The 46,494-nt window shown below is 66.7% G+C and carries 42 protein-coding genes (1 of these 42 cut by a window edge); 12 read left to right on the top strand and 30 right to left on the bottom strand.

Annotated features, from left to right (window positions below):
• Nucleotides 1–288: 288 nt before the first annotated feature.
• The 4 genes from ureE (at nt 289) to HNP46_RS27375 (ending at nt 2,822) form a co-directional block, all read left to right on the top strand.
• On the top strand, nt 289–789 hold the full coding sequence (ureE, locus tag HNP46_RS27390; RefSeq protein WP_184595310.1) for an urease accessory protein UreE: 501 nt from the start codon (nt 289–291) through the stop codon (nt 787–789).
• A gap of 87 nt (nt 790–876) precedes the next feature.
• On the top strand, nt 877–1,554 hold the full coding sequence (locus HNP46_RS27385) for an urease accessory protein UreF (RefSeq protein WP_184595308.1): 678 nt from the start codon (nt 877–879) through the stop codon (nt 1,552–1,554).
• A 10-nt stretch (nt 1,555–1,564) separates the two neighbouring features.
• Complete coding sequence (gene ureG / locus HNP46_RS27380) at nt 1,565–2,179, top strand: urease accessory protein UreG (RefSeq protein ID WP_184595306.1); 615 nt, start codon at nt 1,565–1,567, stop codon at nt 2,177–2,179.
• 70 nt (nt 2,180–2,249) lie between these two features.
• The gene (locus tag HNP46_RS27375; protein ID WP_184595304.1) at nt 2,250–2,822 is read left to right on the top strand and encodes a HupE/UreJ family protein; all 573 of its coding nucleotides are present in this window, start codon (nt 2,250–2,252) and stop codon (nt 2,820–2,822) included.
• 42 nt (nt 2,823–2,864) lie between these two features.
• Here the strand turns inward: HNP46_RS27375 and HNP46_RS27370 are convergent, their stop codons facing one another.
• The 5 genes from HNP46_RS27370 to mdlC all read right to left on the bottom strand — a co-directional run bounded on the left by HNP46_RS27370 (nt 2,865) and on the right by mdlC (nt 9,744).
• Nucleotides 2,865–4,103 (bottom strand): OprD family porin, encoded by a 1,239-nt coding sequence (locus HNP46_RS27370; RefSeq protein WP_184595302.1) that lies wholly within the window; start codon nt 4,101–4,103, stop codon nt 2,865–2,867.
• An 83-nt stretch (nt 4,104–4,186) separates the two neighbouring features.
• Nucleotides 4,187–5,662, bottom strand: coding sequence for an aldehyde dehydrogenase family protein (locus tag HNP46_RS27365; RefSeq protein ID WP_184595300.1), 1,476 nt, complete (start codon nt 5,660–5,662; stop codon nt 4,187–4,189).
• Entirely contained in the window at nt 5,659–6,633 is a 975-nt protein-coding gene (locus tag HNP46_RS27360) for a ketopantoate reductase family protein (protein WP_184595318.1), read from the bottom strand. Before HNP46_RS27360 ends, HNP46_RS27365 begins: the two co-directional genes overlap by 4 nt.
• A 49-nt stretch (nt 6,634–6,682) precedes the next feature.
• Nucleotides 6,683–8,068: an MFS transporter gene (locus tag HNP46_RS27355; protein ID WP_184595298.1), complete on the bottom strand. Its 1,386-nt coding sequence runs from the start codon at nt 8,066–8,068 to the stop codon at nt 6,683–6,685.
• An 89-nt stretch (nt 8,069–8,157) separates the two neighbouring features.
• Nucleotides 8,158–9,744 carry a benzoylformate decarboxylase gene (gene mdlC, locus HNP46_RS27350; protein ID WP_184595296.1) on the bottom strand — a complete coding sequence of 529 codons (1,587 nt, stop codon included), beginning with the start codon at nt 9,742–9,744 and terminating at the stop codon, nt 8,158–8,160.
• Between the two features lie 108 nt (nt 9,745–9,852).
• On the opposite strand from mdlC, the gene HNP46_RS27345 reads away from it, so the two are divergent.
• Nucleotides 9,853–10,749, top strand: a complete 897-nt coding sequence (locus HNP46_RS27345) for a LysR family transcriptional regulator (protein ID WP_184595294.1) — start codon at nt 9,853–9,855, stop codon at nt 10,747–10,749.
• A gap of 39 nt (nt 10,750–10,788) precedes the next feature.
• Here the strand turns inward: HNP46_RS27345 and HNP46_RS27340 are convergent, their stop codons facing one another.
• The 9 genes from HNP46_RS27340 to HNP46_RS27300 all read right to left on the bottom strand — a co-directional run bounded on the left by HNP46_RS27340 (nt 10,789) and on the right by HNP46_RS27300 (nt 21,626).
• Nucleotides 10,789–11,553: an SDR family oxidoreductase gene (locus tag HNP46_RS27340; RefSeq protein WP_184595292.1), complete on the bottom strand. Its 765-nt coding sequence runs from the start codon at nt 11,551–11,553 to the stop codon at nt 10,789–10,791.
• A 526-nt stretch (nt 11,554–12,079) separates the two neighbouring features.
• Nucleotides 12,080–13,003, bottom strand: a complete 924-nt coding sequence (locus HNP46_RS27335; protein ID WP_184595290.1) for an ornithine cyclodeaminase family protein — start codon at nt 13,001–13,003, stop codon at nt 12,080–12,082.
• A gap of 117 nt (nt 13,004–13,120) precedes the next feature.
• Complete coding sequence (locus HNP46_RS27330; RefSeq protein WP_045216300.1) at nt 13,121–13,837, bottom strand: ABC transporter ATP-binding protein; 717 nt, start codon at nt 13,835–13,837, stop codon at nt 13,121–13,123.
• A complete protein-coding gene (locus HNP46_RS27325; RefSeq protein ID WP_184595288.1) occupies nt 13,834–14,709 on the bottom strand; it encodes an ATP-binding cassette domain-containing protein in 876 nt (291 codons plus the stop codon). Before HNP46_RS27325 ends, HNP46_RS27330 begins: the two co-directional genes overlap by 4 nt.
• The gene (gene livM, locus HNP46_RS27320) at nt 14,706–16,010 is read right to left on the bottom strand and encodes a high-affinity branched-chain amino acid ABC transporter permease LivM (protein ID WP_184595280.1); all 1,305 of its coding nucleotides are present in this window, start codon (nt 16,008–16,010) and stop codon (nt 14,706–14,708) included. Before livM ends, HNP46_RS27325 begins: the two co-directional genes overlap by 4 nt.
• A 2-nt stretch (nt 16,011–16,012) precedes the next feature.
• A complete protein-coding gene (locus HNP46_RS27315; RefSeq protein ID WP_081515564.1) occupies nt 16,013–16,927 on the bottom strand; it encodes an ABC transporter permease subunit in 915 nt (304 codons plus the stop codon).
• Between the two features lie 132 nt (nt 16,928–17,059).
• Complete coding sequence (locus tag HNP46_RS27310; RefSeq protein ID WP_184595278.1) at nt 17,060–18,196, bottom strand: branched-chain amino acid ABC transporter substrate-binding protein; 1,137 nt, start codon at nt 18,194–18,196, stop codon at nt 17,060–17,062.
• A 411-nt stretch (nt 18,197–18,607) separates the two neighbouring features.
• Nucleotides 18,608–19,891: an L-pipecolate oxidase gene (locus HNP46_RS27305; RefSeq protein ID WP_184595276.1), complete on the bottom strand. Its 1,284-nt coding sequence runs from the start codon at nt 19,889–19,891 to the stop codon at nt 18,608–18,610.
• A gap of 244 nt (nt 19,892–20,135) precedes the next feature.
• Nucleotides 20,136–21,626, bottom strand: coding sequence for an L-piperidine-6-carboxylate dehydrogenase (locus HNP46_RS27300; RefSeq protein ID WP_311771845.1), 1,491 nt, complete (start codon nt 21,624–21,626; stop codon nt 20,136–20,138).
• 120 nt (nt 21,627–21,746) lie between these two features.
• On the opposite strand from HNP46_RS27300, the gene HNP46_RS27295 reads away from it, so the two are divergent.
• Complete coding sequence (locus HNP46_RS27295) at nt 21,747–22,640, top strand: LysR family transcriptional regulator (protein WP_184595272.1); 894 nt, start codon at nt 21,747–21,749, stop codon at nt 22,638–22,640.
• A gap of 188 nt (nt 22,641–22,828) precedes the next feature.
• On the opposite strand, the gene HNP46_RS27290 is transcribed toward HNP46_RS27295, so the two are convergent.
• A complete protein-coding gene (locus HNP46_RS27290) occupies nt 22,829–23,521 on the bottom strand; it encodes an NrtR DNA-binding winged helix domain-containing protein (RefSeq protein ID WP_184595270.1) in 693 nt (230 codons plus the stop codon).
• 171 nt (nt 23,522–23,692) lie between these two features.
• Between HNP46_RS27290 and HNP46_RS27285 the strand changes: the two genes are divergently transcribed.
• From HNP46_RS27285 to nadE, 3 genes are read left to right on the top strand one after another with little or no spacing between them, the layout of a single operon-like run.
• Complete coding sequence (locus HNP46_RS27285; RefSeq protein WP_184595268.1) at nt 23,693–24,340, top strand: nicotinamidase; 648 nt, start codon at nt 23,693–23,695, stop codon at nt 24,338–24,340.
• A gap of 2 nt (nt 24,341–24,342) precedes the next feature.
• On the top strand, nt 24,343–25,542 hold the full coding sequence (gene pncB / locus HNP46_RS27280) for a nicotinate phosphoribosyltransferase (protein ID WP_184595266.1): 1,200 nt from the start codon (nt 24,343–24,345) through the stop codon (nt 25,540–25,542).
• A 32-nt stretch (nt 25,543–25,574) separates the two neighbouring features.
• Entirely contained in the window at nt 25,575–26,402 is an 828-nt protein-coding gene (gene nadE, locus HNP46_RS27275) for an ammonia-dependent NAD(+) synthetase (protein WP_184595264.1), read from the top strand.
• Nucleotides 26,403–26,446: 44 nt separating this feature from the next.
• Here nadE and trhA read toward each other — a convergent pair whose 3' ends face one another.
• Nucleotides 26,447–27,073, bottom strand: coding sequence for a PAQR family membrane homeostasis protein TrhA (trhA, locus tag HNP46_RS27270; RefSeq protein ID WP_184595256.1), 627 nt, complete (start codon nt 27,071–27,073; stop codon nt 26,447–26,449).
• 115 nt (nt 27,074–27,188) lie between these two features.
• Entirely contained in the window at nt 27,189–27,635 is a 447-nt protein-coding gene (gene azu, locus HNP46_RS27265) for an azurin (protein WP_184595255.1), read from the bottom strand.
• A gap of 409 nt (nt 27,636–28,044) precedes the next feature.
• Here azu and HNP46_RS27260 point away from each other — a divergent pair, with 409 nt between their 5' ends.
• Nucleotides 28,045–28,632 (top strand): TIGR00730 family Rossman fold protein, encoded by a 588-nt coding sequence (locus HNP46_RS27260; RefSeq protein WP_184595253.1) that lies wholly within the window; start codon nt 28,045–28,047, stop codon nt 28,630–28,632.
• Nucleotides 28,633–28,639: 7 nt separating this feature from the next.
• Here the strand turns inward: HNP46_RS27260 and HNP46_RS27255 are convergent, their stop codons facing one another.
• The 8 genes from HNP46_RS27255 to HNP46_RS27220 all read right to left on the bottom strand — a co-directional run bounded on the left by HNP46_RS27255 (nt 28,640) and on the right by HNP46_RS27220 (nt 37,832).
• Nucleotides 28,640–29,041, bottom strand: a complete 402-nt coding sequence (locus tag HNP46_RS27255) for a type IV pilin protein (protein WP_184595251.1) — start codon at nt 29,039–29,041, stop codon at nt 28,640–28,642.
• Between the two features lies 1 nt (nt 29,042).
• Nucleotides 29,043–32,321: a pilus assembly protein gene (locus HNP46_RS27250; protein WP_184595249.1), complete on the bottom strand. Its 3,279-nt coding sequence runs from the start codon at nt 32,319–32,321 to the stop codon at nt 29,043–29,045.
• Nucleotides 32,322–32,356: 35 nt separating this feature from the next.
• Nucleotides 32,357–32,815 (bottom strand): pilus assembly PilX family protein, encoded by a 459-nt coding sequence (locus HNP46_RS27245; RefSeq protein ID WP_184595247.1) that lies wholly within the window; start codon nt 32,813–32,815, stop codon nt 32,357–32,359.
• Complete coding sequence (locus HNP46_RS27240) at nt 32,815–33,768, bottom strand: PilW family protein (protein ID WP_184595245.1); 954 nt, start codon at nt 33,766–33,768, stop codon at nt 32,815–32,817. The genes HNP46_RS27245 and HNP46_RS27240 overlap by 1 nt, the downstream gene beginning before the upstream one ends.
• A 1-nt stretch (nt 33,769) precedes the next feature.
• Nucleotides 33,770–34,276, bottom strand: coding sequence for a type IV pilus modification protein PilV (pilV, locus tag HNP46_RS27235; protein WP_184595243.1), 507 nt, complete (start codon nt 34,274–34,276; stop codon nt 33,770–33,772).
• Between the two features lie 226 nt (nt 34,277–34,502).
• The gene (locus tag HNP46_RS27230) at nt 34,503–35,354 is read right to left on the bottom strand and encodes a mechanosensitive ion channel family protein (protein ID WP_184595241.1); all 852 of its coding nucleotides are present in this window, start codon (nt 35,352–35,354) and stop codon (nt 34,503–34,505) included.
• A 109-nt stretch (nt 35,355–35,463) separates the two neighbouring features.
• Complete coding sequence (locus HNP46_RS27225; protein WP_184595239.1) at nt 35,464–36,588, bottom strand: SO2930 family diheme c-type cytochrome; 1,125 nt, start codon at nt 36,586–36,588, stop codon at nt 35,464–35,466.
• Complete coding sequence (locus HNP46_RS27220) at nt 36,585–37,832, bottom strand: parallel beta-helix domain-containing protein (protein ID WP_184595237.1); 1,248 nt, start codon at nt 37,830–37,832, stop codon at nt 36,585–36,587. The genes HNP46_RS27225 and HNP46_RS27220 overlap by 4 nt, the downstream gene beginning before the upstream one ends.
• A 178-nt stretch (nt 37,833–38,010) precedes the next feature.
• Here HNP46_RS27220 and HNP46_RS27215 point away from each other — a divergent pair, with 178 nt between their 5' ends.
• Nucleotides 38,011–38,430 (top strand): bacteriohemerythrin, encoded by a 420-nt coding sequence (locus HNP46_RS27215; RefSeq protein ID WP_184595235.1) that lies wholly within the window; start codon nt 38,011–38,013, stop codon nt 38,428–38,430.
• A gap of 44 nt (nt 38,431–38,474) precedes the next feature.
• Here HNP46_RS27215 and HNP46_RS27210 read toward each other — a convergent pair whose 3' ends face one another.
• Nucleotides 38,475–40,724, bottom strand: a complete 2,250-nt coding sequence (locus tag HNP46_RS27210; RefSeq protein ID WP_184595233.1) for a YgiQ family radical SAM protein — start codon at nt 40,722–40,724, stop codon at nt 38,475–38,477.
• 197 nt (nt 40,725–40,921) lie between these two features.
• On the opposite strand from HNP46_RS27210, the gene HNP46_RS27205 reads away from it, so the two are divergent.
• Nucleotides 40,922–42,817 carry a GGDEF domain-containing protein gene (locus HNP46_RS27205; RefSeq protein WP_184595231.1) on the top strand — a complete coding sequence of 632 codons (1,896 nt, stop codon included), beginning with the start codon at nt 40,922–40,924 and terminating at the stop codon, nt 42,815–42,817.
• Here the strand turns inward: HNP46_RS27205 and alr are convergent, their stop codons facing one another.
• From alr to HNP46_RS27185, 4 genes are all read right to left on the bottom strand, one after another.
• Entirely contained in the window at nt 42,818–43,894 is a 1,077-nt protein-coding gene (gene alr, locus HNP46_RS27200) for an alanine racemase (protein ID WP_184595220.1), read from the bottom strand. It lies immediately after the preceding gene.
• A gap of 68 nt (nt 43,895–43,962) precedes the next feature.
• Complete coding sequence (gene dnaB, locus HNP46_RS27195) at nt 43,963–45,357, bottom strand: replicative DNA helicase (RefSeq protein ID WP_184595218.1); 1,395 nt, start codon at nt 45,355–45,357, stop codon at nt 43,963–43,965.
• Between the two features lie 127 nt (nt 45,358–45,484).
• The gene (gene rplI, locus HNP46_RS27190; RefSeq protein ID WP_015479134.1) at nt 45,485–45,931 is read right to left on the bottom strand and encodes a 50S ribosomal protein L9; all 447 of its coding nucleotides are present in this window, start codon (nt 45,929–45,931) and stop codon (nt 45,485–45,487) included.
• Between the two features lie 21 nt (nt 45,932–45,952).
• Nucleotides 45,953–46,494, bottom strand: partial view of a hypothetical protein gene (locus HNP46_RS27185; RefSeq protein WP_184595216.1) — the 3' portion only. Its footprint extends 328 nt past the window's final position; only the last 542 of its 870 coding nucleotides appear in the window; its start codon lies beyond the right edge, outside the window; its stop codon occupies nt 45,953–45,955.

Raw genomic sequence — 46,494 nt, 5'->3', positions numbered from 1 at the left:
CATAGTGGCGCGCCACCTCTAGCTTGAACTTCCCATCATGCCTTGCCATGTGGACCCCTCAGAGTTGGTGTCCAACATCTGGGGGTCAGTTCAGGGTGAGGGGCTTTTGATCAGCAGGAGCAACTTCGCCCCGCCTTGGTGCGCACCGTTTTCGTGCGCACCATCCTTGCGCGCGCGCACCATTCCTGATCGCTCGGACAACCGCTCCAGCCCGCATCAACACTGACGCAAGCCCTCACTGGCAAGCCCCTTGCTGTAGCACCGCCATTGCTACTGCCGGACGCTGCCATGCTGGTCATCCACCAACGAATCGAGCCCCGCGAACACTGGGACGCCGAGCTGCACCTGAACTACGAGGCGCGCAGCAAGAGCCGCCTGCGCTGCTTCACCCGCACGGGCGAGGACGTCGGCCTGTTCCTCGAACGCGGCCAGTCACCGTTGACCGATGGTGAGTGCCTGCTGGCCAACGATGGCCGCGTGGTACGCGTCTGCGCCGCGCCGGAAAAGCTCCTCCACGTCACCTGTGCCAACGCCCGCGAGCTGAACCGCGCGGCCTATCACCTGGGCAATCGCCATGTCGCGTTGCAGGTCGGCGAAGGCTGGCTGCGCCTGCTCGATGACTACGTGCTCAAGGCCATGCTCGACCAGCTCGGCGCCACGGTGGAGGCCATCGAAGCGCCTTTCCAGCCGGAGCATGGCGCCTATGGTGGCGGGCATCATCACTCGCACCACGGTGAGGAAGCATTCAACTACGCGCCGAAGCTGCACCAGTTTGGAGTGCGCTTGTGATGCTCCTGTGCCTGGCCTTTCCCCTCACCCCAGCCCTCTCCCAAAGGGAGAGGGGGCATATGGGCATGCACGGACAGGCCGTCGCCCATGGCTGAGTCCTCATACCTCTGGTCACTGCTGCGCCTCGCCAGCCCACAGTTGCCCATCGGCGGCTACAGCTACTCGCAAGGGCTGGAAAGTGCCATCGACCAGGGCCAGGTGAAGGATGCCGACAGCGCCCGTATCTGGCTCGTCGACCAGTTGCATCTGAACCTCGCACGCTTCGAAGGCCCGCTGCTCGCCGAGCTGCTGCGCGCCGCACAAAGCGCTGACTGGACCGCCCTGGGTGACGCCGCCGAACGCCATCGCGCCAGCCGCGAGACCCGCGAGCTGGGCTTGGAAAACCGGCAGATGGGTTTCTCCCTCGGCCAGTTGCTTGAAGCCCTGCCCGAGCTGGACGAACCCGCACGCCAGTGGCTTGCCGCGCAGGCCGAACCGTCTTTCGCCGCCGCCTGGGCGCTGGCCGCCCGCGCCTGGGGACTGACTGCGGAGCAGGCCCTCGGCGCCTGGCTGTGGAGCTGGCTGGAGAACCAGTTGGCGGTGCTGATGAAGACCCTGCCGCTGGGCCAGCTGGCCGCGCAGAAGCTCACCTCGCAACTGCTCCCCGAGCTCGACGCGGCTTGCCATGCGGCGCTGCAAAACGATCCCCACGGCGGCGCGCCCTTCGGCCTCGCACTCGCCTGCATGAACCACGAAACCCAATACAGCCGTCTGTTCCGCTCCTAGGAGAACTGCCATGAACTCTCAACCTCTTCGCGTCGGCATCGGCGGCCCGGTGGGCTCCGGCAAGACCGCCCTGACCCTGGCGCTGTGCCGCGCCCTGCGCCAGCGCTACAACATCGCCGTGGTCACCAACGACATCTACACCCAGGAAGACGCGCAGTTCCTGGTGCGCAACCAGGCCCTGGAGCCGGAGCGGATCATCGGCGTGGAAACCGGCGGCTGCCCGCACACGGCGATCCGCGAGGACGCCTCGATCAACCTGGAGGCCGTCGACCAGCTCAACCGCCGCTTCCCGGGCCTGGACCTGATCCTGGTGGAGTCCGGCGGCGACAACCTCTCGGCCACCTTCAGCCCCGAGCTGTCGGACCTGACGCTGTACGTAATCGACGTCTCCGCCGGCGACAAGATCCCGCGCAAGGGCGGACCGGGCATCTGCAAGTCCGACCTGCTGGTGATCAACAAGATCGACCTCGCCCCGCTGGTGGGCGCCTCGCTGGAAGTGATGGACCAGGACGCCTCGCGCATGCGCGGCGACAAACCCTTCGTCTTCAGCAACCAGAAGACCGGCCAGGGCCTGGCCGAGATCATCACCTTCATCGAGCGCCAGGGCCTGCTGATCGCGGCCTGATGCCTGCTGCGCGGCCGCGGATGTACGCCGGCCACGACACGCGCCCATAACAATGAACAGGGAGTTATCCATGCAATTGCGCACAGCCCTCTACAGCCTCGCGCTGCTCCTCACCCCGGCCGTGGCCTTCGCCCATCCGGGGCATGGCGACCACGGCCTGATCGCCGGCATCGCCCACCCCGTCACCGGCCTCGACCACCTGCTGGCGATGCTCGCCGTCGGCCTCTGGGCCGCACAGCAGAATGGCGCCGCACGGCTCGCGCTGCCGTGCACCTTCGTCGGCGTGATGCTGCTCGGTGGACTGCTGGGCTTCGAAGGCATGGAGCTGCCATTCATCGAGACCGGCATCGCTGCCTCGGTTCTGGCGCTGGGCCTGTGCGTCGCGTTGGCCGTGCGTCCGCCGCTGTTCCTGGCGATGGGTGCGACGGCGCTGTTCGCCTTCGCCCACGGCGTCGCCCACGGGCTGGAACTGCCGGACCTGAGCAGTCCCTGGCTGTATGCCGCCGGTTTCGTCGGCGCGACCGCCGCGCTGCATGCGGCGGGTTACGGCATCGTTCGCCTATTGCCGCAGGCCGCAGCGCCGCTGGTGCGCTTTGCCGGGCTGGCCTCGGCCGGCGCCGGTGCCTGGCTGCTCGCCGGTTGATCGCCGAGCCCGCGGCGCTCGGGAGCGCCGCGGGCGAGCAGGTCAGAGGGAGAACGGGTAGTTGATGATCAGCCGGGTCTGGTCGAAGTCGCGACTGAAGCTGCGTCGGTTGCTCGCCTGGTTGAGCCGCAGGTTGAGGTTCTTCAGCGTGCCGCTCTGCACGGTGTAGCCGACCTCCGCATCGCGCTCCCACTCCTTGCCTCCGCTGCCGGCACGAGTGGTCGCATTGTCGCCCTTGCCGTAGCGCAGCATGCTCACCAGCCCCGGCATCCCCAGCGCGGCGAAATCATAGTCATAGCGCAGCTGCCAGGAGCGCTCATCGGCATTGGAGAAATTGCCGTTGAACATGTCGTTGCCCAGGGTCCGTCCACCCGTGCCGTAGACCCATTGCCAGGCGCCCTTGCCGCCCACCTTCTGCAGGCCCAGGTACAGGGTGTGGCCGCCGTGGCTGGCCGACAGCTGGCTGAAGGCGGTGTGGCTGTCGATGTCGCCGGCCAGGGCGCGGCCGTCGTCCCGGTCGAGGAACAGGCCGAGGTTGGCGCCCAGCGTCCACTCCCCCAGCGGCTGCTTGTGCTGCAGGCTGAAGAAGCGCTGGCTGTAGATATCCTCCAGCTGTGCATACCAGGCTCCGAGCAGGGTGCGCTGCTGGTTGAAACGCTGCTCGACGCCGGCATAGTTGAAGGCAGCGGATTGTGCCGAAGGCGCCGACCAGGACGTGAGCTTCTGCAGGTCAGACGAATTGCGCAGGCTGACCCGGTCGAAGCGCCCACCGTACAGACTCGTTCCTTCCCACTCGCGGGACAGCAGCGCGGCACCGCGGAAGGTCTGCGGCCGCAGGCGGCCATCGTCGTAACGCAGCACCGGCAGGTCAGGAAGCATTTCCCCGACCTTCAGCTCGCTGGCTGACAGGCGAAACTTTCCCGCCACCGCCACCCGACCGTACTCATCGGCCGCCCTGCCGTCGTCATGCACGGGCAGCAGTTCGGAACCACTCTGGCCACGTCCGCTGTTCAACTTCACCCCGTACATCCCCAGCGCATCGACGCCCACGCCCAGGGTGCCGGCGGTGTAGCCGGAGGTGAACTTGAGGATGAAGCCCTGCGCCCATTCGTTGATCAGGCTCTTGCTGCCGTCGTGATCGCGGAAGTCGCGGTTGAAGGCGTAGTTGCGCAGCACCAGTTCGCTGCGCGAGTCCTCGAGAAAGCCTCCTTCCGAGGCCTGCGCGGCAGCGCAGAACAGGGGCAGGACACAAGCCAGGGAATGGGTGGGAAGACGCTTCATTGTTATTGTTCTCCTGGAATTTCAGGCGCAGTGAGCCGCAGCGCCTCCCGCGGGAGGCGCCCTGGCAGGGGTTGTTCAGGCGGTCAGAAGGGGTAGTGGCGAGGCTCGCGCTGCACACTCACCCAGTGGTCGCGGGTGAATTCGTCGATTGCCCAGTCGCCGTTGAAGCGACCCAGGCCGGAGTTCTTCTCGCCGCCGAAGGGCGCGTTGGCCTCGTCGTTCACCGGGATGTCGTTCACGTGGGTCATGCCCGCGCGCACCTTGCGGGCGAACGCCACGCCGCGCTCCAGGTCCTGGGTGAACACGGCGCTGGCCAGTCCGTACTCGCTGGCGTTGGCCAACTCCAGGGCATGGTCCTCGTCACGGGCGCGCAGCAGGCCGACCAGCGGGCCGAAGATTTCTTCCCGGGCGATGTCCATGTGCGGCTCGACATCTCCGTAGACGTGCGGCGCCAGAAGCTGGCCCTGCACCCCGCCTTCGTACAGCGGCGTGGCACCTTCGCGGCGGGCACGCGCGATCTTTTCCAGCAGGCCTTCGAGCTGGCGCGCATTGATGATCGGGCCAACGGCGGTCTGCTCCAATTGGGGATCGCCGACCCGGACCTGCCGGACCCGCTCGACGAAGCGTTCGGCAAAGGCGTCGTACAACGCATCGACCACGATGATGCGGTTGATCGCCATGCAGATCTGTCCCTGGTGGAGGAACTTGCCGAACACCGCCGCGTTCACCGCCTGCTGCAGATCGGCGTCCTCCAGCACCACGAACGGGCTGTTGCCGCCCAGTTCCAGCGCCACGTGCTTGAGGTGATTGCCGCCGCTGGCCAGGCTGCCGATCCGCCGCCCCACCGGGGTGGAGCCAGTGAAGGTCACCAGCCCTGGTAGCGGATGCTCGACGAAGGCATCGCCGATCTCGCTGCCCGCCCCGACCACCACGCTGAGCACTCCGGCGGGCAGCCCGGCTTCCTCGAACAGGCGCGCCAGCAACAGTCCGCCGCACACCGGGGTATCGCTGGCCGGCTTGACCACCACGGCATTGCCCAGCGCCAGTGCCGGGGCCAGCGAACGCTGGGTCAGGTGCAGCGGGAAGTTCCACGGGCTGATCACCCCGACCACGCCGATGGCGCTGCGGTACACCCGGCTTTCCTTGCCCGGCACGTTGGAGTCGAGCAGGCGGCCATGCACGCGGCTGGGGAAGGATGCCGCCTCCAGCGTAATGGCGCGGGCGGCGCCCCACTCCAGCGTCGCTTTCAGGCGAGTACTGCCGGACTCGCGGATGATCCAGTCGACGATCTCCTCCCGCCGCTGGTCGAACAGGGCCACCACCCGATGCAGCAAGGCGCTTCGCTCCGCTGGCGGCAGCGCGGCCCAGGCGGGCTGCTGCGCGGCGGCCTCGCGGAAGGCGGCGTCCAGATCATCGCGGCTGGCCTGGGGTATCTCCAGCAACAGGCTGCCATCGAATGGATTGCAGTTGCGCAGGGTGCTGCCTGCGCCGCCCGCGCGCCATTGGCCGGCGAGAGGCTGCAGATGAAGGTTGGCGTAAGGGGTCCTGGCTTGGCTCATGACGGGGTTCCTTGTACTGATGTCAGCGGGAGGGATGGGCAACGGGCGGCCTGCAGTGCGCGCGCCTCCACCAGGCGCAACAGGCCCAGCAGGGTTTCCGTGCAGGGCACGGTCAGTCCGGCGCGGCGGGCGCGGGTCACCACCTCACCGTTGATCGAACCGATTTCCGTCGGCCGTCCGGCGAGCACGTCCTGCAGCATCGAGGGCTTGTGCGTGAGGTGCTGGGCCATGGCCTGGGCGACGCCCGCCAGGCAGTGTTCGACGTCCGCTTCGACGCCCTCGGCGCGCGCCACGGCGATCACTTCCGAAACGACCGCACGGGCCAGCTCGGGTCCCTGGGGCACCGCCGTCAGTTGCCCGACGGTGCAACCGGTGATCGCGCAAAGGCTGTTCAAGGCGGCATTGAAAGCGACCTTCTCCCAGATCGAGCTCCACACCGCCGGGTCACTGCGGCAGTTCAAGCCTGCCGCCTGCAGCACGGCCGCCACCTCGTCGCAGGCCGGCCGCTCGACACCATCGCTCGAGTACAGACGCACCGCGCCCGTGCCATGGGAAGCGACGTAGCCGGGCCCCAGAAAATCAGCAGGCCAGGTGGTCATGCCGATCAGCACCCGCTCCGCGGTCACGTGGCGACACAGTGCTTCGGCGTTACCCAGGCCGTTCTGCAGCGACAGCACCCGCGTATGACTGGCGATGTGCTGCGCAACGCTCTCCAGCGCCGGTTCGGTATGCAGGGTCTTGGTGAACACCAGCAGCAGGTCCGGGTGCCCCCGGGCCTGCTCGGGACGGCAGGCCAACAGGTTGCGGACGCACCGGTCGCCATCGTCGGTGGCCAGGCGCAAGCCGTGCTCGCGAACCTGCGCCAGGTGCGCCTCGTTGACGTCGAGCAGCGTCACCCGCTGGCCGCTTTCCGCCAGCCGGGCGCCGAACAGCGAGCCCATCGCGCCAGCGCCGAGGACACTGATGTTCAGGGGGGAATTCAAGGTCTGGGCCATGGCAAGGTCTCCCTCTCGTGGCGGTTCAGGACGGTTGCGAGGAGCGACTGGGAATGTGCCGGCGCACCAGCATCAGGGCGATCAGCGCGGCCACCATCACCGCACCCAGCATCGTCAGGTAGCCGTGCGCACCGCCCAGGGTGATGACAGTGGCGCCGGCGAAGGCGCTGAGGATCGCCCCCAGGCGGCCGAAGGCCAGCGCCGATGCGGTGCCAGTGGCCCTCACGCTGGTCGGGTAGATGTAAGCGCAGAGCGCATAGAGCGTCGACTGCACCGCGTTGACGAACAGGCCGTGCACGCCGAAGCCGACGATCAGCAGGCCGGTCTGCTGGTTCACGTCCAGCAGTTGCATGCCGAAGGCACTGGCCGCGCCGCCCAGGCAGCAGATCAGCAGGGGCCAGTAGGAGCCCCAGCGGGTCATCGCCAGTGCGCAGAGCAGTGCGCCAATCACCCCGCCCAGGTTGTAGGCGGTCAGCCCGGAGCCCGCCACGTCCAGTGGCAGCCCCTCGGCACGGAGCATGCTCGGCAGCCAGCTGAAGGCGCTGTAGACGGCGGTCAGGCACATGAAGAAAGCCACCCAGATGGCCAGGGTGTCGCGGCCGCAACCTTGGTCGAACAGGGCTGCGACACCAGCGCGGCGCTCCCGCGCCTGTTCCAGGGAATCGCTGTAGCGGGCGCTTTCCGGCATCGGCCGCTGCAAGCGTTTGAGCAACTGGCGCAGCTCGCCCCAGCGCGGCTCCCGGCGCGCCAGGAAGCGCGGCGACTCCGGCAGTGCCGCCAGCAGCAGGAAGCCGAGCAGGATCGGCAGCGCGCCGCCGACGAAGAACAGGGTGCGCCAGCCATGCGCCGGCAGGATGTGCGAGGCGAAGAAGCCTGCCAGCATGCCACCCAGCGGCACACAGACGATGGTCAGGGTCACCGCCAGGGTGCGCCTTCGCGCCGGGGTGAACTCCGCCGTCACGGTGGCGGCGCTGGGCAGCGCCCCGCCGATGCCCAGGCCGGCGAGGAAGCGCAGCAGCGCCACGCTCAGCACGTCCGGCGCCAGGCCAATGGCACAGGTCGCAGTACCGAATACGAACACGCTGGCGATCACCGCCAGACGCCGCCCGTAGCGGTCGGCGAACAGTCCCGCGCAGGCGCTGCCGATGCCCATGCCGATCAGCCCGGCGGCCACCACGGGGGCAAAGGCTTCGCGGCTGATCCCCCACTCGCTGATCATCAGCGGGATGGCAAAGCCGATCAGTTGGCCGTCGAAGCCATCCAGCACGATGGACAGCGCCGCCAGCAGCACGACGAACTTCTGCATCGGACTGAAGGGTCCATCGTCGAGCAATGTGCCGATGTCGGCCGTTGCCGGGTGTTGATCCAGGCGCCGGGCAGAACCCTGCAGCGCCTCGTTGAGCGTCGTCATAGCCACCTCGTTGTTGTTCTTGTGAGGGTTGTTGTCGGGGACCTGCCGCTGGCAGCGGCAGGACCGGGCCTTGCCCGGCGGAGCGGTGCTCAGGGCTCGATGGTCAGGGTGGGCACCTCGATCAGCACCGGCTCATCGCCAGCCAGCGCACGGGCGAGCTCTTCGCGCAGGGTGGCAACATCGTTGGCCTGCACCGAGCGCACGCCGTAGCCGCGGCCGAGCTGGCAGAAATCCAGGCCGGGAACATCGAGGCCCGGAGCATCGGCCACCTCCAGCACGCGGGCGAACCAGCGCAGGGCGCCGTAGGTACCGTTCCTGAGGATGATGAACACCACCGGGATGCGGTATTGCGCAGCGGTCCAGAGCGCGGTGATGCCGTAATTGGCCGAGCCGTCGCCGATCACACCGATCACCCGGCGCTGCGGCTGCGCCAGCTGCACGCCGACCGCAGCCGGCAGGCCGAAGCCCAGTCCTCCCGCGGCGGGGAAGTAGTAACTGCCCGGCTCGCGCATCTCCACCCGTTGCCAGAACGCGCTGACGGTGGAGGTGGACTCCTTGACGAAGATGGCATCGCGCGGAGCCAGTTCATCGATCAGGTCGAACACCGTTTCCGGATGCAGCGGGCCATCCCCTTGCGTCCTCGGGATCGGTCGCGGCAAGGCCTCGGGGAGCGCTCGTGAACTCGTCTGGACGGCTTTGACCAAAGCCTCGAGCGTGAGGCGGATATCGCCGACCAGGGCATCTCCCATGGGTGCCCGCGCCGCTTCCGCCGGATCACAGGTGATCTGCACCAGCCCGGCGCCCTCGGGCAGGTAGTGGCCCGGGTCGAACTGGTGATAGCGAAACACCGGAGCACCCACCACCAGGATCAGGTCATGCCCGTCGAGCAGCCGCGAGATGCCGGCGATGGCCGCCGGCAGAACGCCACGGAAGCACGGATGGCGGGTCGGGAAAGGGCAGCGCGAGGCCGACGGCGCGACCCACGCCGGCATCCGCAGCTTCGCCGCCAGTTGCACCGCCAGCTGGTTGGCACCGGCGCCATCGACATCCGGGCCGAGCACCAGCACCGGATTGCTCGCCTGGGACAGCCGTGTGGCCAGCTCCTCCAGTTGCCGTGGCGAAGGCAGCCCGGCACTGACGACACTGCGCGCCGCCAGGTGTTCGACGCCTGGCGGCGCCGCCTGCGCCCAGTCGTCGTAGGGAATGGACAGGTACACCGGCGCCTTCGGCGGCAGGTTCGCCAGGTGGATGGCCTGGTTCAGCGCCCTCGGCACGTCCTGGGCGCAGGCCGGTTCGGCACTCCACTTCACCAGCGGCTTGGGCAACTGCGGCGCCTCGACATTGGCCAGCATCGCTTCCACGCCGATCATCGAGCGCACCTGCTGGCCGGCGCTGATCACCAGGGGGCTGTGGCTGTACCAGGCGTTGGTCAGCGCGCCCATGCCGTTGCCGGTTCCCGCCGCGGCATGCAGGTTGACGAAGGCCGGCTTGCCGCTGGCCAGGGCGAAGCCGTCGGCCATGCCGACCACGGCGCCTTCATGCAGGCCGAGGATGTAGCGGAAGTCCTCGGGAAAGCCCTTGAGGAAAGGCAGCTCGTTGGAGCCGGGATTGCCGAAAACGGTGGTCAGACCGTGGCTTCGAAGGATGTCGTACGAGGCGCAGCGAACAGTTTTCATACCGGACATCAAGCTCGTCGTGGGGTTTGCCCTACTCTCGCAACGGCCTGATAATCGATCAAATCGATAGTATTTCTATCGAAAATAAAATCCATCTATGTGACAACCATGTCCCAGATCGACCTGAATCTGATCCGCACCTTCGTCGTCCTCTATGAATCGGGTAGCGTCACCGGTGCAGCCGAGCGCCTGTTCGTCACCCAGCCCTCGGTGAGCTATGCCCTGGCCCGGCTCCGCGAACTGTTCGACGACCCGCTGTTCACCCGCAGCCGCGAGGGCATCCAGCCGACCTTCGTGGCCGAGCAGCTGTATGTCACCTTGCGCGACGCGCTGGGGCGGATCGAAGGAGCGGTGCAAGGCACCCGCCAGTTCGATCCGGCGACCACCGAGCGACGCTTCCGTATTGCCTTGAGCGACCTCGGCGAGCTGGGCTTCCTGCCGCTGATCCTGGCGCGGCTGAGCCAGGAGGCGCCCCTGGCCGAAGTGGAGGTACTGCCGCTGGAGGTCGACCAGGTGGCGGACTGGCTGGCCAGCGGCAAGGTCGATGCGGCGATCTGCCGTCAGGCGGTGCCGGGCAGCCGCAGTCGCGTGCTGATCCAGGAGCGCTACGTCTGCCTGCTCTGCGCAAGGCATCCGCGGATCGGCGCGGACTTCGACCTGGCAGCCTATCTTCGCGAGCGCCACGTCGTGGTAACCCGCACCTCCGGCCACGGCATCGCCGAGGACGTGCTGCAGGCGATGAAGCTGGAGCGCCGCATCGCCTTGCGCGTGCCGCACTTCTCGGTGCTGCCCAAAATCATCCCCGGCACCGACCTGCTGACCATTCTGCCAGCGCAGATCGCTCGCATGTTCGTCGCCGAGGGTGGCCTGAAAATGCTCGAGCTGCCCTTCGAGGTGCCGGCTTTCGACGTCTCCCTGCACTGGCGCGCGAGCAGCGAGCAGTCGGCGGCGCTGCAATGGTTCCGCTCGCGCATCGCCGAGGCGATCATCGACGGCCAGCACTGACCTCCGGCTTGCGCTCGCCGCCACGGCGAGCGCCCGTGCTCAGCCCTTGCGATGCACCGCAAACCCCGCCCACGCCTGGCTCACCGGCATGATCTCCAGGGTATTGATGTTGATGTGCGGCGGCTGGTTCATGATCCAGTGGATGGTCTCGGCGATGTCCGCGGACTGGATCGGCTCGGCGCCGGCGTAGGTCTTGTCGTACTTGGCCTGGTCGCCGCCGAAGCGCACCAGGGAGAACTCGCTCTCGCACATGCCCGGTTCGAGGTTGGTGACGCGCACGCCGGTGCCCTGCAGGTCGCAGCGCAGGTTCAGCGAGAACTGCTCGACGAAGGCCTTGGTCGCGCCGTACACGTGGCCGCCCGGATAGGGCCAGTGGCCGGCCACCGAGCCCAGGTTGAGGATGCTCGCGCCCGGGCCGTGGGCGATCAGCCGCGGCAGCAGCAGGCGGGTGGCGTACATCAGGCCCTTGATGTTGGTGTCCACCATGGTGTCCCAGTCATCCAGCTCGCAGTTCTGCGCCGGGTCGGTGCCCAGGGCCAGGCCGGCGTTGTTGATCAGGCCGCGCAGCTTGGCGAACTTCTCCGGCAGGCTGTCCACGGCGGCGGTCATCGCGGCGCGGTCGCGTACGTCGAGCACCAGCGGCAGCACGTCGGTCTCGGCGGAAAGCTCCTGGGCCAGCGCGTTGAGGCGGTCTTCGCGACGGCCGGTGATCACCAGCGACCAGCCGTCACGGGCGAAACGCCGCGCACAGGCTTCGCCGAAGCCGGAGGTGGCGCCGGTAATGAACAGGGTGGGAGTGGTCATCGGAGAAATCCTCTTTGCTGGGCACTGCCGTCGCCGATGCATGCCGGAGAGTCGTGCGGTGCGCGTTCTTGTCGGTCGGCCGAGCATAACAGCCCGAACCTGCCGCGTTGCGTTACAGCCGCGCTGGATAAAACCCGCACAGCCGCGTGAAAGTCCCATGGCTCAAGGCCCAGCGAGAGTTGCGCCCACCTTGTCCACAGGCTGCTCCACGGATTCTGTGGGCAAGCGGAATGTCGATTTCCCCTGGACGATTTTCGAGCGCACCGGCGCAGGCCGCGTCGCCGCTGCGCTTGGGAAGTTCTTCCCAAGGTTATCCACAGGTCTTTCAACGGTAACCGTGGACAATCGTCACTTCGCAGGAACTTTCCTGCGAAAGCGTACCTGTCCATCCATACAGGGGTTGCAGAGTGATTGGACAGAAATCGAGCGGCGCTGACGGCGCCTGTAGCCACAAGGGCTGGAAAGGTTTTCCCAGACGTTATCCACAGGCCGGCCCACAGATTTTCTGGACTGTTTCAGCGGCATCTCACTGCAGCAGCAGTCGCGCCGCGATCAGGTCTTCCAGGGCGTAGCCAACTGACTTGAACAGGGTGATTTCGCTGTCGTCCCTGCGCGCGCCGCGACCGTGGAGAAGGTCAGAAAGCTGGGTGTGAAGGGCGCTGGCGTCGATCACGCCCTCTTTCAGCGGAATCAGCAGGTCGCCCGCCTCTTCCAGCGCGCCCTCGCGGGTATCGACGACGATGCGGGCGCGGCGCACGGCTTCGCTGTCGGTCTCGCGCATGGACGGCAGGAAGGCGCCGACCAGATCGAGGTGGCAGCCTGAACGCAGCCAGGCGCCGTGGACGATCGGCTCGCGGGAGGTGGTGACGCAGCTGATGCAATCCGCCGCGGCCACCCCGCCGCGCAGGTCGGCGCAGGCGTGGACGGGATAGCCTTCGTCCTGCAGTTGCCTGACCAGCGCATTCACCTTGTCTTCCTGGCGACCCCAGAGGGCGATGTCCTCGTATTCGCGCACCGAGCAGTGCGCGCGGACCATGTGCGGCGCCAGGGTGCCGCTGCCGACGATCAGCAGCCGACGTGCGTCGCGGCGCACCAGGTAGTCGGCGGCCAGCGCGGAGGTACAGGCGGTGCGCCGGGCGGTCATTTCCGAGGCTTCGAGCATGGCCAGCGGGCGTCCGGTTTCGCCGTCGAACAGGCAGAACAGCGCGGCCACCGCCGGCAGGTTCTTTGCGCCATTGCCGGGGAACACGGTGACCAGCTTCACGCCGATATCCTGCCCTGGCCGCCACACCGGCATGGTCAATAGCGAGGCGCTGTCGGGCAGTTCATGGCAGCCGCGTACCGGGGCCTCGCAATCGCCGGCGAGGCCGATGCGCAGGGCTTCGATCAGTTGGGGATAACTCAGACGCGCGGCGACGTCGGCGTTGGTGAGGAAGCGGAGGTCTTGCATGGAAACCCCTCTGCAGCGAAGCGATGGATGACCGTAGGAGCGGACTCCGTCCGCGATGTTCTCAGACGCGCCGGGAAGCATCGCGGACGGAGTCCGCTCCTACGCAAAAGGCTGGCGTCAGTGCCCGCCCAGATACGCGTTGCGAACCTCCTGGTTGCCCAGCAGCTCCGCACCGGTACCGCTCAGGCGAATCTCGCCGTTGACCATCACGTAGCCACGGTCGGACAGCTTCAGCGCATGGTTGGCATTCTGCTCCACGAGGAACAGTGTCATCCCGCTCTGCGCCAGCTCGCGCAGGGTCTGGAAGATCTGCTTGACCACGATGGGCGCCAGGCCCAGCGAGGGTTCGTCGAGCAGCAGCAGCTTGGGCCGGCTCATCAGCGCGCGGGCGATGGCGAGCATCTGCTGCTCGCCGCCGGACATGGTCATGGCGCGCTGGTTGCGCCGCTCCTTCAGGCGCGGGAAGAGGTCGAACATGCGCTGCATGTCTTCCTGGGCGTGGTCCATGCCGATGGGGATGGTGCCCATCAGCAGGTTCTCCTCCACGGTCATGTCGGGGAACACCCGACGCCCTTCCGGCGACTGCGCGATGCCGTTGGAGGCCACGTAGTGCGCGGACTTGTGGCGGATGTCCTGGCCCTTGTAGAGGATCGCGCCGCCGGCCGCGCGGGGCTGGCCGAAGATCGACATGAGTAGCGTCGACTTGCCCGCGCCGTTGGCGCCGATCAGCGCCACGGTCTCCCCTTCGTTGACGGTCAGCGAGACTTTCTTCAGCGCCTGGATCGGCCCGTAGAACACATCGACCTCACGGAATTCCAACATCGGCGCCGTCATGCCAGCTCCTCTTCGTCTGCGCCGAGATAGGCGGCAATGACCTTGTCGTTGTGGCGGATTTCCTCCGGGCCGCCGCGGGCGATGACCACGCCGTGGTCGAGCACGATGATGTGGTCGGAGATATTCATCACCATGCCCATGTCGTGTTCGATCAGCAGCACGGTGATGTCGTGGTGGTCACGCAGGTAGCGCACGATGCGCGCCAGCGCCTGGGTCTCGGCCGGGTTCAGGCCTGCTGCGGGCTCGTCGAGGCAGATCAGTTCCGGCCGGGTGCACATGGCGCGGGCGATCTCCAGGCGACGCTGCTGCCCGTAGGACATCTCGCCGGCCAGGCGGTTGGCGCAATCCACCAGGTCCACCACTTCCAGCCAGTAGAAGGCGTGATCCAGCGCTTCGCTTTCCGCACGACGGTAGCCGGGAGTGTTGAGCACGCCGGCGAGGAGGTTGCGGTTGACGAACATGTGCTGGGCCACCAGCAGGTTCTCCACCACCGACATCTCGCGGAACAGCCGGATGTTCTGGAAGGTCCGCGCCAACCCCGCGCGGTTCACCAGGTGGGTGCCGCCGAACATCTTGTAGTAGAGGCGGTTGCCGAACTGCGCCGGGTTGACGAAGTCGCCACCCTGGAACGGCTGGCCGAGCACCTTGATGACGTCGGTGGTGCCGCCCTGGGTGTTGAGCAGGATGTTGCCGCCGGTGGCCTTGTAGAAGCCGGTGAGGCAGTTGAACACTGTGGTCTTGCCGGCGCCATTGGGGCCTATCAGCGCGGTGATTGAGCCGCGTTCCACGTCGAGGTTGACGTCGTTGAGGGCCTTGATGCCGCCGAAGTGCATCATCAGGTGTTCGACGCTGAGGATCTTGTCGCCGCTCATGGCGCCACCCCCTTGCGTACGGCGAAGCCCGAGCGGCTGATGCGGATCAGCCCGCGCGGGCGCCAGATCATCATCAGCACCATGAGGATGCCGAACAGCAGCACGCGGTAGTCGGCGAAGCTGCGCAACAGTTCCGGCGCGACGGTGAGAACGAAGGCGGCGATCACCACGCCCACCGTCGAGCCCATGCCGCCCAGCACCACGATGGCGAGGATCAGCGCCGACTCGAAGAAGGTAAACGACGACGGGTTGACGAAGCCCTGGTAGCTGGCGAAGAACACCCCGGCCAGCCCCGCGGTGGAAGCGCCGAGCATGAACGCCGAAAGCTTCACCAGCACGTGGTTCAGGCCCATGGCGCGGCAGGCGATCTCGTCCTCGCGCAGCGCTTCCCAGGCGCGGCCGACCGGCATGCGGGTCAGCCGGTGCTTGATGTAGAGCACCAGCATGACCACCAGGAACAGCACGATGTAGATGAACAGGAACTTGAAGTTCTGGTTGTAATCGATGCCGAGGAACTCGTGGATCGGCGTACCGCCCTCTTTCGCCCGGCGACCGAACTCGAGGCCGAAGAAGGTCGGCGACGGCACCGGCATGCCGTTCGGGCCGCCGGTGAAGGACAGCCAGTTGTTGAGGATCAGGCGGATGATCTCGCCGAAGCCCAGAGTCACGATGGCCAGGTAGTCACCGTGCATCCGCAGCACCGGGAAGCCCAGCAACGCTCCGGCCAGTGCGGCGACGATGGCCGCCAGCGGCAGCACCGTCCAGAAGCCCAGGCCCAGGTACTGGTAGCCCAGCGCGAGGCCATAGGCGCCGATGGCGTAGAAGGCCACGTAGCCGAGGTCGAGCAGGCCGGCGAGGCCGACCACGATGTTCAGCCCCAGCCCCAGCAGCACGTAGATCAGCCCGAGGATGATCACCGTGAGCAGGTACTTGCTGGCGAAGAACGGGAAGATCACCGCGGCGAGGATCACCAGCGGGACTATCCAGCGCAGGCGCGTCTTGTAGCCCGGCGGCAGGACGCTGATGCCCGAGTCGGAGCTCTCGAAGCGGTCCATGATGCGCAGGCCGGCCGGGGTCTGCAGGTACAGGCTGAGCAGCAGGCGGCCGAGCATCACCGCGCCGATCATCCAGGCCAGGCGTACCGGTTCGAGCTTGAAGCTGTAGCCATCGAGCACGATGCCGACGATGGGGCCGAACACGATCAGGGCGATCAGCCCGGCGAGCACGGTGTCGACGAGGCTCTTCCGGATATCGATGCGCGCAGGTTTCGGCGCGGCTGAGGTCTGGGTAACGGACGTCATGCTCACACCTTCGACACCTGGGGACGACCCAGGAGCCCTTGCGGTCGGAAGATCAGGATGGTCACCAGCAGGCCGAAGGCGAACACGTCCTTGAAGTCGGTGTTCACCATGCCCGAGAACTGCGCCTCGGCCACGCCCAGGATCAGCCCGCCGAGCATGGCACCGGGCAGCGAGCCGATGCCGCCGAGCACCGCGGCGGTGAACGCCTTGATGCCGATGATGAAGCCGGCATAGAAGTCGAAGGTGCCGTAGTTCATGGTGATCAGCACGCCGGCCAGCGCGGCCATGGCGGCGCCGATGATGAACACGTAGGAGATCACCCGGTCGGTGTTGATCCCCAGGATCGAGGCCATCTTGCGGTCCTGCTGGGTGGCGCGGCACATGCGCCCCAGCTTGGTGTACTGGATCACGTAGGTGAGCACCGCCATGCCGACGAAGGCGGCGATGAGGATGAACACCTTGGTGTAGGTCAGCTGCACGAAGCCTTCGCCGATGTGGAACTTGAAGGCGCCATCGAGCAGGGTCGGCACGCCTTGCTGGCGCGGGCCCTGGGCCAGCTGCACGTAGTTCTGCAGGATCAGCGACATGCCGATGGCGGAGATCAGCGGGGCCAGGCGCGTGGAGTTGCGCAGCGGTTTGTAGGCGATGCGCTCGATCACCCAGCCATACACGCCGGTGACGAAGATGGTGAAGACCAGCGTGCCGAGGATCAGCAGCGGGAACGACTGCAGGCCGAAGAAGGCCAGCAGCGCCAGGCCGACGGCGGAGAGGTAGGCGGAGATCATGTACACCTCGCCGTGGGCGAAGTTGATCATGCCGATGATGCCGTAGACCATCGTGTAGCCGATGGCGATCAGGCCGTAGACCGACCCGAGGGTCAGCCCGTTGATCATTTGCTGGAGGAAGATACCGTCCACGATTGGGTACTCGCGCAAGCAGGGCAGGAAAGGCTGACGGCTCGCGCACTCACCGGCTCGTGACCAGCTGCGCGTTGCGTCGACCTGCGGGGAAGCCGGCGCCGCGGGTAGCGGCGCCGGCCGATCAGGCGGTTACTTCTTGAACGCGTCGAGCTGGTGGTACTTGCCCTTGTCGTCCCACTCGTAGACCACGTAGTCGGAGACTTTCAGGTCGCCCTTCTTGTCCCACTCCTTCTGGCCCATGACGGTTGCCACCGGGTGCGACTTCAGCCATTCGCTGGCCTTGGCCGGATCGGTCTTGCCCGCGCCGTTGAAGGCGGCGGCCAGGGCCTGCACCGAGGAGTAGGCGTAGAGGGTGTAGCCCTCGGGCTCGAAGCCGTTGGCGCGGAATTTCTCCACCACGGCCTTGCCGTCCGGGATCAGCCGCGGGTCGGCGCCGAAGGTCATCAGCACGCCCTTGACGTACTGCGGGCCGCCGGCGGTGGTGACCAGTTCGTCAGTGACGATGCCGTCGTCGGACATGAACTTGGCGGTCAGGCCCTGTTCGCGCATCTGCCGTACCAGCGGGCCGGCTTCCGGGTGCAGGCCGCCGAAGTAGACGACTTCGGCGCCCGAGGCACGGATCTTGGTGACCAGGGCGTTGAAGTCCTTCTCGCCACGGGTCAGGCCTTCGTACAGCACTTCCTTCACGCCGCGCTTGTTCAGCTGCGCCTTGGTGGCGTCCGCCAGACCCTGGCCGTAGGTATCCTTGTCGTGGATCACCGCGACCTTCTTGGCCTTCAGCACGTCGACGATGTAGTCGCCGGCGACCACGCCCTGCTGGTCGTCACGGCCGCACATGCGGAACATGCCGTTGAGGCCGCGCTCGGTCACCTGCGGGTTGGTGGAACCGGGGGTGATGGCGATGATGCCGGCCTCGTCGTAGACCTCCGAGGCGGGGATGGTGGAGGAGGAGCAGAAGTGGCCAACCACGGCGACGGCCTTGTCCTGGTCCACCAGTCGGTTGGCCACGGCCACGGCCTGTTTCGGTTCGCAGGCGTCGTCCGCCTTCACCAGCTTGATCTTCTCGCCATTGATACCACCGGCGGCGTTGATGTCCTCGGCGGCCTGGCTTGCCCCGCGCCAGTACTGCTCACCGAACGAGGCGTTGGCCCCGGTATGCGGTCCTGCGACCCCGATCACGACATCGGCCTGTACTACGGAAGACATGCCCAGCGCGGTGGTGACTGCCAGAGCCAGAAAACCTTTTCTGAAAATCTTCTGCGACATGGAGTTTTGCTCCTGAGGGTTTTTGTAATGGCGCGTTGTATTTCTTGTTGGCGATTTCTCGTTAAGCGATTCAGCGAATAATCGACAGCAAGCGGCGTGCCATTCGTTTTTGTTATTAACCAAGTCCTACAGCAAAAAAAGCCTGAGCTGGCAGACATCAAGTGCTAGACACGTGCAACCCATTGAAAGCAGAAGGTGCAACCAAGCAGGCAGCAGGGTGCAACCTTCCTTCCCGCGAACTGGCTCATTCCAGCCACCACAGGCGCAACCCCAACCGTAACCGTCGCTGTCACCGAACTGCACATCCGCGGTGCAGACCCGTCGGGGTAACGCACCATAAGAGGCTAGACCAAAGTGCAGCGAGCGTTGGCGGGTCAAACCGGGGCGGCGCGCGCCCTGGTCTGAACAACCTCAGATCACCACCCGCAGGCACTGCCCGGCGTGGTAGAGGGAGAAGCCGGCTTCGTACAGACAGCTGCGCAGGCCCACGGCGGAAATCTCTTCCATGGGCCTGAGCGGCATCGGCAAGGCGCTGGCATCGCCGTCCAGCAGGAAGTCGGCGAAGGCCTTGCCCACCACCGTGCCGGTGGTGACGCCACGACCGTTGTAGCCGCTCATGGCGACCAGCCCCGGCGCCGGCTCGAACAGGCGCATGAGGTGGTCGGGGGTGAAGTCGATGCAGCCGGTCCAGGTGAACTCCCAGTCCACCTTGCCCAGCCTGGGGAAGTAGTGCTGCTGGATGCGGTCCGCCCAGCTTTTCAGGAACCACGCCGGCTTGCCGGTGCCCTTGCCGAGGCTGCCGAGCAGCAGGCGGCCGTCGGCGTGGCGGCGGATGCTGCTGAGCACTTGGCGCGTGTCCCAGGAGCCCTGCCCGCCCGGCAAAATCCGCGCGGCTTCCGCGCCCTCCAGCGGACGCGAGGCGACCTGGTAGTAGTAACCAGGGAAGAAGGTGCGGCGCAGCTGCGTCCACTCGCCCTCGGTGTAGGCGCTGGAGGCGATCACCACCTTCTCGGCGGTCACCACGCCACCGGCAGTGATCACGTTCCACGCATTGCCCACGCGCACCAGCCCGACCACCGGGGAATGGTGGTACAGCTCGCCGCCCAGGCCGAGCACCGCGCGAGCGAGGCCGCTGACGTAGGCCATGGGATTGAGCGTGCCGGCGCGGCGATCGAGCAGGGCGCCAGCGATCTTGTCGGTGCCGCAGGCCTGCTCGCAGTCGGCGCCGGTGAGCAGCTCCACCGGAGCGCCACGGCGGCCCCATTGCTCGCAGCGGCTGCGCAGGTCGGCCAGCCCCTTGGCGTTGTGCGCCATGTGCAGCGTGCCTTCGCGGCGCGCCTGGCAATCGATGGCGTATTTGTCGATCAGCGAGAAGACCAGGGACGGCGCATTGCCGAGCATGCGGTTGACCCGCTGGCCGATCTCCGCGCCCATGCCCGCCTCGATCTCGTCCGGCGGAATCCACAGCCCGGCGTTGACCAGCCCGACGTTGCGCCCAGAGCCACCGTGCCCGGTGGTGTGGGCTTCCAGCACGCAGACTTTCTGGTCCCGCTCCAGCAGATGCAGCGCGGCAGACAGACCGGTGAAGCCCGCGCCGATGACACACACATCGACCTTGCGATCCCCACGCAGCTCCGGGGCTTCCGGGCGGTTCGGGGTCAGGTGTTCCCACAGACACTCTTGGCGAAGCGACATCCAGCGATCCTTCTACGCGAACCTTTGTGAATGACTCTGTCTTGCATACTGGCCTTCATCAGCCGGCCGACGGGCGCTCAGCGAATGCCGCCCCTCACCCCAATCCTCTCCCGAGGGAGAGGGAGCAGGCCCTGCCGACTGATGCCGCGACTTCATCCTGCACCGAACGGCCCCCTCTCCCTGAGGGAGAGGGCTGGGGTGAGGGGGAAGTCGCCGCGCCAGTTTCCAACATCGCGAACAGCTCTCAGTCGAAGACTATGCCCTGCGCCAGCGGCAGTTCCCGCGAATAGTTCACGGTGTTGGTCTGCCGGCGCATGTAGCCCTTCCAGGCATCGGAGCCGGACTCGCGGCCGCCGCCGGTTTCCTTCTCGCCACCGAAGGCGCCGCCGATCTCCGCGCCGCTGGGGCCGATGTTGACGTTGGCGATGCCGCAGTCGCTGCCCACCACCGAGATGAAGGCTTCGGCCTCGCGCAGGTCGGTGGTGAAGATGCACGACGACAGCCCCTGGGGCACACCGTTGTTCAGCGCCACCGCGTCGTTGAAGTCCTTATAGGGCACCACGTAGAGAATCGGCGCGAAGGTCTCGCTGCGCACCACGTCGCTCTGCTCGGGCATCTCGACGATGGCCGGGGACACGTAATAGGCCGCGGGGAATTTGTCTGCCAGCTGACGCTCGCCGCCGAACACCACACCGCCCTCGCCGCGCGCCTGTTCCAGCGCGCCCTGCATGGCGAGGAAACTGCGCTCGTCGATCAGCGGGCCGACCAGGTTGCCTTCCAGCGGATGGCCGATGCGCACCTTGGCGTAGGCGGTCTTCAGGCGGCTGACGAATTCGTCCTTCACCGACTCGTGGGCGATCAGCCGGCGCAGTGTGGTGCAGCGTTGCCCAGCGGTGCCGACGGCGCTGAACAGCACCGCGCGCACGGCCATGTCGAGGTCAGCGCTGGGCGCCAGGATCATCGCGTTGTTGCCGCCCAGTTCGAGGATGCTGCGACCGAAACGGGCCGCCACGCGCGGGCCGACTTCGCTGCCCATACGGGTGCTGCCGGTGGCGCTGACCAGGGCGACACGCACATCGTCGACCAAGGCCTCACCGGCGCTGCGATCACCGATCACCACCTGGCTGAGATTCGCCGGGGCGTCACCGAACTTGCTCAGTGCACGTTCGAACAGCGCCTGGCAGGCCAGCGCGGTGAGCGGGGTCTTCTCCGACGGCTTCCACACCACCGAGTTGCCGCAGACCAGCGCCAGCGCGGTGTTCCACGACCACACGGCGACCGGGAAGTTGAACGCGCTGATCACCCCGACCACGCCCAGCGGATGCCAGGTCTCGCGCATGTGGTGGCCGGGGCGCTCGGAGGCGATGGTCAGGCCGTAGAGCTGGCGCGACAGGCCGACGGCGAAGTCGCAGATATCGATCATCTCCTGCACTTCGCCCAGGCCTTCCTGGGTGATCTTGCCGGCCTCCCAGGACACCAGCTCGCCGAGGGCCGCCTTGCTCGCGCGCAGCTCCTCGCCGAACAGCCGCACCAGCTCGCCACGGCGCGGCGCCGGGAACTTGCGCCAGGCATCGAAGGCGTGGGCGGCGCGGCCGATCTTCTGCTCCACCTCGGCGGCGCTTTCCAGGCGCACCGCGCCCAGGCGGCTGCCGTCGATGGGCGAGTGGATGACCTGATCGCCACCGGTAACCAGGCGGGCGTCGACGCCGAGGGATTCGAGCAGTGCGGAAATCATGCGGACTCCAGTTCTTTTCAGATGACCTGACGGAATGCCAGCAGTAATAAACGGCTTGCCGAGGCACAACAAACGACGTTTCCTATGCACATCATTCCGTAAATTCATGAACTGCCCGCCATGCTGAGCAAACGCCACCTGCCGTCCATGACCGCCCTGCAATGCTTCGAAGCGGTGGCGCGGCACCTGAGTTTTACCCGCGCTTCCGAGGAGCTGAACCTGACCCAGAGTGCGGTCAGCAAGCAGGTGGCGCAGCTGGAGGAGATGCTCCAGCACCTGCTGTTCCGCCGCGTGCGTCGTCGCCTGCAACTGACTCCGGCGGGCGATCTGTACCTGGTGGAGGTGCGCAAGATCCTCACCCAGGTGGAGATGTCCACCCACTACCTGCTGTCCTACGGCGGCGAGACCGAAGTGCTGCGCGTGGCAACGCCGCCGACCTTCGGCGCGCGCTGGCTGATTCCGCGACTGAATGGCTGGCGCCATCGCCACCCGAATATCCACCTCGACCTGCGCCAGGAGCTGGAGCCCGGCGATCTGCTGCAATCACGCTGCGACATCGCCTTCTTCTTCGGCGCCGGCACCCTGCCCGGCGCGGAATGCGTGGCGCTGTTCGGCGAGGAGATGGTGCCGGTGTGCTCACCGGCGATCCTGCCGGCGCTGCCGCTGAGCGACCCGACCCAGCTGGCGGACCTGGTCCTGCTGCAGAACGCCACGCGCCAGGAAGCCTGGCACGAGTGGTTCCTGAGCCTCGGCCAGCACAGCGAACACAGCTACCACGGGCCGCGCTTCGACACCTTCTACATGTGCATCCGCGCAGCCCAGGCCGGCTGCGGCGTGGCGTTGCTGCCGCGCTTCCTGGTGGAGGAGGAGCTGAATGAGGGCAAGCTGGTGATTGCCTGGGAGCATGGGCTGCAGAGTCGCAGCGGGTACTACCTGGCGTACCCCGAGCATGCGGCAGCGGTGCCCAAGGTGCGGGCGTTCGTGGAGTGGATCGGGGAGCGGATGGAGGGGTGACTTTCGGAGTGGTATCCAGAGCCCCTCACCCCAGCCCTCTCCCAGAGGGAGAGGGAGCCGCTCGGCGTCGCTTGCTGCTCAAGTGTCAGCCGTTAGCTTCAGGAGAACTCCACTTTGCCAGCCTGCAGAGGACAATTCCCTCTCCTCCGGGAGAGGGTTAGGGTGAGGGGCAGCTCCGCGCCGGAGTTTCAGACCAACAAACTCCGATCAAACACAAACGCCCCCTCCCCCTGCGGCGTGAAGCGCAGGACATGCTGCGGCCGCCCCATCGGCGGCTGGTGGCGCTCACCGGTGTCCTCGACCCAACCCGCCGCCTTCATCCGCTCCAGGCGGCCGCGCAGGCTGGAGTGCTGGATCTCCTCGCCGATGGACCACTCGAAGGCCTTCAGCGCTTCCGCCACGGTGAAGCGCTCCGGCAGCAGGTGCAGCGGCAGCGCGCTGTACACCGACTTGCCCGCCAGGCGCTCGCAGGCCTGCTGCACCAGCTGGGTATGGTCGAAGGGCAAGGCGAAGCGCTCGCCGCGCACGGCATCCAGCGACACGAAGTCCAGGTCAGCGGCAGCAACTTCAGTCTCCGGCGCCACCAGCACGAGATAGAGCACGCTCAACGACCAGCCGCGCGGGTCGCGTACCGCGTTACCCACCGTCGCCACCTGCTCCATGTACGCCGGCTTCACCCGCGCCTTTTCGCGCAGCGCGCGCAGGGCCGCATCGTCCAGGCCGCGGTCTGCGCAGCGGCCGTTGATCAACACGCCAGGCAGCGCCCACTGCCCCTCGAACGGTACTTTGCCGCGACGGATCAATAGCAGCTCCAGACCGTTCTCGGGATGCAGGCGCAGCGCCACGATATCCACGGAGGCCAGCACTTCAGCGGTACTCATCGCCATTCCTCGCCTTGTTTCCTCTGCCCGAGCCAGGGCCGCGACTTATTTCACCACGTATAGAAATTATGCACCACCATCCACATTCGAGAGATTTTCTGCTTGACGACTTATTTCACGTCGTGAATTATGTAGCCACGACAAGCCAGCAACGGTCAAGCGGAGGCTTCCATGAACCTGATCGCCAGCTTCGATGTAGACGCCCAGAAGGGCTTCACCCCGCTCTGCCCCAACGAGCTGCCGGTGCCCGGCGGTGACGCCATCGGCGGCGCCCTCAATCTGATGGCCCAGCGCGCCAGCCTGCGCCTGGGCAGCAAGGACGCCCACACGCCGCAAGCGCCCTGGGTAGTGGGCGAGCCGGCACAGATGCTGCAACCGCTGAGCCTGCCCAACGCCGACCTCACCTGGGTCAGCCACTGCGTGCCGGGCACGCCGGGCTTCGAACTGCTGGACGAGCTGCCGCAGCCGATGGACTACGACTTCTTCATCTGGAAGGGCGTGGAGCCGGATCTGCACCCCTACGGTGCGTGCTACCACGACCTGGCGGAACGGCGCAGCACCGGAGTGATCGAATACCTGCGGCAGAACCAAGTCAGCCACGTGCTGGTGGGCGGCCTGGCGCTGGACTACTGCGTGAAAACCACCGCGCTGCAACTGCGCCGCGCCGGCTTCCAGGTGCTGCTGTACCTGCCAGCCTGCCGCGCCATTGCCGAGGACACCGCCGCAGCCGCCTGCACCGCGATGCGTGAAGCCGGCGTGGTGCTCTGTGCGAACGAGAACGAACTGGACGACGCCCTCATGGGCATCAGGGAGAATTGATCATGGCCGAGAGCGTGTTTGCCGACAGCATCGTGCAGAACCTGCTGGACACCGACTTCTACAAGCTGACGATGATGCAGGCGGTGCTGCACAACTATCCCAACGCCGAAGTGGAGTGGGAATTCCGCTGCCGCAACGCCGAGGACCTGCGCCCGTACCTGGCGGAAATCCGCTACCAGATCGAGCGCCTGGCCGAGCTGGAAGCCACGCCGGACCAACTGGCCTTCCTCGAGCGCATCCCGTTCATCAAGCCGGACTTCATCCGCTTCCTCAGCCTGTTCCGCTTCAACCTGCGCTACGTGCACACCAGCATCGAGGACGGCCAACTGGCCATCCGCCTGCGCGGGCCGTGGCTGCATGTGATCCTCTTCGAGGTGCCGCTGCTGGCCATCGTCAGCGAGGTACGCAATCGTTATCGCTACCGCGAGGTGGTGCTGGAACAGGTCGGCGAGCAGCTCTACCGCAAGCTCGACTGGCTCGCCGACAACGCCAGCGCGGAGGAGCTGAAGGAGTTCCAGGTGGCCGACTTCGGCACCCGCCGGCGCTTCTCCTACCGCACCCAGGAAGAAGTCGTGCATATCTTGAAGCGCGACTTCCCCGGCCGCTTCGTCGGCACCAGCAATGTGCACCTGGCCCGCGAGTTCGACGTGAAGCCGATCGGCACCATGGCCCACGAATGGCTGATGGCGCACCAGCAGCTCGGCCCGCGGCTGATCGACAGCCAGATCGCCGCACTGGACTGCTGGGTGCGCGAATACCGCGGCCAGCTGGGCATCGCGCTGACCGACTGCATTACCATGGACGCCTTCCTCAGCGACTTCGACCTGTACTTCGCCAAGCTCTTCGATGGCCTGCGCCACGATTCGGGCGACCCGCTGGTCTGGGCCGAGAAGGCCATCGTCCACTACCGCCGCCTGGGCATCGACCCGCTGACCAAGACCCTGGTGTTCTCCGACGGCCTCGACATGCCCAAGGCGTTGCAGCTCTTCCGCGCATTGCGTGGCAAGATCAACGTCAGTTTCGGCATCGGTACCAACCTGACCTGCGACATCCCCGGCGTGGAACCGATGAACATCGTGATCAAGATGACCGCCTGCAACGGCCACCCGGTGGCGAAGATTTCCGACACCCCGGGCAAGACCCAATGCCGCGACGAGAATTTCGTCGCCTACCTGCGCCACGTGTTCAAGGTGCCGGTGTAACCCCTTTTCCGCTTTCCACAGGAGCCCTCCAGATGAAAGACAGACAGGCCGCCATCGCCAGAGAACTCAACGTGCAGCCGCCCTTCCAGTCCGACGCCGAGCTGCAGGCCGAGATCCAGCGCCGCGTCGGCTTCATCCAGGATTGCCTGAAGGGTTCGGGGATGAAGACCCTGGTGCTGGGCATCAGCGGCGGCGTCGACTCGCTCACCGCCGGCATGCTCTGCCAGCGCGCCGTGGAAGGCCTGCGCGCCGAGAGCGGCAACCCGGACTACCGCTTCCTCGCCGTGCGCCTGCCCTACAACGTGCAGGGCGACGAGCAGGACGCCCAGGACTCGGTGGACGTCATCGCCCCCGACGAGCGCCACACCGTGAACATCGGCCCGGCCGTGCAGGCGCTGGCCGCCGAGACCCAGGCCCTGGAAGGCCTGGCCCCGGCCACCCGTGACTTCGCCCTGGGCAACACCAAGGCACGCATCCGCATGGTCGCCCAGTACACCATCGCCAACGCCCGCGCCGGTCTGGTGGTCGGTACCGACCACGCCGCCGAAGCAGTGATGGGCTTCTTCACCAAGTTCGGCGACGGCGCCTGCGACCTCGCCCCGCTCACCGGCCTGGTGAAGAACCAGGTGCGCAGCATCGCCCGCAGCCTCGGCGCGCCGGAGCATCTGGTGGAAAAGGTACCGACCGCCGACCTCGAAGACCTCGCCCCCGGCAAGCCGGACGAGCACGCCCACGGCGTGACCTACCAGGAAATCGACGCCTTCCTGCACGGCCAGGACGTCGGCCAGGAAGCCTTCGACATCATCGTCCGCACCTTCGAGAAGACCCGCCACAAGCGCGTCCTGCCCACCGCGCCGTAAGCGCGGCAGTTGGCGGTGCGGGAGCGATCCCGCACCGCCGGTGCTCAATGCTGGGGAATGACGTAGCGCCAGATGGCGATGAAGTGCAGCAGGCTGCCGGCGATCACGAACAGGTGCCAGATGCCGTGCCAGTGGCGGAAGCGGCTGTCGTAGGCGAAGAAGATGATGCCGATGGTGTAGAAGGCGCCGCCGCCCACCAGCCAGGCGAAGCCGGCGCCGCCCAGCGCGCGGTACAGCGGGCCGACCGCGATCAGCACGATCCAGCCCATCACCGCATAGATGATGATCGACAGCACCCGCGCCTCGGAGCGCGGCTTGATCTCCTGCAGCATGCCGATCACCGCCATCGACCAGACGATGCCGAACAGCGTCCAGCCCCAGGGACCTTTCAGGGTGACCAGGCAGAAGGGCGTGTAGCTGCCGGCAATCAGCAGGTAGATCGACAGGTGGTCGAGCTTGCGCAGGATCACCTTCGCCCGGCCGCGCACGCTGTGGTAGAGCGTGGAAATGCTGTAGAGCAGCAGTAGCGTCGTGCCGTAGATTGCCACGCTGACGATGCGCAGCGGCTCGCCGAGCAGGCTGGTGGCCACCAGCAGCCAGATGCCGCCCACCAGCGCCAGCACGGCGCCGATCAGATGGGTCCAGGCGTTGAAGCGTTCACCGTGGTACATGGGTCCCCCGTCGAGTTCTCAGGCAGGAACACGGTAACGTTCTTTCATGAAATAAAAAGCCCGACCATGGGTCGGGCTCTTCGGATAGCGGATTTCCTGGCTCAGGAAGCCCGGATCACTTCAGGGTCAGGGTGCCCTTCATCATGGCCGAGTGGCCCGGGAAGGAGCAGAAGAAGGTGTATTCATCACCGGCCTTCAGCTTGGAGACGTCGAAGGTCACCGAGTCCTTCTCACCGGAACCGATGATCTTGGTGTGGGCGATCACGCGGGTGTCGCCATCCTTGATGTAGTTCTTGTCCAGGCCGGCGGCCATGCCATCGGTCACCACGCCCTGCATGTCGGCGGCGGTGGTCAGCACCCAGTTATGGCCCATGACGTTCTTCGGCAGGCTGCCCGGATGGGACAGGTTCACGGTGAAGCTCTTGCAGCTCTTGTCCACGCTGATGGCGTTGGTGCTGAACTGCATCTGGTCGTTGCCCTGGATGTCCACGGAGCATTCGGCGGCCAGCAGCGGGGCACTGAACAGGCCAAGCAGGGATACAGCGGCGAGTTTACGGAACATGACATGCCTCCTAGGCAGGTTGGGCGGAGAATCCTGATAGGGAAGACTGCCCGATCGTGATCGGGGTTCCCCTGATCTGCATCAATGGCCATCGGCCACGAGCCAAGCTTCGAACTGTCTATCAGGTCGATCGGCAGGATCAACGAGGCAGATCAGCGCACCCCGCCTAGCATAGACGCCTCCCCCCGGCCCAACAGGAGTTCGCGCCATGCACCGTTTCCCCCTGTTACAAAGCCCGTTGCTGCACGACCTGCTCGCCTGCTACGCCCAGGCGGCGAGCGCTGGCAGTTTTCGTCGCAGCGAATTGGCGTAGCGGATTTTCGGCTTGGTCGCCCCTCGCTCTGCCGCTACCCTGACGGCCTGCAAAACGAGGCCAGCATGACGAGGCCCGCTTGAAGAGGAGTGATCCATGACCTTGCGTTCCATCTGCGTATTCTGCGGCGCCAGCCCCGGCGCCACCCCGATCTACCAGGAAGCTGCCGAAGCCCTCGGCCGCTACCTCGCCGAGAACGGCATCCAGCTGGTCTACGGCGGCGGCGCCGTGGGCCTGATGGGCATGGTGGCCAATGCCGCGCTGGCCGCTGGCGGCGAAGTCATCGGCATCATCCCGCAGAGCCTGAAGGACGCCGAAGTCGGCCACAGCGGCCTGACGCGCCTGGAAGTGGTGGACGGCATGCACGCGCGCAAGGCTCGCATGGCCGAGCTGAGCGACGCCTTCATCGCCCTGCCCGGCGGCCTCGGCACCCTGGAAGAACTCTTCGAAGTCTGGACCTGGGGTCAGCTGGGCTACCACGCCAAGCCGCTGGGACTGCTGGAAGTGAACGGCTTCTTCGACCCGCTGCTGACCTTCCTCGACCACCTGGTGCAGGAGCGCTTCGTGCGCCAGCCGCACCGCGACATGCTGCAGCGCGCCGCCAGCCCCGCCGAGCTGGTCAGCGCCCTGGCCGCCTGGAAGCCACTGGCCGCACCCAAGTGGGTGGACCGCACGCCGACCTGAGGCGCCGCTACCAGCAGCGCTCCGCCGCCGCGCCGCGCAGCCCGCTGCTGGTCAGCGTCAGCGTGCCGCAGCGGTCGTCCACCATATTGCCCTGGGGTTCGGCGATCAGCGTGAATCCGGCGGCATCCGGGACGTCGCCGAAACCCAGCCGGTAGCGCACCGGCCCGCCGGAACGCGGGGAGCGCAGGAAGGGCAGGGTCGCCTCGCGGTAGCTGCCCTGGCTGCTGTAGTAGCGCTCCAGGTACTGAGCCAGCTCCACCAGCGACTTCTGCGCCTCCACCCGGCCGGCACGACGGATGTGTTCCTGGTAGCTCGGCAGGGCGATGGCCAGGAGGATGCCCATCAGCGCCAGGGTGACGAGCAGCTCCAGCAGCGTGAAGCCGCCGCCCATAGCGCGGACAGCCTTCATCTCAGCGCAACTCCTGCCAGGCCTTGCGGCCGCTGTCGTTCGGCACGGCGAGCTGTTGCGTCCGCGGGGCGCCCTGCTCGTCCAGGGTCGACCAGCGAACGCCGCCCTCTTCCCCCGGTTGCAGCAGCACCGCAGAGGGTTGTTCGAGCGTCGCACCGGTAGCGGCCAATGTCGTCGCCCGTGCTGCGTCGGGCTCGCTGCCGCTGGAGCTATCCAGCAGCATCGCGCGATGGCGCAAGGGATCGTCACAGGGATCGCTTCCGGGCGTGATCAGGTTGAACAGCACGAAACGCCCCGAGCGCACCTGCGCCTGCTCGATCACCCGGCTGCCGTCCGCCGGCAGGTCCAGGTACCAGCCGCGCCCGGCATCTTCCGAAGTGCCGAGCTCCGTCGGTGCCAGCCGCCGTGGCGCCAATCGCGAGCGCCCGGCAATCGACTGGCCGTTGTCGACGAGGCCATACAGGCTGTCGACCTTCTCCGGCGCCGCCAGGTCGTCGCCCACCCGGTAATAGCGGCCGGTGCCGAACAACAGCCGCAGTGCGCCCGCGGTATCGTCGACCACCGCAAGGGGCGCCGTGATCGCCTGCGCCGCTCCGTTGGCGTCCAGCGCCTGGAACAGCGGTCCGCCGCCGAGGGAGGCGGGAATCGCCGAATCGCTGCCGTCCTCGCCGGCGAGGTCGACGCGCCAGACCTGGCCACGGCTGTCCCCCAGGTACAGGCGATCCGCCGTCACGCCACCGACGCTGCTGATCGCCGTCACCGGCCCCAGGTCCCCGGCGCCGGGCAGGCGGATACGCCGCAGCGCCTGGCCATCCGCCGCATCGAGCAACCAGAGAAAGCCCTCGTCGCCCTCCAGGTCCCTGGCGCCGGAAGACAGCGCCACCACGAAGCGGCCCGAGGCCAGCGCCAGCAGTGCTGGACGGCCCAGGCTGTAACCCAGCTCGGGAGCGCTGAATTCCCAGAGCACACTGCCGGGCTGCAGCCGCTGCGGATCGCTGACGTCCAGGGCGAAAACGCTGCGGCCGCCGACGCCCGGCGTGCCCACCAGCAACGTGCGCCAACGCCCGGCAACCCAGGCATTGCCAAAGGTGGGCGAGCCGTCGACGTAGAAGCGATGCACATAGCCCGGCTCCGCCAGTTCGCGCAGGTGGCCGAACACGGCGGCCGGCACATAGGCGAACAGTTCACGCCCGTCCCGTGCATCGAAGCCATGCAGCATGCCGTCGTTGGCCCCCACCGCCACCAGCGGCGCCCGCTGCCGATAGGCGTCGCCAGCGAGGAATTCGCGGTACGCGTCGCCCAGTGGCGGCGGCAGCGCGGCATAGGGTTGCGGGTCGTGCCAGGAGTAAGCGGGGCGCGAGTGGACGATGTCGCCCAGTCGACTGTCGCGCTGCCGATAGGCGCGGGAGCTGGTGGCGGAGTCGCGCTCCTCCTGCCGGGAACCGCGCAGGTAGGCGAGCCGCTGTTCGCCGTCGCCGACATCGGCAGCCAGCGCCAGGCGCTGCGCCCCGTCCAGCGCACTCCAGGCAAAGGACACCCCGTTGCGCGCCACCTGCCCAGGTTCGGGCGTGCGCACCGTGAGGATGTTCCGTTTGCCCAGCTGGGCCTCGCTCAGCTCATCCAGCCGCCGAGCCGCCGACCAGACCGCAGCCGCCATTCCCTCCCGCCAGAGCAACAGGTCGCCGCTCCAACGTGCCGAGTCCAGCCGCGTACTGAACAGCTCTCCGGGACCTCCTGCCGCAAGGAGCGAGACGCTGCCGTCGGCGCCCTCTTCCACCGCGCGCACGAACACCCGCTGCAGTTGATCGTGCCAGCGCTCCGGCGCCGCGGAGTCGAGCAGGTTGGCCGGATGCTCCGGGCCGGGCGAGCCTGCATCGCTCCACCACGCCAGGGGCAACGGCAGGTCGCGCCCATGGCGATAGCCCACGGGAACGCTGAATCCGCCGTACTTCGTCGCCAACCAAAGCGCACTGCCACTGGCCACCGTTTCGCCGGGCAACCAGTAGAGGGACAGGCGCTGCCGGCCCGGCAGGTCGGGACGCAGATCGCCGACATGGGCATCGTAGGCGAGACCGGCAAAATCCAGGGCCGCGCCGCCGGCCGTCGCACCTTCGAGCAAGGCCACGCGACGGCTGGCCTGGGGCAGATCGAGCAGCCGATCCGGTGCTGCGAGTCGCGACAGACCTTCACCGACCGCCGCCCCACCCGAGCTACCGAAGCCCAGGACGCTGTTGCGCTGGCAGGCATGGCTGATCGGATCGCCGGCAGCGGTACCGGCCGCCGAGCTGCCCGGGTGTCGCAGGTAACGCATCGCCGCATACAACGACTCGCCCGGATCATCCGCCTGGCGCAATCCCACCTCGTCGAAGCGGTTGAGATAGATGATCACGCCGCTGCTGCCGCCAGCATCACGGTCAGGGTTGGCCAGCAGCACGCCCTGCGCCGACCACTCCGCCAGGGGATTTGCGCTACCGTCATCCCGTTGCGGACCAATGAACCGTTGCTCTACCTGCAGCGCCGCGGTCCCATCGCCGCCAGAGCGGGCCACTACGCTGAAGCGCAACCGTCCGGCGTAGCGCTGCAGCAACCCTTCGGGCTTGAACCCCGGGCCATGGCGGCGACAGTTGCGCTCCAGCATGCCCACCACGCAGACCTGCACCCGCACCGGCAGTCGATAGCTTGCGCTCGCCTCCAGCAGGGCTCCGCTTCGATACTCCTGTGGCTCACCGGGAAACGCCGGACTGCGGCTGAACAGCAGATCGCGATCCTGCCCGGCAATCCGCAGATACAGGGCCGATCCGGAAAACGGTGTTGCCCCCGCCACTTCTCGAGCCGATACCTGCCGATCGGTGAACTGGCCGTCGACCCGCGTGTTGCGCGCTTTCTGCAACACGGTCACGCCATCGCCGCCGTCGAGGTAGCGGTCACCGCCGGTCAGCGCGGCGCGCAGCACGTCGAGGCGCTGGGCTGTCGCCCAGTTGAGGAAGTTGCCACTCCAGGCCCCCGTGCACAGGTGTCCGAGTGCCGCTCCCTGGGGGACGAAGTACAGCTGCGCGGGCTCCTGTCCATAACACTTGTCCGGATCGAAGTAGCCGACATAGGCCAGCGCGGGAGCGTAGCGCTCGCCAGGATGAGCCGCGGCGGCCATTGCCGAGTGCGCCGTCGAGGGCAACAGCAGCAAGCTGCCCGCAGCGCCACCTCCGTGCTGCAACGGCAACTGGCTGATCGGCGCGGCACTGGCCGTACCGAGCAGCCCCAGAAGCAACGCCACCACGCCCATCGCTCTGCCTGCCACAACCGCCTCCTGCCCGCCCATCAGCGAATGAAGTAGATGCTGAGCAGCCGCGCGCTGGAGACCGGCTCGCCGGAAGGCTGGCGGCGTACCCCGTAGCCCGTGGCACTGACTTCCAGCGCCACGCCGTACGCCGACTGGCCCTTGCCCACCTCCAGCCCTTCGTTGACCAGCAGCCGCAGCAGCTTCAGCTGGTAGCGCGGTGGACGCGCGAGGTCGGTGTCCGCCAGGATGACCTGCGCACCAACGTCATACGCCGTGCTGTCGGCGCGCGCCTGTCGGTACAGCTCGCGGGCCGCCAACTCGCCCTGCCGCAGCGCCGTCTCGGCGGCCTGGAACGCCAGCTGGCGATCGCGCAGGTTGCCGGCGATGCGCTCTTCCAGGCTCGCCAGGCGCATGCCGGCCAGGCCGATGAGGGTCAGCAGCAACAGCATCACCAGGGTGACCAGCAGGATCGCCCCGCCTTCAGCGCGCCGCCACATCACTCACCTCCTGCGGCATTGCGCAGCGCCGTGGTGCTGCCCATCACCAGGCGCAGACGGCGCTCGGCGTTGGCGGCCAGGGTCCGGCCGTCGAACAGCAGCGCAGTGGGAGTTTCGTCGACGTTGCGGGTGAGGCTCTGCAGCAGCAGGCTGACGCGAACGGTGCGCACCCTGCGCCAATCGGCAGCGGTCATTTCCTTTGCCGCCCTGTAGGCCGTGACCGCTTCGCCAGCGTCAGCGCTGACGCCATAGCGCAGGCTCATCCCCGCAACGCCGGAGACCAGCTCGCTGCTCTGCGGCAGACCATTGTTCGCACTGTTATCGCTGGCGAAGAGCCCCGGCGTGCCATCCTCGCCCTTGCCGATCCAGTAGATGACGTAGCGATAGCGGTAGGCGCGGCTGGCCGCTGCCAGGAAATGCGTCAGCGGGCGGTCTGCGGCCAGCGTGGTCGCGCTGCCGTCGTTGCGCAGCAGCAGGCAGGACTGCAGATCGGACAGCAGGTAGGGCACCCCGACCACCGCAGCGGAAGACGCCAGCCGCGCCTGGTTGCCGGTGATCGAACTCACCGCCAGCGCCGGTTCGCCGACATAGCGCAGCAACACTGCATCGGTGTTCGCCAGCCTTCGGGACGGCAGCCAGTCCGGCTCGCTCATCCCACTGCCGTAGCCCTCGATGCCGCCGTGCTGCAGGGCGAATGACGCCGCGCTGAAGCCGCTGGCATTCACCAGCCCGGCCGGACAGGCACCGGCAAAGCCGGCAGCGCGCAAATCCTGGGCGATGATGTCGAGGGCGAAACGGCCGCTTTCCTGCAGTTCGGCAAGGCCTTGGCTGGCCTGGTAGGTCCGCTTGCTGCCCAGCACCACCTCCAGCACACCCGCCAACAGCACCAGGCCGAGGGCCATGGCAATCAGCAGTTCCACCAGCGACAAACCACGCTGCGCAGGGCAGGCCATGTCAGAGTGCCGTGCGGTAGGTGAAGGTCGCCCAGTGCTCGACCTCGTCGGCGAGCCGGCGCTGCGTGCGGCTGTCGTCCCAGCGCACGCCGACCTCCACCCGGTACAGCTCACCGGCGCGCGACACCTGCACCAGACCGCTGGCCGAGTCTCCCAGTGCCGTGCACAGCGCCTTGCGCCACTGGCCGAGATCGAGCTGCGCCCGACTGCCAGCGACGCTGGACGGGCACCCCGCGCCAGGTTCGGCGAAGTCGAGGTTGTAGGCGCCCGCCCGTGCCGCGGTCGGGTTCGCCCGCAGCAGATCGGTCATCTCGCTGGCCAGCCACGAGGCCTGCGAGCGTTGCAGCGAGCTGTAACCGGCAGCGACGCTGACACTCTGCAACCCCGCCAGCCCGAGCAGGCCGACGGACAGGATGAGCACTGAAACGAGCAGTTCGACCAGGGAGAACCCCCTGGCCGGCAAGCGACTGTCCATGCCTTTCGCCTCGCCGCGGAACGGATTGCGCATCGCCGCTGACGGCGCTGCGGTTCCTAGAGTGCGAGGGGAACGAGGGGCCGGTCAGCCAGACCGCGCCCGGAATCCTTCGGGAAATTTCTGCCCGGCGCCGGCGATCGGGCGCAGCTCAGCGAAGGTAATCGGCGGCGACAGCCACTGGTCCGCGAGTTCCTGCCAGCCGTCAGCGCGCGGAAAAGAAAGGCCACCGCGAGGGTGGCCTGCTTCATGGCAGCCTGGATCAGCCGCTGGTCGACTGCTGGACGATCACCGTCTGCGCCGGCATCGGTGCCGGGAAGTCGGTGCCCAGGGCTTCCTTGATGGTGCGGTTGGTGTCGAAGTAGACCTGCCAGTAGTTGTCGTTGTGGCAGTACGGGCGCACCGCGAGCACCGGGCCGACGAGGTTGAACTCGAGGATTTCCACATCCACCGGCGGGTCGCTCAGCACGTTGGGGATCGCGGCGATGCGCTCCTTGAGCACCGCGGCGGCGGCGGCGTAGTCGGCGGCGCCGGAGAGCTGGGCCTTGAGGTCCACGCGGCGGAAGGTGTTGTGGGTGAAGTTCTGGATGGTGTCGCTGAAGATCTTGTTGTTGCCCACCAGGGTCAGGACGTTGTCCGGGGTGTTGATCGCCGTGGCGAACAGGCCGATCTCCTTGACGGTGCCGGTCACGCCGCCGGCGCTGACGAAGTCGCCGACCTTGAACGGCCGCAGCACGATGATGAAGCCGCCGGCCGCCAGGTTTGCCAGCAGGCCCGACCAGGCCATGCCGATGGCCAGGCCGATGGCGGCGATCAGTGCGGCGAGGCTGGTGGTCTGCACGCCGAAGTAGCCGAGGATGCCGACCACCAGGAGGATGTTCAGGGTAACGGTGATGAAGGAGCCGACGTAGCGCAGTACCGTCGGGTCGACGCTCTGTCGGGCCAGGGCCTTCTCCACCAGACCGACCGCGAAGCTGATCAGCCAGCGGCCCAGGACCCAGAAGAGAATCGCGACGAGGATCTTCACACCGAATGCGAGCGCGTACTGCGAAACCGTCGCCCACAGTGCGTTGAACTTCTCCGTACCGACATTGATGATGTTCGTATCGTCCATGGAGGCGCACCTGCGAGAGAAAGGGACCAGATGAACGCTAGCACGGCCCCAGCGGTTTGCTCGTCGCGGTGCGCGGCCCAGAGCCCTGGCGGGCTCCGGGCGATTTCCCTCAGCAGTCGCCGGGCAGCGAGGCGATCCAGCGGTTGAGCAGCTCCAGGCCCTCGCGATGGACCAGGGTGCGGCCCAGCTCGGGCATCATGTCGCCCGGTTTATCGCTGCCGACGCGGTAGCTGAGCACGGACTTCTCCGGGCTGCCGGGGTGGATGTCCTCCAGCCGCCCGCCGGTGCCGCCGCCCGCCGCCACTGGCGGCTTGCAGATGCCGTAGGCGACGGAGACCGGCGTGTGCGGGTCGAGGTGCAGGCCGGACGTGCGTGCCGCACCCTTGGGGTTGTGGCAGTGCGAGCAGTTGGCGTCCAGGTAGCTACGGGCCTGTTTCTCCAGGTCTTCACCCGGCCGCGGATGGCCCCACAGCGCGTTCTGCGGCACCTGCGCCAGCGCCGGCAGACCCTTGAGGAACCCCCGCGCCTGCCAGTGCTGCAGCTGGTTTTCGCTGCCGTCTGCGTAGGCGAAGTCCTTGTTCAGGTGCCGCGCCTTGGGCCCCAACGGGGCGATGCCGCCGCCCTTCTGTTCGGCGTGGCATTCGGAACACTGGTTGGCGTCGGGAACCATGTAGGTGAAGGCGGTCTTCCTGCCGTCCGCGGCGGTCAGCTCCAGCGCCGGGCTGTCGCCGGCCAGTTCCAGCGTCGCCTCGCTCTGGTCGGCATTCCACACGTAGGGCAGCGCCGCCCAGCCATCCTTCTGCCGTACCAGCACGCGGGTTTCCACCAGGTGCACCCGGGTCATGTCCAGCCCGGCCTTGGGGTCGCGGTCGTCCTGGCTGTTCTGCAGCAGGTTGCCCTGGGCGTCCTTCGGGTAATAGAAGGTCTTGGTCAGCACGCTGCCGACGGGGTAGTCGAAGCGCTCCTCGGCGTACTGCGCGGACTGCCCGTCCGGCATCCACACGGTGCGCAGCTTGTGTGCGTAGTCGGTGAACAGCGGGGTGTTGAGGTCATAGGGCAGCACCTCGGCGGCCGGCGTCAGGTGGTCGTCCGCCAGGTGCAGCATGCCCCAGCCGCTGAGCTTCTCCGGGTAATCGTCGCCTTCGGGCTGGTAACGCGGCTTGCTCTCCTGCCCGCACCCGGCCAACGCGGCGGCCAGGGCGAGCGACAGCAGGAACGAAGCGGGTTTGATCATGCCTTGTTGCCCTTCTCGCCGAGACCGGCCTGCTCGATCTTCGGCAGCGGCTTGAGCTTGCACTGGTGCGCGCTCATGTCGGTGCTGATGTTCTTGTAGCCGTGCGGGCCATCGACGTTGACGATGCCGGCGTTGCCGTTGTCGATGCAGATGGCCAGGGCTTCGGGCAGCTTGCCGTCGACCAGTTTCTTGTCGTTGAAGTAGCCGTCCCAGAGGATGTCCGGCAGACGCCCGGTGAGGCCGAACTTGGCGACCTTGAGCGCCTTCAGCTCCAGGTGGTCGGGGCTGTCGCCGCCGGGGCCGAAGGTGTTGCCGTGGATGAAGATGCCCTCCGGGTAGGGATCGAAGTTGGGCTGGGTGGCCTTGTCCGAATAACCGGTACTGAAGTAGCTGCTGATGATGACGTTGGCGGTCTTGTGGTTGCCGATCCGGTTGTTGAAGATTTCCACGTCATCGTTGGAATTCACCACCACGCCGGAACCGGCCGGCACGCTGGCCACCGGCGTGCCCTTGTGGCCGAAGTTGTCGTGGTTGTTGCCCTGCACGTCGTTGTCGAAGACGCGGGTGCCACGCCCAGGTTGCGGCAGGTTGGGCATGTTGAAGACGAGGATGCCGCCGGTATTGTCGGTGGCGACGTTGTTGTAGACGTCGGCGCCGATGGTGTTCTCGATCTCGATGCCGGCGACGTTGCGCTCGGCGCGGTTGTTGCGCACCACGACGTTGCGCGATTGGCCGACATAGATGCCCGAGTCGGAGGCGCCGATGGCGACGTTGCCCTCCAGCAGGGTGTTCTCGGTCTGCACCGGGTAGATGCCGTAGCCGCCGTTGTCGGTCGAGGGGCCATTGGTCCATTCGGTGCGGACGTTGCGGATGACGATGTTCTTGCCGCCGATGACCTTCAGGCCGTCACCCTTGGTGTCTTCGATGGCGAGGTTCTCGACGGTGAAGTCCGAGGCGTCGACGAACAGGCCCTCGGCGCCGGCTTTCTGGTTCTTGAAACTGAGGATGGTCTTGTCCATGCCGGCGCCACGAATGGTCACGCCGTCCACCTTCAGGCTGAGGCTGCGGTCCAGGTGGTAGGTACCGGCGGGGATGTCGATGACGTCGCCGGCCTTGGCCTTGATCAGGCGGGCCTGCAGGTCCTTCTGGAAATCGGTGCTGACGGCGGCGGTGGGCTTGTCGCCCTCGCCACAGGCAGCCAGGGCGACGGAAAGGGCGATCAGCGAGAGGGTAGCGAGGCGCATGGCGGGCTCCGGTCTTGTTCTTATGATATGGAACTAACGTACCAATTCAGACCGAGGATACTCTTCCCTCCGGTGCCACGCCAGTCCCTCGCCCCGGACACTTTGCTTGATTGGCGTCACGCTTTCGCGCTGACGGATCGGGATGATCGGCACTTCTTCAACCGGAAGGAGTGCACGGATGAGCTTCATGCCCTGGACCGACGAATTCGTCATCGGAATCGAGCGGATCGACGAACAGCATCGCTGGCTGGTCGACCTCACCAACGCGCTGTATGACCGCCAGCAAGGCCTGCAGGACCAGGGCCCGGCCATCGGCGAGCTGATCGAGCAACTGGTGGAGTACACGATGAACCACTTCATCGTCGAGGAAGTGCTGTTCCAGCGCCTGGGCTATCCCGGCGAAGAGGCGCACAAGGCCGAGCACGACCGCTTCAACCGGCAGATCATCGACCTGCTGTACCGCCACGAGGATGGCGAGGCGGTATCGGTGGAGGCGCTGGAGTTGCTCAAGTCCTGGCTGATCCACCACATCCTGAAGGTGGACAAGGCCTACGTGTGCTTCTTCAAAGGCTTTTCATTAGAAGAACAGGGGGCGTGACCGCTTAGCGGGCACGCCTTTCTTCGAAGCTCAACGCGGACGAATCAGCGCGGAATATTCGGCTGCCGCTTGGTGGTGCGCTTCTTGCCCTTGGCGTAGCCGCTGGCCTTGCCTTCCTCGGCCTTGGTCCACGGCTTGGAGCCGTTGCTGGCACGCGGCGGCAGGCCGGTGTGCTGGGTCAGCAATGGCTTGCCGGTCTTCTTGCTGCCGGCCGGGGTCGAGTTCTTCCGGCGCGCACTCTGGTACTCGTCGGTCTGCGGCTGGTAGGTCGGGATCAGGTGGTGCTTGCCGTTGCCGATCAGGTCGGCGCGGCCCATGCGCTCCAGTGCTTCGCGCAGCATCGGCCAGCCCTTCGGGTCGTGGTAGCGCAGGAAGGCCTTGTGCAGGCGGCGCTGCTGGTCGCTCTTGACGATGGTCACGCCGTCGCTCTTGTAGGTGACCTTGCGCAGCGGGTTCTTGCCCGAGTGGTACATCGCGGTGGCGCTGGCCATCGGCGAGGGATAGAACGCCTGCACCTGGTCGGCGCGGAAGCCGTTGCGCTTGAGCCACAGGGCGAGGTTCATCATGTCCTCGTCGGTGGTGCCCGGGTGCGCCGCGATGAAGTACGGGATCAGGTACTGCTCCTTGCCCGCCTCCTTGGAGAACTTCTCGAACATGCGCTTGAAGGCGTCGTAGCTGCCGATGCCCGGCTTCATCATCTTCGACAGCGGGCCTTCCTCGGTGTGCTCCGGGGCGATCTTCAGGTAGCCGCCGACGTGGTGCGTCACCAGCTCCTTGACGTACTCGGGCGACTCCACGGCGAGGTCGTAGCGCAGGCCGGAGGCGATCAGGATCTTCTTCACGCCCGGCAAGGCACGGGCCTTGCGGTACAGCTCGATGAGCGAGGAATGGTCGGTATTGAGGTTCTCGCAGATGCCCGGCCAGACGCAGGACGGCTTGCGGCAGTGGCGCTCGATCTCCGGGTCCTTGCAGGCGATGCGGTACATGTTGGCGGTCGGCCCGCCGAGGTCGGAGACCACGCCGGTAAAGCCCGGCACGTTACGCATCGCCTCGATCTCGGCGAGGATCGATTCGTGGGAGCGGTTCTGGATGATCCGCCCCTCGTGCTCGGTGATCGAGCAGAAGGTACAGCCACCGAAGCAGCCGCGCATGATGTTCACCGAGAAGCGGATCATCTCGTAGGCGGGGATCTTCTCCTTGCCATACAGCGGATGCGGCACGCGCGCGTAGGGCATGCCGAACACGTAGTCCATTTCCTCGGTGCTCATCGGGATGGGCGGCGGGTTGAACCACACGTCCACCTCGCCATGCTTCTGCACCAGGGCGCGGGCGTTGCCGGGGTTGGTCTCCAGGTGCAGCACGCGGTTGGCGTGGGCATAGAGCACCGCATCGCTGCGCACCTTCTCGAACGACGGCAGGCGGATCACCGTGCGCTCGCGCTCCAGGCGCGGGTGTGCCAGCAGTTGCACGACCTTGGCTTCGTTCGGGTCGTCCTGCTCGCCCTTTTCCTGCTCGATGGCGCAGGCGGCGGTGTCCTGGGTGTTCACGTAGGGGTTGATGATCTTGTCGACCTTGCCCGGACGGTCGATGCGGGTGGAGTCCACCTCGAACCAGCCTTCGGGGGTGTCGCGGCGGATGAACGCAGTGCCGCGCACGTCGGTGATCTGCTCGACCGTCTCGCCGGCGGACAGGCGCTGGGCGATCTCCACCACGGCGCGCTCGGCGTTGCCGTACAGCAGGATGTCGGCGGTGGCGTCCATCAGGATGGAACGGCGCACCTTGTCCTGCCAGTAGTCGTAGTGGGCGATGCGGCGCAGCGAGGCCTCGATGCCGCCCAGAACCACCGGAGTGTCGCTGTAGGCTTCCTTGCAGCGCTGGCTGTAGACCAGGCTGGCGCGGTCCGGACGCTTGCCGGCCAGGCCGCCCGGGGTATAGGCGTCGTCGCTGCGGATCTTCTTGTCCGCGGTGTAGCGGTTGATCATCGAGTCCATGTTGCCCGCCGCCACGCCGAAGAACAGGTTCGGCTGGCCGAGCTTCATGAAGTCGTCCTTCGAACGCCAGTCCGGCTGGGCAATGATGCCCACGCGGAAGCCCTGGGCTTCCAGCAGGCGGCCGATGATGGCCATGCCGAACGACGGATGGTCGACGTAGGCATCCCCGGTGACGATGATGATGTCGCAGGAGTCCCAGCCCAGCTGATCCATCTCTTCCTTGCTCATGGGCAGGAACGGCGCCGGGCCGAAACACTCGGCCCAGAACTTGGGATAGTCGAACAACGGCTTGGCGGCTTGCATCACGGGCACCGGGGTATCTCTAATGGGTTTCGCGGAAAAACGCGGGCGCGGAATATAGCACAAAAAGTGTACAAATCCGACCAGTGAACTCAGATTTAGCCCGCGCAGGGTAGATTGCAAGTGCCATCATCTGGCTATACTCCAGCCACTATCCGCCGTACGCCTGGCCATCCCTCCCAGGCCTGGGAGTCCCTGTCGTGCGCCGTGCCTTCCTGCTGTTGCTCAGCCTTCTGCTCTGCCAGACGGCGCTCGCCTTCGACCTCGACGAAAAGGCCAGCGGCGCCTGGCTCAACGACCACCTGGAGCTGCTCGAAGAGCGCGGCGCACCGCTCACGCTCGACGCCGTGCGGGGCAGTAGCGATTTCGTCCCTGGCAACGGGCGCACCAGCGTCGGCCAGAGCCCCCACGCCTGGTGGCTGCGCCTGGATCTGCAGCGCCTCAGTACGCCCCAGGGCGGCTGGTGGCTGGAAGTGGATGCGGTCAACCAGCAGGACCTGCGCCTGTATATCCCCGATGCCCAGGGCAACTACCGCGAGATCCGCTCCGGCGAGGTGGTGCCCTTCGCCGAAGGGCGCGATCGCGACTACCGCAAGCCGGTCTTCCACCTGCCTGCGGGCAACGGCCCGCTGCGCCTTTACCTGCGCACCTCGGACCCGGCCGGCAACTCCTTCCCGTTGCGCATCTGGTCGCTGGGCGACCTGCAGGACCACCGCGCCGACACCAACCTGTTCCTCGGCTTCATCTACGGCCTGATCGCCGCGCTGCTGCTGTACAACCTGTTCATCCTGCTGACCCTGCGCGACCCGGCCTACTTCTGGTACGTGCTGACCACCGCCAGCGCCCTGCTGTTCAGCCTGGGGATGAGCGGCCACGGCTTCGAATACTTCTGGCCGGACCACCCGGTGCCCTGGTGGCTCGACCGCATCACCCTGCCCTCGCTCTGGGGCCTGTGCGTGCACCGCTTCACCATCACCTTGCTGCAGACCCGCCGCCACGTGCGCTGGTCGCACTGGCTACTCAACCTCAACTGCGGCCTGTACCTGCTGACCATTGCCCTCGGCGCCCTGCAGATGCGCGGCATAGCCGGCTGGATGCTGGTGGTGATCACCCTGATCGGCGTGCCGGCAGCCCTCGGCGGCGCCGTGGTGCGCTGGCGCCAGGGCTCGTTCCCGGCCTTCCTCTACATGCTCGGCTTCGGCCTGGTGCTGACCAGCGTGAGCATCTCGGTGATGCGTGCCATGGGCGTGGTGCAGCCCTCGCCGATGACCTCCTACATCTTCCCCATCGCCGTGGCCATGGAGTCGGTGCTGTTCTCCTTCGCCCTCACCTCGCGCATCCAGGGCCTCAAGCGCGAACGGGCGCAGGCGCTGGAGCAGGCCGACCGCGAGAAGAGCGCGCGCCTGACCCTGCTCGACAGCGCCCAGCAGGACCTCGCCCGCGCCGTGGCCGAGCGCACCGCCGAACTGACCGAGAGCAACCAGCTGCTGCGCGAACGCGAAGTGCAGCTCAAGCACGCCGCGCACTACGATCCACTGACCGGCCTGCCGAACCGCCGCTACCTGGTGGAACACGCCGAAGTCGCCCTGGCCCACGCCCAGCAGCACGGCGAGACCCTGGCGCTGATGCTGATCGACCTCGACCACTTCAAGCCGATCAACGACAGCCACGGCCATGACGCCGGCGACTTCATGCTGCAGAACGTCGGCAATCGCCTGCGCCAGTGCGTGCGCGGCAGCGATTGCGTGGCGCGCCTGGGCGGCGACGAATTCGCCGCGCTGATCGCCGGACCCGACGCCGAAGGCCACGCCAGGGAAATCGCCTGCCGCATCCTCAACGAGCTGTCACGACCGGTGAAATTCGAGGCCCTGGAACTGCGCGTGACGCCGAGCATCGGCGTGGCCATCTACCCCAGCCACGCGATGCAGTTCAGCAAGCTCTACAAGGCCGCCGACCAGGCGCTCTACGAGGTGAAGGGCAACGGCCGCGCCAGCTACGCCATCGCCAGCGAAGGCGGCGGCGAGACCAGCGATCTCTGGCTCGACAACGAACGGCTGGACAACGAACGGCTGGAAAGCAGCGAAAACCGCAGCTGATCAGCTGCGGTAGCGGCGCGGTACGCGGGCGGTGACCTTGGTCAGCAGCTCGTAGCCGATGGTCCCGGCGTGGGCCGCCACTTCATCCACTGGCAGGTTGGCGCCCCACAGCTCGACGCGCGCGCCCACGGCGGCGCCCGGCAGGTCGGTCAGATCGACCGCCAGCATGTCCATGGACACCCGCCCGGCCAGCTTCACCCGCTGGCCGCCCACCAGCACCGGCGTGCCGCTCGGCGCATGGCGCGGATAGCCGTCGGCATAGCCGCAGCTGACGGTACCGATGCGCGATGGGCGCTCGGCGACCCAGGTTGCGCCGTAACCCACACTCTCCCCGACGGCCACCTCACGTACGGCGATCAGCTGCGCTTCCAGGCTCATCACCGGGCGCAGGCCCAGCTCCGCGGCGCCGATGTCGGCGAACGGCGTGGCGCCGTAAAGCATGATGCCGGGGCGAATCCAGTCCATGTGTGCAGCGGGAATGGTCAGCACGGCGGCGGAGTTGGCCAGCGAGCGCTGGTCGAAATCCAGGTCCAGGACGCTGAGGAAGCAGGCCACCTGATCCTCGGTCAGCTCGTCGCCGCGCAGGTCAGCGCTGGCGAAGTGGCTCATCAGGTTCAGCTCGGCCACCTGCGCCGCCTGACGCAGGCGCGGATGCCAGTCGCGCAGCGCTGCGGGCGAGAAGCCCAGGCGGTGCATGCCGCTGTCCAGCTTCAACCACACGTTCAGCGCGCTGGGCAATTGCGCCGCGAGCAGCGCCTGGGCCTGCTCCGGCCCCTGCACGGCAACGTCCAGGCGCAGCTGGGCGGCGATCAGGTATTCCGCCGGCTCGAAGCAGCCTTCCAGCAGCAGGATGCGCGCCTGGGCGTGCAGGGCGCGCACCTCGGCGGCCTCCTCCAGGCAGGCCACGGCAAAGCCGTCAGCCTCGTCGTGCAGGCAGCTCACCACCTCGCGGGCGCCATGCCCGTAGGCATTCGCCTTGACCACCGCGAAAGCCTCGCGCCCCGGCGCGCAGCGCTTGGCAACGGCATAGTTGTGGCGAATGGCGGCAAGATCGACGTGGGCGACGAGCGGGCGCATGGCGGCCTCTGCAATGAAAACGGGCGCTTATAGTACGGCGCCCGTCGGTCACGCGGAATGCGGCATCGTTACTCGTCTTCGAAGTTGTACATGCCCGGCGCGAGGTTTTCGAAGCGGCTGTAGCGGCCGAGGAAGGCCACGCGTACGGTGCCGATGGGGCCGTTACGCTGCTTGCCGAGGATGATCTCGGCGACGCCCTTGAACTCGGTCTCCGGGTGATACACCTCGTCGCGGTAGACGAACATGATCACGTCGGCGTCCTGCTCGATCGCTCCGGATTCGCGCAGGTCGGAGTTCACCGGGCGCTTGTTGGGGCGCTGTTCCAGCGAGCGGTTGAGCTGCGAGAGCGCCACCACCGGGCAGTTGAATTCCTTCGCCAGGGCCTTGAGCGAGCGCGAGATCTCGGAAATCTCGTTGGTCCGGTTGTCGCCGGAGGAGCCGGGAATCTGCATCAACTGCAGGTAGTCGACCATGATCAGGCCGACTTCGCCGTGCTCGCGGGCCAGCCGGCGGGTACGCGCGCGCATCTCCGAGGGCGAGATGCCGGCGGTGTCGTCGATGAACAGCTTGCGGTCGCTGAGCAGGTTCACCGCCGAAGTCAGGCGCGGCCAATCCTCGTCGTCCAGCTTGCCGGTACGCACCTTGGTCTGGTCGATACGGCCCAGGGACGCGAGCATACGCATCACGATGGAGTCGGAGGGCATCTCCAGGGAGTACACCAGGATCGCCTTGTCGCTGCGCATCAGGGCGTTCTCCACCAGGTTCATGGCGAAGGTGGTCTTGCCCATCGACGGACGGCCGGCAACGATGATCAGGTCGGACGGCTGCAGGCCGCTGGTCTTCTCGTCGAGGTCGGTGAAGCCGGTGGAAATCCCGGTCAGCGCCTCGGAGGTGTTGAACAGGTGGTCGATGCGATCGATGGTCTTCACCAGGATGTCGCCGATTCCCACCGGGCCGCCGGTCTTGGGCCGCGCCTCGGCGATCTCGAAGATCTTCCGCTCGGCCTCGTCGAGCACTTCGTTGGCGCTGCGCCCTTCCGGGTTGAAGGCGCTGTCGGCGATGTCACTGCTGATACCGATCAGCTGCCGCAGCGTGGCGCGCTCACGGATGATGCCGGCGTACGCCTTGATGTTCGCCACCGAGGGCGTGTTCTTCGCCAGCTCCGCGAGGTACGCCAGGCCGCCCACCTGGGACAGCTGGCCTTCGCGTTCGAGCATCTCGGACAGGGTCACCACGTCGATCGGCTGGTTGGCTTCGGCGAGCTTGTAGACGGCGCGGAAGATCAGGCGATGGTCATGGCGGTAGAAGTCGCCGTCGGACACGGCGTCCGACACACGTTCCCACGCGTTGTTGTCGAGCATCAGGCCGCCCAGCACTGCCTGTTCGGCTTCGATCGAGTGCGGCGGCACCTTGAGGGAAGCGGTCTGCAGGTCGTATTGCTCGGGGACGGTGATGTCGTTCATGGGCTCTTCGTGTTGAGTGAAACGGCGGAAAAAACAAAGGGCACGGACCGAGGATCGGTGCCGTGCCCATTGTTATTGGACTGATTCACCCAGGCAAGCCGTGTGAATCGTCCTAGCGACGGATCGCTTACTCGGCGACTACAACCACGTGCAGGGTTGCATCAACATCCATGTGCAGTTGCACTTCGATGTTGTATTCGCCTACAGCGCGCAGGGCGCCGTCGGGCAGGCGAACTTCGCTCTTTTCCAGCGGGTAGCCGGCAGCCGAAACGGCGTCGGCGATGTCGCGGGTGCCGATCGAACCGAACAGTTTGCCTTCGTCGCCAGCGTGGGCGCCGATGGTCACGATCAGTTCGGCCAGTTGGGCAGCACGAGCTTCAGCAGCAGCTTTTTTCTCAGCAGCGGCTTTTTCCAGCTCTGCACGGCGCTCTTCGAAAGCAGCAACGTTGGCAGCGGTGGCAGCAGTGGCTTTGCCCTGCGGCAGCAGGTAGTTACGGGCGTAACCGCCCTTTACGTTCAGCTTGTCGCCCAGGTTGCCCAGTTTGGCGATCTTTTCCAGCAGGATGACTTCCATTTGAGTCTTACCTCTTAACTTTTAACCTTCACCGTTCGCAGCTTTCTGGCGCTTGGCCAGGCGACCGCGAAAATCAAACAGACTGTCGACTACGGCGACAAGACAGATCACATTGCCCAGTACGAATACCAGCAGGTACAGCGGTGCCAGCCAGAAGCCCGGAAGCTTCTTCAGTGCAACCAGGCCGTGCCCCAGTGCGATCCCGGCGAACAGCAGCGGGATCATGCACAGCGGCGCCAGCATGGTGGCCGCGGGCCCTGCGAAGGGCAGTGCCACAACGCCGACCAGCAGCGCTCCAGCCGTGCCCGGCGACAGGCGCAGTGCGCGGAACTCGCGGCCAAACCCTTCCGGGTTGAACAGTACTGCTTGCCAATAACGCGCCAGCATCAGGCACAACAGGCTGATCGTCTGCAGCGAGGCTGCCATCAGGCCGGTGATGGTCGGAACCATCTCCGCCTGCAGGGCGGCCATCTGTTCCGGCGAAAGCTTGGCTTCGGCCAGAACCTGCGGCAGCGCCTTGCCGAATGCATCGGCAAGACCTGCGACCAACCCGGCCGACACCG

The organism is Pseudomonas nitroreducens (genome assembly GCF_014204515.1).
Classification (GTDB): domain Bacteria; phylum Pseudomonadota; class Gammaproteobacteria; order Pseudomonadales; family Pseudomonadaceae; genus Pseudomonas; species Pseudomonas nitritireducens_A.
The sequence above is the reverse complement of the archived record's forward strand: the minus strand, read 5'-3'. Positions and strand labels throughout refer to the sequence as shown.

Excerpts from the sequence above, each read along its gene's own strand:
- HNP46_RS27250 (WP_184595249.1), bottom strand. The coding sequence starts at position 32,321 with ATGGGCGTGGTGGCGTTGCTTCTGGGGCTGCTCGGTACGGCCAGTGCC.
- HNP46_RS27330 (WP_045216300.1), bottom strand. The coding sequence starts at position 13,837 with ATGACGGCGCCGATGTTGGAATTCCGTGAGGTCGATGTGTTCTACGGG.
- HNP46_RS27240 (WP_184595245.1), bottom strand. The coding sequence starts at position 33,768 with ATGGCCTGCCCTGCGCAGCGTGGTTTGTCGCTGGTGGAACTGCTGATT.
- HNP46_RS27305 (WP_184595276.1), bottom strand. The coding sequence starts at position 19,891 with ATGTCGCTTCGCCAAGAGTGTCTGTGGGAACACCTGACCCCGAACCGC.
- HNP46_RS27340 (WP_184595292.1), bottom strand. The coding sequence starts at position 11,553 with ATGACCACTCCCACCCTGTTCATTACCGGCGCCACCTCCGGCTTCGGC.
- livM (WP_184595280.1), bottom strand. The coding sequence starts at position 16,010 with ATGACGTCCGTTACCCAGACCTCAGCCGCGCCGAAACCTGCGCGCATC.
- HNP46_RS27370 (WP_184595302.1), bottom strand. The coding sequence starts at position 4,103 with ATGAAGCGTCTTCCCACCCATTCCCTGGCTTGTGTCCTGCCCCTGTTC.
- HNP46_RS27375 (WP_184595304.1), top strand. The coding sequence starts at position 2,250 with ATGCAATTGCGCACAGCCCTCTACAGCCTCGCGCTGCTCCTCACCCCG.
- HNP46_RS27355 (WP_184595298.1), bottom strand. The coding sequence starts at position 8,068 with ATGACGACGCTCAACGAGGCGCTGCAGGGTTCTGCCCGGCGCCTGGAT.
- HNP46_RS27295 (WP_184595272.1), top strand. The coding sequence starts at position 21,747 with ATGCTGAGCAAACGCCACCTGCCGTCCATGACCGCCCTGCAATGCTTC.
- HNP46_RS27220 (WP_184595237.1), bottom strand. The coding sequence starts at position 37,832 with ATGCGCCTCGCTACCCTCTCGCTGATCGCCCTTTCCGTCGCCCTGGCT.
- HNP46_RS27245 (WP_184595247.1), bottom strand. The coding sequence starts at position 32,815 with ATGTGGCGGCGCGCTGAAGGCGGGGCGATCCTGCTGGTCACCCTGGTG.
- pilV (WP_184595243.1), bottom strand. The coding sequence starts at position 34,276 with ATGCGCAATCCGTTCCGCGGCGAGGCGAAAGGCATGGACAGTCGCTTG.
- HNP46_RS27230 (WP_184595241.1), bottom strand. The coding sequence starts at position 35,354 with ATGGACGATACGAACATCATCAATGTCGGTACGGAGAAGTTCAACGCA.
- HNP46_RS27225 (WP_184595239.1), bottom strand. The coding sequence starts at position 36,588 with ATGATCAAACCCGCTTCGTTCCTGCTGTCGCTCGCCCTGGCCGCCGCG.
- azu (WP_184595255.1), bottom strand. The coding sequence starts at position 27,635 with ATGTTCCGTAAACTCGCCGCTGTATCCCTGCTTGGCCTGTTCAGTGCC.
- HNP46_RS27310 (WP_184595278.1), bottom strand. The coding sequence starts at position 18,196 with ATGTCGCAGAAGATTTTCAGAAAAGGTTTTCTGGCTCTGGCAGTCACC.
- HNP46_RS27335 (WP_184595290.1), bottom strand. The coding sequence starts at position 13,003 with ATGCAAGACCTCCGCTTCCTCACCAACGCCGACGTCGCCGCGCGTCTG.
- HNP46_RS27255 (WP_184595251.1), bottom strand. The coding sequence starts at position 29,041 with ATGAAGGCTGTCCGCGCTATGGGCGGCGGCTTCACGCTGCTGGAGCTG.
- HNP46_RS27345 (WP_184595294.1), top strand. The coding sequence starts at position 9,853 with ATGTCCCAGATCGACCTGAATCTGATCCGCACCTTCGTCGTCCTCTAT.
- rplI (WP_015479134.1), bottom strand. The coding sequence starts at position 45,931 with ATGGAAGTCATCCTGCTGGAAAAGATCGCCAAACTGGGCAACCTGGGC.
- HNP46_RS27325 (WP_184595288.1), bottom strand. The coding sequence starts at position 14,709 with ATGAGCGGCGACAAGATCCTCAGCGTCGAACACCTGATGATGCACTTC.
- HNP46_RS27260 (WP_184595253.1), top strand. The coding sequence starts at position 28,045 with ATGACCTTGCGTTCCATCTGCGTATTCTGCGGCGCCAGCCCCGGCGCC.
- dnaB (WP_184595218.1), bottom strand. The coding sequence starts at position 45,357 with ATGAACGACATCACCGTCCCCGAGCAATACGACCTGCAGACCGCTTCC.
- mdlC (WP_184595296.1), bottom strand. The coding sequence starts at position 9,744 with ATGAAAACTGTTCGCTGCGCCTCGTACGACATCCTTCGAAGCCACGGT.
- pncB (WP_184595266.1), top strand. The coding sequence starts at position 24,343 with ATGGCCGAGAGCGTGTTTGCCGACAGCATCGTGCAGAACCTGCTGGAC.
- HNP46_RS27215 (WP_184595235.1), top strand. The coding sequence starts at position 38,011 with ATGAGCTTCATGCCCTGGACCGACGAATTCGTCATCGGAATCGAGCGG.
- ureE (WP_184595310.1), top strand. The coding sequence starts at position 289 with ATGCTGGTCATCCACCAACGAATCGAGCCCCGCGAACACTGGGACGCC.
- HNP46_RS27300 (WP_311771845.1), bottom strand. The coding sequence starts at position 21,626 with ATGATTTCCGCACTGCTCGAATCCCTCGGCGTCGACGCCCGCCTGGTT.
- alr (WP_184595220.1), bottom strand. The coding sequence starts at position 43,894 with ATGCGCCCGCTCGTCGCCCACGTCGATCTTGCCGCCATTCGCCACAAC.
- HNP46_RS27285 (WP_184595268.1), top strand. The coding sequence starts at position 23,693 with ATGAACCTGATCGCCAGCTTCGATGTAGACGCCCAGAAGGGCTTCACC.
- HNP46_RS27365 (WP_184595300.1), bottom strand. The coding sequence starts at position 5,662 with ATGAGCCAAGCCAGGACCCCTTACGCCAACCTTCATCTGCAGCCTCTC.
- nadE (WP_184595264.1), top strand. The coding sequence starts at position 25,575 with ATGAAAGACAGACAGGCCGCCATCGCCAGAGAACTCAACGTGCAGCCG.
- HNP46_RS27290 (WP_184595270.1), bottom strand. The coding sequence starts at position 23,521 with ATGAGTACCGCTGAAGTGCTGGCCTCCGTGGATATCGTGGCGCTGCGC.
- HNP46_RS27210 (WP_184595233.1), bottom strand. The coding sequence starts at position 40,724 with ATGCAAGCCGCCAAGCCGTTGTTCGACTATCCCAAGTTCTGGGCCGAG.
- ureG (WP_184595306.1), top strand. The coding sequence starts at position 1,565 with ATGAACTCTCAACCTCTTCGCGTCGGCATCGGCGGCCCGGTGGGCTCC.
- HNP46_RS27385 (WP_184595308.1), top strand. The coding sequence starts at position 877 with ATGGCTGAGTCCTCATACCTCTGGTCACTGCTGCGCCTCGCCAGCCCA.
- trhA (WP_184595256.1), bottom strand. The coding sequence starts at position 27,073 with ATGTACCACGGTGAACGCTTCAACGCCTGGACCCATCTGATCGGCGCC.